The sequence below is a fragment of the Sinomicrobium pectinilyticum genome (genome assembly GCF_003725735.1).
GTDB lineage: Bacteria > Bacteroidota > Bacteroidia > Flavobacteriales > Flavobacteriaceae > Sinomicrobium > Sinomicrobium pectinilyticum.
Window position 1 is genome coordinate 1 of the sequence record NZ_RJTM01000096.1, and the last position, 57,671, is coordinate 57,671.

Here is a 57,671-nt window from a genome sequence, read left to right on the forward strand (position 1 = left end):
AACCCCAAAAAACACAAATACAAACACCTGAATATCTAACTACTTTAAGTAGGTACGAGTATTCAGCAACATATAAAGAAATTTCAAAAAAATGAAGTCAAAGCTACTCTTTACCAACTATAAAAAGCATGGGCTTAAACTTAACAACTGAATTTAAAAGACTAAGAAACTGTTTAAATTTTATCCCTTCGGCAAGTGGTTTCTGAATTTATCGAAAGGCTCGAAGCACCGCCTTTGGTTCTTTCAGGCACCTTTTTCCATACCGGCAAAGCAGGTTAAAGGGATTGAAGGGGATTGATCCGGCTATGCCGAAAGATTGAGGGAGATTGAAAGGATTGATTTTAAACATTTCAATCTCCCTCAATCTTCTTCAATCTACCATCAATCTCATTAATTCCACACTTTAATCCCGATATTATCGGGACCAAAAACAAAATTTAAACAGTTTCTGAGAGCCCCGAACTAAAAGCTCTACAACTTTTCGCAAAGAGTATTGCCCTAATTCCCAACAAATTCTATTATATCCCCTGCCTTCCAGGAAAGATTCTTCCCGTCTCTTGTAAAGTACTGCCATTGGCCGTATTTCAGACACAACACGGGAAAGGACATGTCTACAGAGGTATCAAAATGGTTCATCACACTGTTAAATGCCACATCGTCCAGCTCCGCGGGAATAATGATCTTTCCTTTCCAGTCCGCTATACCAAACTTTACCGGGGGAACATCCCGGCCGTAGAACACATCATTGATATATCTTGTACCTCCCGTCCGAAGCAGAAAACCCCGTCGATTATTAAACGGCAGGATAGTACTGTAAACAGGGGACAGGATTACCTTACCATTATGACTGGCAAGGCCTGCCAATGTTTCTCCCATACTTTTCCTGTCTGTTTTTAAAAGGACCATGTGATCTTTATTGATGTACGACAGGTTAATACTCTTATAATAATCATATTGCAACGGTACGACGATCTGTCCCGTACTATCCGCATACCCGTATACCGCATCGGAGTACGCTTCGGTTTTTTCCATAATCCCTGTCCCCGGAGCCTCTTTTTTATTTTTTCCGTGAACACGATTTACGGAGCCTCCCTTTCCCAGCATGATCATACCGTGTTTTACAGCATCGGATGCTATATCATATACAAAGGGGATAATTGTTTTTCCTTCGGTATCTATAAATCCGGTTTTATAACGATCTCCCGTTACTTTATCTACCCTTGCCAATCCACCAGAAAACCTGTGTATCAAGGAAATCGGATTCGTTCTATCTTCGAGGTCACTATAATAATACGTGCCGTATTTCTCAGAATAAGCTTTTCTTTCCGGCACATTGTATAATTGTCCGGAAAGGCTGTCTTTACTTACCAGCAGCACCTCCGGGCTCCCCGTTTCCCACACTGCGGGATAATCCAGGGGAATTATTTTTCGTTTTTGTGGCCGGAACAGATAATGCCTCTGTTCTTTCCTGAGCAACCATACATTCTCATCCAGTGGTGATACGGTTTCGTATTTAACGGGGAGTACTTCCCTTCCTTTCGTATCGAACAAACCGCTTACCTCAATAGACATACCATTATTATTTGTTTCCTTACGGACAAGGATTAGCCCGTTTTCCAAAAAACGAACCTCATCATATTCTACAGGGACAACCTGTTTCCCTTCTACTGTAAATACCCCCTGCTTTCCACCTCCGTAGGATTCGGTACTTATGGCAACCAACTTCAGGGAATCCTGTTTTTTTATCCAGCCGTAAACGGAGGGTAGTATCTCCCTTTTCGTGTTTAAATCAAAGAGTCCTTTCTTTCCCTTCCTGGTCACCTCCAGCACTGAGGGATAATTTTTATCATAATGGTCCCATTCTTCATATTGCATGGGCATAATTTCGTTCCCGTTCAAATCATACAGGGCCACCATTCCGTCGTAACCAACTTCTACCAGTCCCAGGGGGACATCATCCGTGTCTCCGTAAAAACCGCTTTCGGCATTTTGTACCTTCCGGAACGCCGGTGCTACCAGAACGCCGTTCCCCGGATTAAAAAAACCGTACGACTCCATTTCCTCCAACCGGAATAACCGGGTAACGGAATCATCGGAATGCTTTACGTCTACGGGATAAATGTCATCATATCCCGGAGGCAACACATCTTCACCTCTGGTATTCAGCAATCCGTACAGTCCGTCCATTTTGGCCACAAAAAAGTTTCCGTAGATCCGTATGTCTTCATATTGCGGTTCCAGGATAATATTGCCTTTCCTGTTTGCAAGTCCTTTGAGACCATCCTTCAACAGTAAAAGATGAAGTTCAGGCCCTTCTTCAAAATAAAAAGACGGTTCGCGGATATCATCATATACCGGAGGTAATATGGTGTTACCGTTCCTATCGACAACCCCGGTTTTACCTTCCTTTTTTATTTTTAACAAACCCCCTCCCATCCACTCGGCATCCGTAAATTCCTTTGCCGTAGGTATATATACCACTACAGGTTTACTGTTCCGGGTGAAAGACAAAACCCAGTCATCACTACGCATATTCCAGTGCATATGGTCATAACGGAATGGCACCAGAACTTCATTTTTAAAGGAAATTATCCCCCATTTTCCATCTCTACGCGCATATACATAATCCGATTTCAGGCCGCAGCCTCCACAATAGTCAAATTCGTCATACGCTGTCGGCACTATCATTTTGTCGACCGTTATATCATATACTCCCCATTTACCATCCTGTTTTATCCCGTAGTGTTTACCATCCAGCACATAGTAATCCTCAAAACGTGCGAGCCGGGAGGAAACAGAAGGTACGGGAGCGCTGTTCCAGTCCTGTACGGGTTTTCCGTATTTCCTGAAAGCAGCATCGAAATAACTGTATTCCGGTTTTAGCACCCAGGTTCCGTCCGGTGCAAGTATGCCCCATTTATCATCTTTTCCCCGGTAAACGGCAAATACGGTTTCAGGTATCTCTCCCGGCGCATTTTTCGTTTCATCCCGGTACAGTTCCTCCGCATGGATAGTACCGAAGTCTTTGGCATTATACATTTTGTCAAAAGCATACCGCCCAGTGGTATCTATATAAAAACTCCGTCCCTCCTGTTTTACTCTCGCATAGCCGTTTACAAAACGGGAAAGGCCATTCTCTGTTTCTTCGGCCTGCTCCGGCGACACCTCTACAATCTGTGCACGGGTCACTACAAAGAACAAGAGCACCGATATAAGGGAAAATGTGCTTTTAGTTATTTTCATCATTACGCTCATTGGTTATCGTTCCATTCTTTTACTAATGAAATTCCGGGATTACGGGAAAGGTTGTTACCCGGAAAACAAATGCTCAAAATTACATATTTCGCATATAGCCGGACATCCCCCGAAACCATTATTTTCACGTGTTATTTTCTTTTGCAAACTTGCTTTTCTGTCCGAAAAACAGGCAGGTTCTTCCGTAACCGGTTTATGTGTTATATACCGACCTGAAAAATAATCGTATTTTTATGCATATTGATCCCTAAAGAATATTGTCGGGAATAAAACAAATAAACCATAGTTTTTGAAAGAACACAAATATATACCACGTCCCCTGTTAAGGGTTATTATAGTTGTACTGCTTATTGTGTGCATATGGCAGTTTTACCGTTATCGCAGGGAAAACAGGGAAATACTGCTACACAATACTACCTTGCTGGAAAAACAGATTAAGAATGTAGGGAAGCTCATCGTTACGGAAGGTAACTACGCTCAGGTCTTTACCTTCGAAGATTCCAAAAAATTCTATCTGGACATATTGTCCGCAAGGAAAAAAGCTCTGGTAGTGGTCAATGCCACAGCAAAGGTTTCCTATGACCTGAGTAAAATAAAAACGGAAATACTCGAAGATAAAAAGACCGTGATCATTACCTATATACCGCCACCGGAACTGGAGATTAATCCTAAAATCGAGTATTACGACATCCAACAGGACTACTTTAACCGTTTTGATGCCGGCGATCACAACAAGATCCGGAAACGTATAGAAAATTCCCTTCGCAAGGAGATCGACAAATCTACCTTAATGACCAATTCGCGGAACCGGCTGCTTACGGAACTGCATAAAATATACCTCCTCACCAATTCCATGGGATGGACCCTGCAATACCGTGACCAGGTGATACAGGAAGAAAGCGACCTGTTCCGCGATTCGTTTATTCCGGAGTCCATGAAAATCCCGGGTAACCCGGAATTCCGGGAGCATTAAAAGTCCAGGGAAGCGGTTGGACCCACAACTTTTACGCGTTTTGAAACCGTCTCTGTGGAAACGGCATCACACCTGCCGGAAAATCCCGGTTGTTCGCCCCCGACGGTAATGGTAAACCACCCGGGTTCTATGACGAGTTTTTCTTTATCGTTTATCATGGAAAGCTGCCGGGGCTGAATGGTAAAACGTACTTTTTTACGTTCTCCTTTTTTAAGATGTACCCTCTTAAACCCTGCCAGCTGGTGCCTGGGCCTTGGGGTAGAGGCCTTTTCGTCTTTGAGGTATACCTGTACTACCTCATCCCCGTCTGCCTCTCCCTTATTGCTTACTTCCACTTCAATAGCAATCGGTTCGTTGGTACCTGTTTCCGAAGGGATATTAAGCTTATCGTAGGTAAACCTGGTATAGCTCAGCCCGTATCCGAAAGGGTATAAAGGTTCTTTCTCAAAATAGCGATAGGTTCGTCCTTTCATATCATAATCTTCAAAAGGCGGTAGTTCTTCCACAGATTTATAATAGGTAACAGGAAGCCTTCCTGCCGGGTTATAATCCCCGAACAAAACATCGGCTATGGCATTACCTCCCTGCTGCCCGGGATAACCGGCAGACACGATGGCAGGGACATGATCTGCCGCCCAGTTTACGGACAATGCACTACCGTTGAGCAATACGAGGACCACGGGTTTACCTAGGGCCACAATTTCCTGCATCAGTTTTTCCTGGGCTTCCGGTAAATCAAGTTTGGTACGGTCGCCCCCTGAAAACCCGTCTACTTCTATATTCATCTCCTCTCCTTCCAGGCGTTCGTTCAGTCCCAGGGCCAAAACAATCACATCGCCCTTTTTGGCTGTTTCCACGGCTTTGCGCCTCTGGTCTCCTTTGGGAGTGCTCCAAAGCATTTGTGCCGTAGCATCGCCATAATAATTTTTATATTTTACTTCTATTTTATATTTCTTTCCTTTTTCCAGAACTATTTCTTTGGGGTCCAGGGAAGCACGGTGTTTGTGATTTCCTCCTCCTTCCGTTTTCCCGGCGATGGAAAATTCCATAAATGGTTTTCCCCAATCGCTGAAGTAATACGTTCCTGTTTTCGGTGGGATGAGATATCCTGTCCACCGTATACTGTAATTCCTCATTTTCAACCGGGGGTCGGGTGTATTGATGTCCCACTGGAAATTGATGTTATCGTCCTGTCTTGTAAATAATGGTTCCCCTTCCCAGTTGTCATTATCAAAGTACTCCCCCTTCAGTCCCTGTAAACCGTTCTCACCCTGCAAATAAACAGAGGGTATGACCTCCATGGTAGGAATGCCATCGGCCAGGGGACTTCCTTCTTCATATAAAATATTAACTTCCGGAGACAATTTGTTTTTTATTCCCTGTAATACGGTAACAGGTTTTTCCGGAATACCGTTATAATTCCCCCACAGGGATTGCACATTATCTGCATTGGGGCCTATAACGGCAATGTTCTTTACATTTTTGGACAAGGGTAGCATCTGATTTTCGTTGCGTAAGAGGACTATGCTTTCCTGTGCTGCCTTTCTTGCGAGATCATCATGGGCAGCATTGCCGTTTACCGAGAACGGTATCTGAAAATAAGGGGACCGTTCTTCATTATCGAACATCCCCAGTTTAAACCGGGCCCTGAAGAGTCTTTTAACCGCCACGTCCAGGTCCTGTTCGCTGACCAGTCCTTCCTTAATCGCCTCATTGAGGAATTCGTAGGAGTTTCCGCAATTCAGATCACACCCGGCCTTTACCGCCAGTGCCGAAGCTATGGCCGCGTTATCTGCTATTTTATGCGTTTTCCATATATCGGAAATAGCACCGCAGTCGGAAACCACATAACCGGTAAAGCCCCATTGATTTCTTAAAATATCGTAGAGGTATTCGCTGGCACTTGCCGCTTCGCCGTTCACCCGGTTATAAGCGGTCATGACGGAATGGACATTCCCCTCCTTAACCAATGTTCTGAAAGCAGGCAGATAGGTTTCCCACAGGTCGCGTTTATCCGGTATGACGTCAAACTCATGCCGGGACGGTTCGGGCCCGGAATGCACGGCAAAATGTTTCGCAGTAGCTATTGTTTTCAGGTATTCGGGATCATCGCCCTGCAGCCCTTTTACGAATTGCAGTCCCAGCTGCCCGGTCAGATAAGGATCTTCCCCGTACGTCTCATGCCCCCTACCCCACCTGGGGTCACGGAAAATATTGATATTAGGCGACCAGAAGGTAAGCCCCTGGTAAATATCGTGCTGTCCCCTTCTTATATATTCGTGATGCTTCGCCCTTCCCTCATCCGATATTGCGGTGGCTACTTTGAAAAGCAGATCCTTATTCCATGAGGCTGCTATGGTAATGGATTGCGGGAATACTGTAGCATAGCCCGCCCTGGCAACACCATGCAAAGCTTCATTCCACCAGTCATATTTTGGTACCCCCAGGCGTTCTATTGCCGGGGCATCGGACATCAACTGTGCTATTTTTTCTTCCGGGCTAAGCCTGGATACCAGGTCGTTCAACCGTTCTTCTACCGGTAATTCCGGGTTCTGAAAGGGGAAATCATATTGCCCGTAGGTCATAAAACTTATCATCGTCGCAATTAGAAAACTCCATTTCTTCGCATTGTTGAGCCCATTTGAATGTGCTGTGTTCATCATTGTTTTTTTTATTTTTTTAATCCGTTGAGTATCCTGATCATACCAAAAAACCGCCACAGGTCTTTTTTACTTTCCATTACCTTTTAGTCTAATGTACTATAACCAAATATAATGAATGTTTATTAAACAGTTTTAATTAAAATTGTGTCTTTCTTAAATTTCCCGGTCCTCTTATAATTATTCCTTCCGAAGAGTGCTTTATAGAAGCAGCCTTGTTAAAAGGAAGAAAATTAACAGATTTGAGGTTTGATATTTTTCCCGTATGATATCTTTGTCATTTGGAAACAGTATCCGTTACAAATGAAGATCAGCAAAACATTCAAAAGGGCAGGGATCGTATTACTGACATTTTTTGCAGTGATGTCGGTAATCATTGCCATAGCCCTCAATTTTATTTTCACTCCTGAGAAGATCACTCCGGAGGTAGTACAGATAATCAACGAAAATATACGTGGAAAAGTAGATTGCGAACGCATAGAACTTACCTTTTTTCCCAGTTTTCCCCGGTTTGGTATTCGTCTGAAAAACGGCGCCGTATTGCCCCCGACACATTCCGGTTCCGGGGATACACTGGCAGCCTTTAACGACGCCCAGGTAATCCTTAATATGTATAAGTTACTGGCAAAGAATGAACTTCACATCAACAATATAAGACTAAATCGTCCGGATATACACGCTATGGTAGACTCCCTGGGTAATCCCAACTGGGACGTACTGGGATTGGTAACAGACACTATTCCGGCCGATACCACCGAAAGTGGTTTTTCCTTTAAGAAAATCGTACTGAAGAATCTCGAGATTCAACACGGTAACCTCCTTTATGAAGACGGGCTCTCCAAAAACAATTACCAGGTACATGATTTCAATTTTCGTGTGAAGGCTGTGAAAGGAGATAAGGGACTTTTTCTCAATACTCACAATAAGAGCGATAATATTTCCATGTACAAAGATGGAGGCAAGCCTTATCAAATAAAAAATATCACCATAATTTCTACACTTTTTTACGATCGATCCGACAGAACAATACATATCAAAGAGAGTGATTTTTCTTTGAACGACATCCATTTTTCCACTAAGGGACAAATACAACTGTATCCCGAACAGCAGGAATTATCCGCCGACCTGGAAACCCGGCTGGTTACCAATTCTTTTAAAAATATTGTTGAACTGATACCTCCCCATATCCTGCACAACGAAAAAATAGATACCGAAGGGAAGGTAGATCTTCGGTTAACTGTAAACGGCCTTTACGGCAAGGATCACCAACCCCGTATAGATGCCAGTCTCCATATAGATCATGCAAGTTTGGCCTATTCGGATTTCCGGGGAAAAATTGAGGATATCTCGGTCAGGGCCACTTCTGTCCTATTCCCGGATGGGGCTGCTCCTTCTTCGGTGACCATCGACCATCTGCGTGTTAACGGAACGGGAGTTCATATAGACGCATCCGGGAATATAGAGCACCTTTTCGAAAACGCTGTTTTTGATATTGCCCTGAAAAGCAATATCGACTTTACCGAGTTCCACGCCAATTTCCCGGTAGACGAAAACATTAAAGCCAAAGGGAATATCGAGGCCGATCTCAAAACCAATTTTAAACTCAATGACCTCACGGGCAATCACTATGAGAACATCAATCTGGTAGGGAATCTGCAATTTGACGATGTAGATATCGATTCGCCCAAAGACAGCTTGTGGTTTCGTACAAGACAACTGCAAACTTCTTTCTTCCGACAGAAAAATGAGCGGAGTAATATGGCCGGAAATGTGGATATCCGGGATGCCAGACTTGTCTATAAGAACGATCTCGATTTTACCGCCGAAGAGATCACGGCCGACCTTAAAGTAGACCAGCAAGGAGAAAAAAAAGTCAAGCTTGACATGACTATGGGTCTGAAAACACTGAGATTCACTTCAAAATCGGATTCTCTGAGGGGAATAGTCAAAAAAGCAAATGGGGAAGCCCGGCTTTTTCCTGAAGAGGAGGGCAAAGCGGCATATATTACATCTCGTTTTACCATAGACAGTGCGGCTTTACGTCAGAAGAAAGATTTTGTAGCGATAAAACAGGGGAACTACGTGATGAGACTGGACAAAAAGGCTCCGAAAAAATGGGCCCCGAAAGGCCACGTTAACTTTCACCGCCTTATCGCATACAGTCCGAAAATGGGTGTTCCGCTTAAAATGCCTGCTTCCAGGATTTCTTTTGAAAATGACAACATTACCCTGGATCACGCCAAGTTCCATTTCGGGAACTCCGATGCAACCCTTACCGGTAATATACAACACCTCAAAGGCTTCAAATCCGGCGATCCCGTGACGGCAACCCTGGAGGTAGATGCAGATTTTATAGATGCCAATCAGTTAATGCAGGTATTCTCCTCTCCTCCCGACGAAGTTGTGGATGTAGATAATATGGAGAAAATCGATCAGGAAGTTGCAACGGATGCTCTTAAAGGCGAAAAACACACTTTTAAAATCCCGGACAATCTTCGTTTCACCTTAAACACCAATATCAACCGGTTGAAATTCGGTGATATGGACATGCGCAATATCTATGGCAGAGCGAGAATTAAAGAAGGCACAATGAAACTGGAGGATTTTCACCTCAATACCCTGGCAGCGCAATTGCAGGCCGACATATCTTACTCAGCCAAAACCAATAAAGAAGCCGATCTCGATTTCCGCTTATACCTGAGCAATATTGAAATGGACCAGATCCATCGCGTGTTTCCTGTTCTGGATTCTCTTTTCCCTATGACGAGGTCCTTTGAAGGCAAGGCCGATTTCAGGCTGAAAGGCAACGCCAAACTGAGCGAAGACATGGACATAAAGATCCCCACACTTAAAGGTATCGCCGCCTTAAAGGCCCATGACATCATAGTACTTGACGGACCGACCTTCTCCGATCTTGCCAAAACCTTCATGTTCAAAAACAAAGAAAAGAATCCCATAAAGGAGCTGAACATGGAAATGACCTTCGAAGAAAGCCACCTGGAGATACTTCCCGCACTGCTGGAAATCGACCGTTACCAACTCGCCGTAGGGGGGATACAAAACCTGGACATGAGTTATGACTACCATATTTCCGTACTCAAATCGCCTGTTCCGTTTAAAACAGGAGTGGATGTAAAGGGAAATTTCGACGATTACGACATCAGCCTGTTGAACAAGGCAAAATACAAATATTACTTTACCGACAAAGAACGACTGCTTAAAAAGGCAGACTCACTGGTTATTAATCGCAAGAGCGATATCCTGCACCAGCTGGAATTCAATTAAAACATCAGTATATAAACCGGGCATATGCAGGAAACGTTAAAACGACATATAACAGAAATAATACCACTGACAGAAGACGAATTTGCATTTGTCGCTGCTCATTTTTCTGTTCAGAACTTCAAAAAACGTGAATACCTGATCCGTCAGGGAAAAAATGTACCATATACTTATTTTGTAGTTTCCGGGCTTTTAAAACTGATATATAACGACGAATCAGGCAAAGAACATATTTTATCTTTTGCCATGGAAGACTGGTGGGAAACGGATTTTCTCGCTTTTTATTCCGGGACCAAAGCCACCATGTCTCTGCAATGCCTGGAGGATACCTGTGTACTCTGTATTTCGCTGGAGGATTATGAGAAACTATGTTCGGGCCTTCCGAAGATGGAACATTTTTTTCTCAAAAAAGCGACCTCGGGACATATTGCATCACAGCAACGTATTTTCTCCCTTCTGAGTTCCAATGCACGGGATCGTTATAATCAACTGCTTAAACGCTATCCTTCCCTCTTTCAAAGAGTGCCGAAAACCCTGATCGCTTCCTACCTAGGTGTTTCGCGGGAAACCCTCAGCAGGCTTTCCTCCTGAGCCGTTTCCTCCTGTTCTTAATTGTGACATTTGTCACGCAATTAAACTTCATACCGTACTCATCTTTGTCATATAATTTGTAATTGTTAACCCAAAAAAAACAGACAAATGGAAAAGAGAGCATTCAATCCCTGGAAATGGCAGGACGAACGCGGTTATGTACAGGCCGTAGAAGTCAAACAGACCGAAGGGACACTTTATTGTGCAGGACAGGCGGCCGTAAACCCGGACGGCACTTCGAGCAACGCCGACATGAAAAGTCAGTTGATCCATGCACTGGAAAACCTGGAACAGGTAATTACAGAAGCCGGGTATGAATGTAAGAATATCGTACGGCTGAATGTCTACACAACCTCATCTGAAGAGCTTTTTGATACCGGTTTTGATATTTACCTGGACTGGGTAAAAAAACACGGTATTAAAACAGCACTTACCTTAATGGAAGTAAAAGTCCTTTTCGAAACACTGAAGATCGAATTTGAGGCTACGGTAGTGAAGTGAATCGGAATACCCCACCATTCCCGGACGTAAAATCTGTATTCCGCATGCCCCGCCCACCATAACGAGATATTCCGGAAAAGCATGCTATAAAAAAAGCAAATCATTTTAAAAAATGATTTGCTTTTTTTAAGTGAGCCTGGCAGAACGATTTTCGAACCGGTTTATGGTAGATCTGAAGAAATTAACATCCCATGCGAGAATAGGCTAAACCTTATTTACACAGCTTTTATACTATTAGGTAATTCAAGTAAATTGGCTTTACTGTAAGACTTTAACTGTCTTTGAGTGATATGTTCTACTGAGATTTTCTATTCAGAAAGCACACATAAAAGCTCCAAATCTTTCAGAAATTGGTTCGGGATTTGTATCTTTGGGGCCACTGAAAACCCCTGTAATTACTGATATTACAAAGGTTTTTAGTTTTACGAAAAATAACCTGCTACTTCAACCGTGTCTACCACTTACTACATCATTATCTCCTGTACCTTTTCACTCTTTCGTTTTTTATCCTGTGAGCCTGTTTTTAACCGGTATATCTTTGTGTTTATCAGTTGGGCCAATTGGGTAATGGTTCCTGCGCCCAGTATTTCCATTACCGGTAGGTCAATTCCTAATCTGGATTGGATGGCTACTACCAATTCAACAGACATAATAGAATCAAATCCCAGGTCACTTAATTTAACATCCATTTGCAGCGCTTCTACAGGGGAACCGGTTATTTCAGCAATCAGCTGCTTAATGCTATCCACTACAACATTATCCCATTGATCTCTTTCCAACGCCAAAAGACTGCTTATAAAAACAGGCAATGATCCATGCTGTTTGTTTTCCAGCAATCTTGAAAGTCTTTTCCAGGTCCCCGGGAGCGAACTGGTCATTTTATTCCAATCGATATCGATAATGCCAATATGATTTTGAAAGTGATCGATGGCTTCGCCCATTAACTGGAGACCAATGACAGGGGAAATGGGGTTATAACCGATACTGGCCACATGTGATTGTGCCAACTGATTCCTCGCCAGCATGCCTGTTTCACTAATGGCGCCCCAACTGATACTGGTTGCAGGTAAACCATGTCGTATCCTGTCCAGCGCCAGGCCGTCTAAAAAGCAATTAGCTGCTGTGTATGCCAATTGCCCGGTATTACCTGTATAACCTGTGACAGAGGAATAACACACAAAGAATTTTAAACGGAGGTTTCGGGTTTGCTTATGCAGGTGCCATGCGCCTAATGCTTTGGGCAAAAACACTTTATCGAAAAGAGCCGGTGTAATTGATTCGATAAGGCAATCTTCCATGACAGCTGCGGCATGTATTATGCCGGCCAGTTCCAATCCTTTATCCGATGATTGTTGCACGGCTTTTTTTACCGAAGCAGGGTCGGTTACATCTAATTGAACAGGATAAACAGTGCAACCGTAAGTTTCGATTTTTTCCCGGATATATCCTTCCTCACTAGTTATGCGTCCGCTCCTGCTTCCCAATACCAGGTGTTTTACCCCCTGCTCTGCCAGCCATTGTGCAGTTCGCAAACCAAAACCGCCGCACCCTCCTGTTATTAAAATACTTTCATTTTCATTGAAACTGAGCTGCTTCCTGGTTTCCGGTACTGTTTCCATATTGTGATTGGTAAAATCTATCACCACCTTACCCGAATGGGTGCCTGAGGCCAGTTTTTTAAATGCTTCCTTGCATTTGGCCACATCAAAAACTTCATAAGGAAGCGGTGCCAATAATTTCCCGGTATAATCCCTGAGAAAATTCAGGAAAAACCGGCGGGCAGACTGCGGAGATACCGGAAGGACCTTGTCGAGATCAAGAGCAATGAATTGTACGCTCTTGTTGAAGGGAAGCAATGAAAGCTTACTGTTTGTGGTTATATCCTGCTTGCCTATTTCAATAAACCTGCCGAGGGTACGGATAAGACGGAGGCTTTTATGCAAGGCAGGGCCTGACAGGGAATTTAATACCACATCCACGCCTTCCCCGTTTGTATCCTGTAATATTTCATCGTAAAAATTCAGCGATCTCGAATCATATACATGTACAACACCCATCGCTTTCAATAAGGCTCTTTTTTCATTTGTGCCGGCAGTAGCATATACTTCGGCGCCCCTGGCCAATGCTATATTGCACGCCGATAATCCCACCCCGCCGGCAGCTGCATGGATCAGTATGCGTTCGTCTTTTTGCAGGCGTCCCATTTCAATCAATGCCGTCCAGGCGGTATAGTATACGAAGAAAGAAGCAGCTTCCCGGAAAGAAACATTATCCGGCAATTTGAATACATACTGTCGGTTAATGTTAATATGTGTCCTTAAGCCGTTGCCAATAAAATATACCCTGTCTCCGACCTTGAGTTGCTCGACAGAAGGATGGACCTGCGTAACAATACCTGCACCTTCCAAACCAAAATCAGCACCGAAGAAGGTGTCTTCCAGGGCAGCTTCATTCAGCATGCCCATCGCTTTCATTACATCCTTAAAATTGATCGAAGATGATGCTACTTCAATTTGCACCTCATTGACATCAGGTGCATTGATCCCTATATTTCTGAAAGCAAGGCTTTCCATTTTACCTTTTTGAAGTATATCTAACCGGTATGGCTGGCTATTTTCGTTCTTTATCGGTGTTTGGGCCCTTTGCGGAAAACCAATATCGTCTCTTATCAGAGCCCCCTGGTACCAGCCAGATGCAGTATAGATCAATTCTTCTTCTTCAAATATACTTTCTACCAGCATGCTCAGGTCACTTTCCGTCGGCGAATGTTGCAAATCGATTGTTTTTAATTGTATATGCGGCATTTCCGTTGTCACCGTCCGGGCAAATCCGGCTAAGGCCGTATGATGGGGATTTATCTTTTCAATGGTGGGACTGGTTTCATCGGCGAGGCCATGTTCTATCAACAGTAATAACCGTTCCAGCTGTTTTTTTAGCGGGCTTTGCAGTAAAGTGATCAACTGATGGCAATCTGCTAAGGCACCCGTTATATTGTTACTGTCTGCAGCTGCTATGTAGAGTAACTGGAAATCTTCATCCTTTATTTGCACCAGCTCATCAATGGGAATAAACTGAATGGGCCGCGTTGACAGTTGCGGAAGCTTGTCGAACGCTGAACGATCACCAGTTGCCAAAAAAGTCGTGTGAGCATAACCATGATTGGAAGCGAACTCGTACGCTGAAAAAGTATACTTGTATATCCAGCTTTGTTGTGGGTTCAGCGCTGCGCTGATCGTCGTTTTTTTGCAGAAGAGCCCTTGCAGGTCGACCAGTACATTGCCGCTGCCATCCAGCAATTGCAGGTTACCTGAAAAGCTGTTGGCATTTTGCCGGGTGATTTCGCCTATGCAGTAGACAACAGGAGGAAGTGGCTTAAACACTTTCATAGTATCGATTTTAACGGGCAGGTAGGCTTGACCCGGGCGAGTGTTGGCCAATAAGAGCAAGATCGACTGAAAAGCACCATCCAGGATCTCTGGATGTACAACAGATTGCCGGCTTGTCGGTTCGCCTGTCCTTTGTAAAATAGCAAATACGTGGCTGTTGTTGAAAAATGAATAGGATGAAATGGTCTGAAAATGTTCTTTATAATTTAAGCCGATCAATGCAAAATATTGGTAGGCATCTGCTTTGGTGAAGGTGCGGGGAGTCGCCAGCAGGGGTTGTATGTCTTTACCGGGTAAAGTAGTATATTTATCAGAAGTCCAGGCCATCCCTTTCACATGAGTTGTCCAGTTATCATCAACTTTAGATGAAATCGAAAAATTGCCTTCAGGAAATAGGGAGGTAAACAATTCGGGGTACTCGCTTTCCTGAAAAGAGAGTGGCGTGTTAAATTCCACCTGCTCGGCAATAAGTGTTCTACCGGACGAACTGGCAGACAGTACAGATAGAATACTTTCTACATAACCTGCTCCAGGGAAAACGACAGTGTTTCCGATCTGGTGGTCTTTCAGGTAATGCAGGGCCGGCCGGTTAATTTGAGTTTTCCAGCAAAGAGCCGGGCCAGCTATTTTTTCCTGCAAAAAGGGATTCGGGTTATTTTCACCCGACCGGAAACTGGTAATTTCCGCCGCCTGTGCCCAGCAATATTCTTTGTCCCACGCATAAGCCGGCAACCTTATGATCTCACCTTTAATGCCTGGGTTCAATAAAACCGGGACACCCGTACTCATCATTTCTTCTATGTTTGTACAAATGTTTTCAGATTCGTCGGTATGCCGCTTTAAAGTATGGAAAGTGTTCACTTTTGTGTTTGCCGCAGCGGCAATTTCCTTGATGGCACCGCCCAGAACAGGGTGGGGGCCAATTTCGATAAAGTTAGTATATCCCTGCTTTATCAGGTTTTCAAGTGTCTGATTAAAAAAGACCTGCTGCCGTATATTTCTCCACCAATAACCCGCGTGGTGCATGGGGGTATCGACGGCTGTTCCGGTCACGGTAGAATATAAGGGTGTGGCCGGCAGGTGAGGCTCCACGAAGTCAAAAGCTTCTAACAGTTCCTTTTCAAGGATATCGGTTTGGGACGAATGATAGGCGACCTCTACACGAACAAATTTGGAAAAAAAACCGTCGACAGTCAATTGCCTGTCGAGCCGGCCTAAACTTTCCTCTGTTCCGGCGATAGTAACCGATTGAGGGGAGTTGATGGTAGCAATTTCAAGACCGGGAAAGGATTGCAGGTATCCGGCTGCTTTTTCACTACTTAGCCCCACAGCCAGCAAGGTGCCTTTACCGGCGATTTTTTCCAGAATATCCCCCCTGTGATAAATAATGCGTACCCCTTCTTCCAATGTAATTGTTTTTGCGATCACTGCCGCGGCAATTTCTCCCACACTATGACCTATGATCATATCTTTGGAGATTCCTTTTGCGGTTAGCATTTCACTTAAGCCTACCTGGATAAAGAAATTAGCCGCCTGGGCAAAGTTATTCCTGGTGATCTGTGAATCGGCTGCGCCTTTCTGCATTTCGGTTAACAGGGAATAACCGGCGATATCGGTAAAGATAGCATCGCATTTATTCAGCGTATTTCTGAATACGATATCATTCCTGTAAAGCTCCTGCCCCATGCCATACCACTGCGGACCCATCCCGGTGAAAACCCAAACCAACCGCTGGTCTTTGTTTGCTGCTATTCGGGGATATTCCCCGTTTTGTATCTTCATTTCCAAAGCAGCTATCAGCTCTTCACGGCTGGCGGCTTCTATAAGCCACACAAGATGGTGCAGCGTTTTCCTCCGGGTTAAGGTATAGGCCAGGTTATGCAGCGACAGATCCTTTTCTTTTTCCAGGAAACCCAGAAGGTTCACTGCATTCCCTTTCAGTGCTCCGGAGGAATTTCCGGAAATTGGGAATTGATATAGAGCGGGATGTTCAGGCACTTTAACGGGCGTTGTTGCATCCGGATGGTATCCGGATAGAATAGCATGACCATTTGTACCTCCATAACCGAAAGAATTAACCGCTGCGTATGCTGGTTTGTGGTCCAGATACCAGGTAGCGCCCTCAAGGGGAACGCTGATGTTCAATTGTGAGAATGGTATGGCTGGGGATAAAGAACCGAGGTGCATATGTGGTACAAGCTTTTGTTTTTTTAGTACTAATGCTGCTTTAATGACCCCGGCTACACCGGAAGCCGCTTCTGTATGGCCTATATTTGGTTTTATTGAACCAACAGGTAGTGGTTGCGATCTGCTTTTGCCGTATATGCTGCCCAGTGCATTCAGTTCTATAGGGTCTCCTGCTTTTGTACCGGTTCCGTGCGCTTCAACATAATCAATTTCTGACGGGTGTATACTGCTCGTTTTCAGCACACTGCGGATCACTTTCACCTGGGCATCGAGGTTGGGAAGCGAGATGCCTTCCGTTCTCCCGTCCTGGTTAATGGCAGTACCCTCGATCACAGCATAAAGATCATCGTTATCTGCTATTGCTTTGTCCAGTGATTTTAAAACAAGGATCCCCGCACCTTCCCCCCGGCCATATCCGTCGGCCTGCTCAGAAAACGCTTTGGACCGGCCATCTCTGGCCAGGTATTTCCCTTTGCACATGAATACGCTCGCTGCCGGGCTGAGCATTACGTTTACGCCACCTGCAATGGCCAGTTCTGCTTCCCCGTTTTTAATGGCCTGACAGGCCAGGTGAATGGCTACCATGGATGAAGAGCATGCCGTATCAATCGTAACAGAAGGCCCCATCAGGTCAAAGGCATGAGAAAGCCTGTTAGAAAGTAAAGTAGCGGAACCGGCTACTGCTGTATGCGTATTCATATATTGCAGTGCGTCCCCAGCTACCCGTAGCATCAGGTTATCCAGCATGAAGGCACCGATAAATACACCGGTATTTGTTTTTCGGAGTGCATGAATGTCCAGCCCTGCATCATCAAATGCCTCGTATGCTATTTCCAGGAGCAGTTTTTGCTGGATGTCAAGCGTCAGGCTCTCCCTACGAGAAAGACCAAAAAAATTATAATCAAAGTCGTAAATATTTCCTTTGAGAAAAGCTCCCCGTTTTACATACATTTTTCCGGGAGCATCTTCATTCGGATCATAGAATTTATCTAAACTCCATCGGTCTTCCGGAACACTGCTCAAACCATCATGACAGTTTTTTAACAGATGCCAGAAACTTTCTGAGTCGGTTATATTTCCTGCATACCTACAGCCAATACCTACAATAGCGATTTTCTTTTTTTTCATGGTCAGTTATTTAGGGGTTAATAACAAGTAAAAAGGTTTACATATGAGAAATATCTTTTTTTAAAGTGATCCGAATTTATTTTCGTAGGCAAATTCGTATAAGTTCTTAAACTCCTTTTCTATATCTGCCTCAACAATATCAAGCATAATTTCTCTAAGCCTGGTAGTATCAAATTGATGAATAGGGGTAGATATGTAATGAGAGAGCACAGGGCCTACCGTTTCATAATACTGCTTTTCCACTACCGACATGCTTTCGGGTGGAGGCGCATATTCCGTCAGGTCACATTTTATTCCCGCAAAGCTGCACATGCATTGAAATAAGTAAATAACGGGTACCTGCCGGGAGCTGACCGCATTCAACTGATCTATAGTATCATTTTCAAACGTCTTGACAATGGATTTGGCTACGTAATCAACAGGCACAATATTCATACTGCCGGCAGGGTTCGATTCAATCCTGACTTTTTCGCCTGTCCGAAGGATGTTTGATAAACTGCATGCCAGTAAAAATTTTCCAAACAAGTAAAATACGTTAAAAGTAGGGGTGTAATATAAGGGTTCATCCAGCATGCGGCCACATATGGCGGATGGCCTGATGATCTGCCAGGTTTTGTTATGTTGCCTACAGTATTGAATGAGCTCGTATTCCATTTTTATTTTGAATTTTTCATACGGGTTGCGGTTTTCAATCGCTTCGCATAAAACAGGATCGCCATTCGCATCGAATTGTATGTACTGATCAGTGATCACGCCCTTGTAATGACCTATTGAAAAAGCGCTACTGATAAAAATAAATTTGTGTAATTTCGGCATGCTCCATGTCAACAAATGTTTTGTGGCCAAATAGTTATGGGTGAAAGTTTTTTCATGCGCAGTGGTAGTATTAGACAAGTCGGTTTCTGCAGCGGTATGAATAACATACAGCTTGTCAAAATTCTTCAGTGAGGTGAGGTGGGTAGCATTCAATTCTTCAATACCTGCTTCAATCAGTATTATATATTTCAATAAATCATTTGAGGCATACTCAGTTAAATAAGCAGGCCTGTACCGATGAGTAATGACGGCCTTTAGCCGTTCCAATCCGGTTTGGGATGATTTAGCCCTTATGACAACGATCAATATACCCTTTTTCTGCCCTGATGCATATGAGTGCAATAATTCATACAATATATGCCTGCCAAGTATTCCGGTAACACCGGTAAGCAATACATTTAAGTTAGCCATAAAAAACAATATTTGAGTTAGTTAGAAAAAGGTGTTTGATTAATCAATTTCAGCAAAGAATCTATTTCTTACTTAATACAGGATTCCAACATGTACATCCAGTCCTGAAATTGCATTTCCTCCTATTGACTTATCTTCCCTGACTGGTATAAATTAAAGTAGTAACACGATACTCTTTTGAATAAAAGTGCTTGAAGAATATTGTCAAGTATGGAAAATATCAACGTATCCAGACAGCGTTATCGCCCCGAGCTATATTGCCAAATCGGGCAAGAAAACCCCGGGACTCGGCTATTTCTGGTCCGTCCGGACAGGCCGGGCAGGTCAAACGCGAACTGGAACTGCTGGGTATGGCCATCATTGACGTGGACACCCATGCCGGTTTTCACCTGGATACCTGCCATGCGCTAACCGATGCTTGTAAAAAGGAACTCCGCTACTGCTTCACGCACATTCTCCAGCAATTAATTAAGCCTGGCAGAGCCCTCCCTAATCAAACGTAAGACAGATTCACCTCCGTTGATTTCATTCATTCCCGTAGCGTTCAATTCCTGAACTCCGTAGTTTTCCAGATTTTTCACGATTTGTTAAGTTAGGTTATACAATAGGATCGGGTATCACTTTCACACAATCATCAGACGGTATAAAAATGACGGGGTACAAAAAACGAAGTGCCAAAACTTTCTACCAAATTAATATTGTTCACTGTAAAAACCTTGCAGTTTTGTAGTTTTTGATTACGAAAAATAAAAAAAGGCTATCTTCTAAAAAGTTTTAGGCGGCCTGTTTATATTCGATCTATTTGCCTGTTCTCAACTTTGGACTGGTAAGAGTTAATGAGTATAGGTGTTGTGGGTTTATTGCAATAAAAGCTAAACTATAACCGATCAGGCACATCTTATTAGGGTCTGCTGATTTTCAACACGCTGCACCCGTTGGATATTTGCCCCGGCATAGTGTTACTGCCGAATAATCTGCAACCGGATGCGTTTTTTTACAGCTAAACAAGAAAAATGTTAATTTGCAAGAGAGATTTTGAAGTACCTAAAAGAAGGAGAGGGCAACTTACCTCGATTTTGAGAAGTTTAATTCTAAATCATTCTGAAAAATTAACAGATATAAAAACTAGATTAATGGCTAAAGGAGAACTTGACCTCAAATATAAATTTGCTGAGTTTGTAAGAACACAACGAAAGAAAAAGGGATATAGTCAATCCGAGCTCGCAATAAGGGCTTTGGGAAGTGATGTCAAACAAAATATGTCGGAAACATTTCAAGTAAATAAACAAATAAACCCCTGTAAATCAGGGGTTTATTTGCTGGTGATGTGACCCCGGAGGGATTCGAACCCCCAACCCTCAGAGCCGAAATCTGATATTCTATCCAGTTGAACTACGGAGCCGTCACTTAAAATCTAGTGTAAAACCACTAAGATTTATTATTTTTTCAGTATTTCAGTAATAAATTCTCTTCCTACACCTGATTTCAGGTATTTTTCCCTTTCTCAGGCCTTTTGCCTCCCCTCAATCTCTTCCACATATACCAACCCTGAACAGTAAAAGTCCGGGATGTCTATTTTATGCCAATTTTTGTTTTACTATGGAGGAAATTACCTTTCCGTCTGCTTTTCCTGCCAGTCGTCCGGTAGCCAATCCCATTACCTTACCCATATCTTTCATGCCTTCGGCACCGGTTTCAGCAATGATCTTTTCTATTACCCCGGCTATTTCTTCTTCACTCATTTGCTCCGGAAGAAATTTTTCGATTACTGCTGCCTGGGCCAGTTCGGGTTCTGCAAGATCCTCTCTTCCCTGTTCCGAATAAATCGCCGCGCTGTCCTTACGTTGTTTTACGAGCTTCTGTAACAACTTCAATTCATCTGCCTCAGTAAGTTCTTTGGAACTGCTCTCGGTCCGGGCAAGCAACAGGGCAGATTTGATAGCGCGAAGGGCTTCCAAAGACACTGTGTCTTTAGCCCTCATGGCTGTCTTCATCTCCTCCATTACGTTACTTTGCAAACTCATAATATCGGCTTTTATTTCCGGACTGCGAATATAAGAAAGAATTATAAAACGTGTATCTAAAAATTATAAGATTTTTTGACTTGTCCCCTAAAAACAGTTAAACGTCATGGTTTTCAAAAACACACAACGTTTAACGTCTTTAAAGCATAACTTAACCCTATATCATCTGTTCCCGCAAACCTGCCGGAAAAATGGCAGTCCGGGAACAGTACTTTCCTTAGTCCACATTGTCATGCAGGAAAGAATTGTTGGACCGCAATTGTATATCGTCATTACTGTCCTTTCCCACGGAAATCCTGGAAGTTCCGTCTTCGGATGTTCTTTCGTGCAATTCCACGCCCATTCTTTTATAAGCAGGCTGCTTTTCGATCTCATCTATTTTGGTAGCATTGTTATTGAACTTGTAATTAAACTCCTTGAGTTTTTTTCTGCGTTCCTCAGCCCTCAGTTTCAGGCTTTCTTCGATAGATGTATTGAAAGGGTCTACTTCCCTGTTTTCTGTTTGTTGTTCAGGTTCCTTTACCACTTTTTTTTCGATCGCGAGTTCCTTATCTACGATTTCGGGCTTCTTCTGTACCGGCTTGGCACTGGAAAGCCTGCTTTCCATTTCCATATAATCATCCAGGCTGTAACGTCTTACTCCTTCCTGGGATACTTCGGTAACAGGAACAACTTCTACATGGTCTTTTACGTCATAATCCCGCGCATCCCGGTCCATATCAAAAGTAAACACATTGTTTTTTTCCTCACGGTTTTCCGGTTGCCCGGTCTTTTTTGTTTCCGGATTATCCTGTTTGCTGCTCAAGGGCATATCAAAGGAAAGCATCGTTTGCTGCTGTTGCTTTTGCTGTTCTTTCATTCTCACCTCCTCTGCTTCCACTTCTATATTCCGGATATTATCGGTAGTATCTATAATAACGAAGTCCTCTTCTTTGGCATAGACTTCATCATATATGACATTTATGTTCCGGATTAGGTCAGTGGTAGGGACCAGATCCGGTCCTTTTTGCACATCCACGGGAGCATCATCCGTAAGGGTATGCTTTACCGTCGGTTCCTTTTCCTCCTTCGGGGCAGCTTTGGGCTGTCCGGGAAAATTCATAGTGGAAAAAGTTTTATTGGGCGTAAGCTCCTGTGTCGCTTTCTGCTCGTCTTCCAGTGTATGAATTATTTTTTTTGCCTCGGTATTTACGATCTCGTGTTGTTGCTCTATATCAAAACCTGTAGCAATTACCGTAACCGAAATAGCATCTCCGAGCGTATCGTCTTCTCCTACCCCCATAATGATGTTGGCTCCATGACCCGCTTCATTCTGAATATGGTCGTTGATCTCTCCTATTTCGTCTATAGTGATCTCCTCTCCACCCGAAACGATAAGTAGCAGTACGTTTTTGGCTCCGGTGATCTTGTTATCGTTGAGCAACGGGGAATCCAGTGCCTTTATTATGGCGTCCTGTGCCCGGTTACCTCCTGATGCGGACGCGGACCCCATAATGGCAGTACCGCTGTTGGACAGGACGGTCTTGGCATCCCTGAGGTCGATGTTCTGTGTATAGTGATGGGTTATAACCTCTGCTATACCCCTGGAAGCCGTGGCCAGCACTTCGTCTGCCTTGGAAAAACCTGCCTTAAAACCAAGATTGCCATATACCTCCCGCAGTTTATTATTATTAATAACCACAAGGGAATCAACGTGTCCGCGCAGGTTTTCCACTCCTCTCCGGGCCTGTTCGTTACGCGTTTTACCTTCGAACTGGAAAGGTATGGTAACAATACCTACGGTAAGTATATCCAGTTCTTTGGCCATTTTTGCTATAATCGGAGCAGCCCCGGTTCCGGTACCACCACCCATTCCGGCGGTTATAAAAAGCATTTTGGTATTGCTGTCGAGCATGCCTTTTATTTCTTCGAAACTCTCTATGGCCGCTTTTTCTCCTACATCGGGATTGGCCCCTGCTCCCAGCCCTTCGGTGAGAGACACCCCGAGCTGTATCTTATTGGGCACGGGACTATTGTCCAAAGCCTGTGAATCCGTGTTACACACTACAAAATCGACGCCTTTGATACCCAGTTGAAACATGTGGTTTATGGCATTGCTGCCACCACCTCCAACACCAATAACCTTGATTACATTGCTCTGGTTTTTAGGCATGTCGAATGAGATGTTTCCAAAATCTGTGTTGCTACTCATAATTCTTGTTTACAGGTTTTAAAATATTTTCCTTTAGCCAATACTGCTTTTACTCTGCATTGTCTAAAAAATCTTTCACTCTATCAGACCATTTCTCCAGAAAGGACTTCCGTTCTTTCCTTGGCTGTGATATAGTTTCGGGCTCATCATTGGTTGGTTGCTGGGATTGTTGTTGATCGGTTTCAGTTCCCTTTTCTGTAATTTTTTCTTCTTTAAAGTTCCTTTCCTGCCGGTTGAGGGCGTTCATTACCAGGCCAACGGCCGTGGCATATACGGGACTCGCCACTTCGGGATCGGAATCTCCCGCCAGGTGTTCGTTAGGGTATCCGATCCTGGTATCCATTCCCGTTATGTATTCCACCAGTTGTTTCAGGTGTTTCAACTGACTTCCTCCTCCGGTCAGTACAATACCGGCTATGAGTTTTTTCTTTTGGTCCTCATGCCCGTAATTCTTGATTTCCATGTATACCTGCTCTATAATCTCCACTGCCCTGGCGTGGATGATCTTGGAGAGGTTCTTCAAGGTTATTTCTTTTGGTTCTCTTCCTCTCAAACCGGGGATAGAAACGATTTCGTTGTCCTTATTTTCTCCCGGCCATGCGGAACCGAATTTGATTTTCAGGAGTTCTGCCTGCTTTTCTATGATAGAGCAGCCTTCCTTGATATCTTCGGTTATGACATTCCCGCCGAAAGGTATCACCGCAGTATGGCGGATAATTCCGTCCTTGAAAATTGCCAGGTCGGTTGTCCCGCCCCCTATATCGATGAGCGCAACGCCCGCTTCTTTCTCTTCCTGGCTCAATACGGCATTGGCCGATGCAAGGGGCTCCAGTGTAATACCGGCTAACTCCAGGCCTGAACTCTTTACACAACGGCCTATATTACGGATGGAGGACACCTGTCCTACCACCACATGGAAATTGGCTTCGAGCCTGCCTCCGTACATCCCCACGGGCTCTTTGATCTCGGATTGCCCGTCCAGTTTATATTCCTGCGGCAATACATGTATGATTTCCTCTCCGGGAAGCATAACCAGCTTGTACACCTGGTTACACAACCTGTCCACATCCGTTTCGTCAATAACTTCATCCGAATTCGGACGGGTAATATAATCGCTGTGCTGCAGGCTCCGGATGTGTTGCCCTGCAATACCCACCACCACTTCGGTTATCCGTTTTCCGGAATTGTTCTCTGCTTCCTGTACTGCCTGTTGTATAGACTGAATGGTTTGGGTTATATTGTTCACCACCCCTCTATGGACACCAAGACTTTTCGCTTTTCCTATGCCCAGTATCTCTATCTTGCCGTATTCATTTTTACGGCCTATCATTACCACGATCTTCGTGGTCCCTATATCCAATCCTATTGCGTATTTCTCCTGTTCCATATCTTACTTTTTGGTGCACACCACCTGGTCATTAAATCGCAGATCCACTTTACTGTACGCTCCGAGAGAATCATCCTTTAAAGCTTTTTGATAAAATGCCTTAAAATTGACGACCTTCTGTTCCAGGTTATCCGTGTTCCCCAGTGCTACAGTAAAGTCGTCCGTTCGCAACTTCAATTCGTATCCCGATGCCATTCTGTGTATTCCTACAATATTCCTGTTTAAAAACCTATCTTCATTTATATACTTCACCAGTGTATAGACATCACCCAGATCATTTTCGTTCATCTTTCCGGTAACCAATGGTACACGGGCCGTGTGCACCGGGGAAAGGGGCATCTTCTTTCCTTCCCTGTCTATATAAAACGAAGCCTGGCCCTCTATACGGGCTATGGGTTCTCTTTGCTTTATCCTCGCACCAAGTTGCCCGTTTACAGTAAGATAGACCTGGGCATCTTGTATCATTTCGTTAGAGTTCAGAATATCCTCCAACTTATTCAAAACTAATTTTTCTTTAGGTATGTTCGGGATAGAGTCCGCATTTTGTATTAACAATTTATTAACCATGGGATAGGTTACAAACAGGTTATCTCCATCCAGAAATTCCACATTAACACTATTTACCGTTTTTTTATTATGTCTTTGATTTGCAAAAGAATACAGAAATACCAGCACTATAAGTACGAAAAACAATTTTATTATGTATATGACTTTTCGCATATTACTGATATTTATGTTTCTGTCTTTTTACTTGGTTGATTATTATTTTGTTTTTTCCACCTACGGGCTGCTGCGGAACCCGCTTATTTTTTCACTTTTTCGGACAGCACTTCCCTGATCTTCTCCACTTCATGTCCGATATCTCCTGCACCCAGGGTAAGCACCACTTCCGCATCTGTCTTTTTCAAAAGGGACAACAATTCTTTTTTACCCGTCAGCCGTTTATTTTCGTTATTTATTTCCTCAAGCAGGCGACCGGAAGTAATCCCTTCTATCGGCTCTTCCCTCGCCGGGTAAATATCCAGCAACACTACTTCATCAAAACCGGAAAGGCTTCTGCCGAATTCTTCCAGAAAATCCCGGGTGCGACTGAATAAGTGCGGCTGAAAAACAGCAAGCACTTTTTTCCCCGGGTACATTTCCCTTACTGCCTGATATACGGCGTCGATCTCCGCAGGGTGATGGGCGTAGTCATCGACATAGACTATGGAATCGGTTTTCAGCTGATAGGAAAACCTCCTCTTCACCCCTTTAAAACCGATCAGTGCATCCGCGGCTTCCCTTGGCGATGTTCCGCCTTCGACAGCCATGGCAAATGCCGCAAGAGCATTCAGTAAATTGTGTTTTCCCGGCTTTCCGAATTTCACCAGGGTCACCAGCTCCTCCGGGGTCCGGATATCAAACACATACCCTCCGTCCCTGATCTCCAGGTTTTCAATTGCATAATCCGCCCCGGCTTCTACCCCATAGGTGATCCCCTGAAGCGGCAATCCGTAGCGGACAATAAGTTTACCTCCCGGCTTTACTTTACCGGCAAAAGCATTAAAGGTCCGCTCCATCTCCGCCTTGTTCCCGTAAATATCCAGATGATCGGCGTCTATGGAGGTTATACAAGCGATATTCGGCGACAGATGCAGGAAGGAACGGTCGAATTCATCTGCTTCGGTCACAGTTATTTTGTCTCCTTCAAGAAGGAAGTTACTGTTCAGGTTCTCCGAAATCCCCCCGAGAAATGCCGTGACAGGCGTCCCCGTTTCCCGCAATACATGGGTAAGGATCGCGGAAGTCGTTGTTTTACCGTGGGTCCCGGCAACCGCATAACAATAAGAATCTGCCGTGATATACCCTAAAACCCGGGCACGTTTACTCACTTCAAACCCTCTTTCGGTAAAATAGGCAAGTAACGCGCTGTCCTTCGGGATGGCAGGCGTATATACCACCAGGGTATCCACCGTATTGCGGAATTCCTCCGGAATTTCTTCCACATCGTCCTTAAAGGTCACTTTCATGCCGGCATCCTCGAGTTCGGTAGTTATCTCGGTAGACACACGGTCATACCCCCCGACATTCTTCCCGATAAACTTAAAATAACGGGCCAGAGCGGACATCCCTATACCTCCTATACCTATAAAATAGACATTATGTATTGTCTTCAGGTTCATTTACGGTTTCTTATCGTTATTTTCAATCCAGACCGGAAAACCATTTTTCCCGATCATTACTCATTATTTCTCTTTCCGGATACACTTTTCTATCTCGTCGGCTATATCCCCGGTAGCATCCGGCAACGCAAGCTTCCGGATATTTTCTCCGAGTTCTCTCTGTCTCTCTTCCGAAGCGATGAGGGCGGTGAACTCTTTTTCGAAATTCGAATCCAGGTCTTTTTCGCGGATAAGGACGGCAGCGTTTTTTTCCGTTACAGCGAGGGCATTCCTGGTCTGATGGTCTTCCGCAACATGTGGTGAAGGGATAAAAATAACAGGCTTCCCCACAATGCTCAGTTCGGAAACCGAACCGGCGCCGGCCCTGGAAATCACTACATCGGCCGCAGCATATGCCAGAGCCATCTGGTTTATAAACGCATGCACCCGAATGGTATTATCCGTATATTTTTCAAATTCTTCATAATATAATTTTCCGCACTGCCATAACACCTGGACATCCTTCTCCCGGAAAAGGGACAAATGTTTTTTGACCAGTTCGTTTATCGCTCTTGCTCCCAGGCTTCCTCCCAGTACAAGCAGCACCTTTTTACCAGGCTGCAACTGAAAAAATTCCAATGCTTCGACCCTTTTCGTTCTTACATCCAGCAGGTCCTGACGCACCGGATTTCCCGTCTTTACGATCTTCTCCGCGGGAAAAAACCTTTCGAGCCCGTCATAGGCTACACATATTTTGCGTGCTTTACCAGCCAGAAGACGGTTGGTTATCCCCGGATAGGAGTTTTGCTCCTGTAAAACACAAGGGATGCCTTTCCCCGAAGCCACCCGCAAAAGGGGACCGCTGGCAAACCCGCCGGTGCCGATAACCACATCGGGTTTAACCCTGTTCACTATTTTCGTGGCTTTCCACAAACTGCTTATCAATTTAAACGGGAACAGCAGGTTTTTAAGCGTCAGCTTCCGCTGTATCCCGGAAATCCATAATCCTTCGATTTCATATCCTGCCTGGGGTACTTTTTCCATTTCCATCCGGTCACTGGCACCTACAAAAAGGAACTCCGCATCCGGGTGACGTGCCTTCAGCTCATTGGCAATGGCAATGGCCGGGTATATATGCCCCCCGGTTCCTCCTCCTGATATGATAAACTTATAGTTGTTCACTTAATATCTCTAATGGATTTTGTTCTTCTTCTTCCACATTCACTTCTGCCTGCTCTACAACTTCCTGGCGTTTGGCACTCACACTCAAAATAATCCCCAGTGCCATACAGGACATCCATATGGAAGTCCCCCCGGTACTGATCAGCGGCAGATTTTGCCCGGTAACCGGAAACAGTTCCACCGCAACTGCCATATTGATCAATGCCTGAAAAACAATAGGCAGCCCGACACCGACCACCACGAGCTTTCCGAATACGGAATCGGCCTTATAGGCCACTATTACTATGCGGAACAGCAATAACATATACAGGAACAACAATAACAATCCTCCGGCCAACCCGTATTCCTCAACTATAATGGCATAGATAAAATCGGAAGAACTCTGTGGCAGGAAATTCTTCATAACACTCTTACCCGCACCGACACCCAAAACCCCGCCGGTAGCTATGGCAATTTTTGCCTTCTCTATCTGGTAATCCGCTTCGGTATCTTCGTCATTGGCAAAATTTTCTATACGGCTCACCCAGGTATCTATCCTGTTGGGCAACAGGTCGGGGAACGCTTTATTGACCAGAACGAAGATCAGCAGGCAGAAGACACCTACACCTACTATGGCCCCCATGTACTTCATAGGGTACCCGCCAAGGAAACACAACACCAGGACCATAAAAAACAGGATGGCCGTGGTAGAGAAGTTTGCGGGCAATATCAATGCCATCACCAGGAAAACCGGCACCCAGAGCGGCAACAGGCTTTCGTTAAAAGTTACTTCCTGATCTTTGATCCTGGACAGGTACCTCGCAACATATATCAGCAATACCACCGTAGCCAGCGTGGAGGTCTGGAAACTTACTCCCACGAAGGGGATACGAACCCACCTGCTGGCATTGGCACCATCAATGGTAGTACCTTGTGCCAGGGTATATACCAGCAGTAAAAACACTACAGGCATTGCTATGATGGACAGGCCTTTGAAATACCTGTATGGTATGCGATGCATACCGAAAATAATACCGAACCCCAACAACAACAACAAGCCGTGTTTCAGCAAATGTCCTACGGTGGTGCCATTACCCACCACATACACCAGGTTGGAACTGGCACTGTATACCGGCAAAAAGGAAAGCACCGCCAGCAAAGCCACAACAGCCCATATGGTCTTGTCCCCCTTTATATTTTTGAATATACTATGCATTTTTTCCGGTTTGTTGTTTATCAGCGCTTCCGGATATATTTCAATCCGAATCAATATTTACATATTCAGCCATCCGGCCTTTAAGAGGCCGGTATCTTTCTTACAATCGCTTTACCGCCTCCTTGAACTGGCTTCCCCTGTCTTCATAATTCTGAAACAGGTCGAAACTGGCACATGCGGGCGAAAGCAATACATTATCTCCCTTCTCGGCAATCTTGTAGGCGATCTTCACAGCTTCTTCCATTGACTGGGTTTCCACCATCAGGTCTACCACTTTACCGAAAGTTTCGATGATCTTGGTATTGTCTATTCCGAGACAGATAATAGCCTTCACCTTTTCGCGTACCAGGGGCATCAGTACACCATAATCGTTCCCTTTGTCTTCTCCTCCGACAATCCAGACCGTCGGGGCAGACATACTGTCTAATGCGTACATTGCAGCATTTACATTAGTTGCCTTGGAGTCATTGATATACTGTACATTCTGGATTTTCAGCACTTTTTCCAACCGGTGCTCCACACCCTGGAAATTCTCCAGGCTCTCCCTTATGGTCTTTTTTCTTACTTTCACCAGGTGGGCCACCAGGGAAGCTGCCATGGTATTCTTTATGTTGTGCTTCCCTTCTAATGCTAATGTGTCTGTTGACATAGTTATCTGATCGTTATCTATAGTTAGTATAATTTTATTTTCTTTTACATAAGCGCCGTTACTGATTTCCTTTTCCAGGGAAAAGGGCAATAACCGCGACTTTACGGGGTGTTTTTCCAACCAGTCAGTTATCACTTCATCATCGGCATCGTAAATGAGGTAATCTTCCTCTGTCTGATTTATTGTTATCCGGAACTTCGATGCTATGTAGTTCCTAAACTCATACTCATACCTGTCAAGATGGTCAGGGGTGATATTGGTGATCACGGCTATGTGCGGCCGGAAGTGCACTACTCCGTCCAGCTGAAAACTGCTTATCTCCAGGACAAAATACGCTTTATCATCCTCAGCAACCATCTGCGCAAAACTATCCCCTATGTTTCCGGCCATACCTACATCAAGGCCTTCGCTTTTCAGCAGGTGATAGGTAAGCATGGTTGTCGTGGTCTTGCCGTTACTCCCGGTAATGCCGATTAACTGTCCGTTCGTATAGCCCGCGGCGAATTCTATTTCGGATATTACCGGAATCCCCCTGCCGGCCAGTTCCCGGATGAGCGGCACCTTGTCCGGTATTCCCGGGCTCTTCATCACCAGGTCGGCACTATATATCCTTTCAGCAGTGTGCTTCCCTTCTTCCCATGTTATTTCATGTTGTTCAAGAACGTCTTTATATTTTTCTTTTATAATTCCTTTATCGGAAACAAAAACTTCAAAACCTGCCTTCTTTCCCAGGATTGCCGTCCCCACACCGCTTTCTCCTCCTCCCAGAACGACCAACCGGGTTCCTTTTCCTTTGTCATTTACATTCATAACGGACCAACTTTACCTGAGCTTCAGTGTCACAATGGAAATAACCGCCAGCATGATACCTATAATCCAGAACCGGGTTACAATCTTACTTTCGTGATATCCCTTTTTCTGATAGTGATGGTGCAAAGGAGACATCAGGAATATGCGCCTGCCTTCACCATATTTTTTCCTGGTATATTTAAAATAACTCACCTGCAACACAACTGAAAGGTTTTCCGCCAGGAAAATACCGCACAGTACGGGAATGAGTAACTCTTTCCTTACAGCCACGGCTATCACGGCAATGATCCCTCCGATCGTAAGGCTCCCGGTATCTCCCATAAAAACCTGGGCCGGATAAGTATTATACCAGAGAAACCCTACCAGTGCTCCTGCAAAAGCAGCTATATAGACCGATAACTCGCCCACACGGGGGATATACATAATGTTCAGGTAATCAGAAAAGATAATATTACCGGAAACCCAGGCAAATATCCCCAGGGCAATAACAATTATTGCCGAGGACCCGGCAGCAAGCCCGTCTATTCCATCTGTGAGATTTGCTCCGTTGGAAACGGCCGTAACAATGAATATGACGATGGGAATAAATACCAGCCAGGCGTAATCCCTGTAATTTTCCCCGGTCCAGGCTATGATCTTCGAATAATCGAGTTCATTGTTTTTAACAAAGGGTATGGTTGTCTTGGTGGACTTTTCCCCTTCATTTCCCCGAGTGGCCACAGCAGATACGATCGCCGTATTATCTGCTTTAGGATCTTGTTTGATCGTAACCTCCGGATGAAAATAGAAGGTAGCGCCTACTATAATACCAAGCCCTACCTGCCCGAGAATCTTAAACCTGCCTTTTAGCCCTTCTTTGTCTTTTTTAAATATCTTGATATAATCATCCACAAAACCGATAGCCCCCATCCATACAGTGGTTATGAGCAGTACGATGATATATATATTGTTCAGTTTGGCAAACAGCAGCACAGGCACGAGCGTGGAGAGAATAATGATGATCCCTCCCATAGTCGGTGTCCCCGCTTTTTCGGTCTGTCCATGCAACCCCAGGTCTCTCACCGTTTCCCCTACCTGTTGTCTGCGAAGAAAATTGATGATATGCTTTCCGAAAATGGTAGATATAAGCAAAGAGCAAATGATAGCCATCGCCGCACGGAACGAAAGGAACTGAAAAAGTCCCGATCCGGGGATCTGGTAGTGTTTGCTCAGGTATTCGAATAAGTGGTAAAGCATTTAACCTATGTGTTTTTTACTGTTTTTGCTTTTGTTTATAATTTTTCCGGACCAAAAGACTACTTGTGCAGCTCTTTCATCATTTCCTCCGCTATTTTGAAATCGTCAAAATCTTTTCTCACACCGTTTATCTCCTGATATGTTTCGTGCCCCTTACCGGCAATAAGTATAATATCATTCTCACCGGCCATCTGGCATGCGGCTTTTATAGCCTGTTTTCTATCTGTTATGGACAGTGTTTTTTTAAAGTTCAGCGGCTCCACCCCTTTTTCCATATCCTTTATTATAGCCTCCGGATCTTCTGTCCTGGGATTATCCGATGTAAAAATGGCCCTGGTGCTCAGTTCCGATGCAATTGCCGCCATTAGCGGCCTTTTGGCCTTATCCCTGTCTCCACCACACCCTACCACAGTAATCAACTCTTCATTCCCGGTCCGGATACTGTTTATGGTTTCCAATACATTACGGAGAGAATCGGGAGTATGCGAATAATCGACAATAGTGGTTATCTTTTTTCCGGATATGAAATACTGAAACCTCCCCTGTACACTGTCGAGCTCACTCAACAGCCTAAGGACCTCCATTTCTTCCAGCCCCAGCAACCTGGCTACGGCGTAAATAGCCAGCATGTTATAGGCATTGAATCTCCCAACCAGCTTCACCCAGACTTCATTCTCCCCTATTTTCAACAGGAGCCCGCCAAACTGGTTTTCCAGTATTTTTGCCCGGTAATCCGCATAAGATTTCAGGGCATAAGTATATTTTTTCGCTGCGGTATTCTGCATCATCACAATACCATTCTTATCATCCACATTGGTCAGCGCAAAAGCGCTTTTAGGCAGGTTGTCGAAAAAGGATTTTTTCACATCCCTGTACGCCGCAAAAGTGTTGTGATAATCCAGGTGATCGTGGGTAAGATTGGTAAACACGCCGCCGGTAAAGTGCAGCCCCTGCGTCCTCTTCTGCGCAATTCCGTGCGAACTCACCTCCATGAAACAATACTCCACTCCTTCCTGCGTCATAAGGTCCAGGTAATAATTAATGGTCACCGGGTCGGGAGTAGTGTGCGTCGCCTTATATTCTTTATCGTCTACGAGTATTTTTACCGTGGAGAGCAATCCTACCTTATATCCCGCTTTGCGGAACAATTGATACAGTAGTGTTGCGATCGTAGTTTTCCCGTTAGTCCCCGTCACCCCTACCATTTTGAGGTTTACCGAAGGGTTTCCGTAGTAATTGGAAGCCATGATGGCCAGGGCGGCATGCGTATCGGAAACCTGTACGTAAGTAATACCATTAACTATATCTTTCGGAATTTCTTCACAAACCACCGCAACAGCTCCCTTCTTCACAGCTCCTTCTATATAAGCATGCCCGTCCGACTCCGTGCCCCGGATAGCAACAAAAACATCGTTAAGGGACACTTTTCTGGAATCGAAGCACAATGCATTGACCGCCACCGAGGTATTTCCGGTAACGGCATCTATGGGCACTTTATATAATATGTCCTTTAACACGTTCATCTGCTACGACAATTCTAATACTATAGTTTGATCCGGCACTAATTTTTTCCCTCCGGATATCGATTGCTTTTTCACCCTTCCGTTCCCAACCACCTTAACTTTTAATCCGAGGTTTTCCAGTAGTGGCACGGCGTCCATACCGCTCATCCCCATCACATCAGGTACGATCTCCAGGCGCTTTTGTGCCTTGGCATAGTATGACTGGTAATCTTCAGCGGTTTCCCCTTTATCATTTTCCAGATCTTTCACTTCATCCGTGAGCGGGGAACTCGTATAGATCTTATGCGCTATACTTTTAAAAACGGGTCCGGATACATCCGCACCGTAATACCCCACACTCCTGTCCGGCTCATGAATGACCACAATACAGGAATACTCGGGCTCTTCAGCAGGAAAATATCCCGCAAAGGTGGATATATACTGTAATTTCTCCTTGTTTTTCGGGTTGTAGTTTTTCTGTGCCGTACCTGTTTTTCCGGCCATGGAAAAATGTGGTGAATACAGCCGTTTACCTGTTCCGCGCAATACCACATTCTTCATCATATCCTGTAACTTGCTCACGGTTTCCGGCGAACATACCTGCGGATTAATCACTTCTTTATCAAATTTCAGAATGGTTTTATTCCACTCTTTCACCTCTTTTATGAGCCGTGGTTTCACCATCTGCCCATCATTTGCTATGGCATTATAAAAAGTAAGCGTCTGTAAGGGGGTCAGCGAAACATTATATCCGAAGGCCATCCATTCGAGCGTTATACCACTCCATTGTTTTTTATTTTTAGGGTCCGGGATGTAAGGAACCCCTTCTCCTTTTATAGAAAGCCCCAGTTGTTTGTCCAGTCCCATGTCCCGCAGTCTGTTGACAAACTTCTCGGGGTGATCGCTGTAATGATCGTGAATAGTTCTTACCACCCCCACATTGGAGGACACCTCAAATGCACGGGCTATGCTTATTTTACCATATCCGCCGGCCTTGGTGTCGCGTACTTTTCTCCTGTAGTACGTGATCACGCCTTTTTCGGTATCTACAATATCGCTGGTATCGACAACCTTATCATCCAGTGCCACGGCAAGAGCCATCAGCTTAAAGGTAGATCCCGGTTCATGGGATTCCCCGATGGCATAATTCAGTTTTTCATAATACTTTCCGTCCTCTGTCCTGCCGAGATTGGAAATGGCCTTTACCTCTCCGGTTGTGGTTTCCATCACCACCACAGTGCCGTGTTCCGCCTTATACTTTTCAAGTTGCGACAGCAGGGCATGGTGGGCTATATCCTGTATATTGATATCTATGGTAGAGATCACATCATAGCCGTCCCTGGGCTCCACTTCGTTATTGTCACTTATCGGTTTCCACTGTCCTTTTGCAATACGCTGCTTCAGACGCCTGCCCTCTCTTCCCTTCAGGTATTCGCTATAGGCACCTTCCAGCCCCACTTTCAAGGCATTTCCTTCCTCGTCCAGACGCTCATACCCGATACTTCTTTCCGCTATTTTTCCCAGCGGATGCTCCCGCTCCACATGCTGCTCTACGATAATCCCTCCCTTATAAGGGCCGAGTTCGAACAACGGGAAATTTTTTATCCGGATATAATCGGCATAGCCGAGATCCTTGGTAACAAGCAGGTAGCGGTTTTTATTTGCCCTGGCTTTCCGGAATACTCTCTGGTAATACGAAGAAGGTTTACCGAGCATTGCCGACAACTTATCGGAAAGCGGCTTGAGATATTTTTCAAAATTCTTGGCGGAAACAGTCAATGCATCAAAACGAATGTCGTATTTGGTCACTGAGGTAGCAAGCAGGCTACCGTCATCCGAATAGAGGTTGCCCCGGTTCGCCGGGATGGTAAAATTCCGGATCGTACGCTCCTCTGCCATCTGCCTGTACTCTTCCCCGTCAATCTGGATAAACACAAGCTTTACGGCCACAGCCAAAGAAAACAGGAACATGGCCCCGGCGACAAAGTACAATTTGTGCAATATTTTCTTTTCTGTTATCGGCATTGGTCCTCTTTTTAAAAACTCCATTTCCGAAAGGAACAGGTAATCCTTAATTTATTTACCTGCCTTCCAAAATCACTATTTTTTTCGGTGCTGTTTCCGATTGCTTCAACCCTTTGTCTTTCAAGCGCGACATTATTGCGGATTCGAGCTTCATCTGCTGCATTGTTGCCCTGGCATCCACATACTCACTGCGCAATTCCTTCACCTCGTCATTAAGCCTGGCTATTTCATGTACTTTCTTATCCACACTGTGAGAACTGGCGATCATAAACACGGCAAGAACAGACGCGAACAGGATAAACCTCCAGTTTTTCACCGCATCCTCACTCACCAGGAATTTCCCCTTGAGTATGTCCATCAACCTGCTTTTCATCTCCTTTTTGTTTAATGTCCGTTTTTCATCCTTCTCAAATCCGTTCCGCTATCCGGAGCTTTGCACTCCTGGCACGGTTATTCCGTTCTATTTCTGCTGCATCCGGAACAACAAGCCCTCCCACCTTTTTAAAGGGGACCTCTATATTCCCATAAAAGTCCTTTTCCGGCTCTCCTTCAAACATTCCGCTGCGTATAAACCGTTTCACCAACCTGTCCTCCAGGGAATGATAGCTTATAAGGCTCAATCTCCCTCCCTGTTTCAGCAACTCCGGCATTTGCAGTAAAAACTCCCGCAGGACCTCTATTTCCCGGTTCACCTCTATCCTGATGGCCTGGTACACCTGGGCCAATATTTTATTTTCCTTGTTTCTGAGCAAAAACCGCTTCAGTACTTCTTTCAACTCTTCCGTGGTGTTTACCGGCGCCTTTTTTCTGGCTTCGGCTACCGCCCTGGCCATAGCCCTGGCATTTCTCAACTCCCCGTACAAACTCAGCACCTCCCGCAGCTGCTCTTCACTATAATCATTCACCACATTATAGGCCGACAGCTCGCTTTTTTTACTCATCCGCATATCCAGTCCGGCTTCAAACCTGGTTGAAAACCCCCGTTCCGGAACATCAAACTGATGCGAAGACACGCCGAAATCCCCGAGAACCCCATCTACCTGCTTTACACCATGCACTCTCAAAAAACGTCTTACATACCGGAAATTTTCACGAACCAGTACAAACCTCTCATCTTCCAGTGCGTTTTCCCACGCATCTTCGTCCTGATCAAAAGCAAAGAGCTTTCCCTTTTCCCCCAGCCTGTTCAATATTTCACGGGAATGTCCGCCACCCCCGAAAGTCACATCCACGTAAACTCCGTCTTCCTTCACCTGCAGTCCGTCTACAGATTCCTGCAACAGTACGGGCCTATGATATTCCATCCTCTTCTTCGTTACCCATTACTTCTTCGGCCAGATCAGCAAAATCCACCGCAGCATCGTCAATAGCCTGCTCATACCTATCTTTGTCCCAAATCTCAATAATATTAATGGCCGAAGACAATACTATTTCTTTATCGATCCCCGCGAATGCCACCAGGTCTTTAGGGATGAGCAGCCTTCCGGTAGCATCTACCTCCACCATTTTAACCCCCGCCGTAAAGCGACGGATAAAATCGTTGTTCTTTTTCTTGAACCTGTTCAGCTTGTTCATCTTCTGCATCAATACATTCCATTCCTCCATCGGATACAATTCAAGACACGACTGGAACACCGCCCTTTTGAGCACGAACCCCTGCTGCAAAACAGGCGAAAGCTGATTTTTGAGTGCCACGGGGAGCATCACCCTCCCTTTGGCATCCGCTTTACACTCGTATGTCCCGATGAAGTTATTCATTATCAAACCATAAGGTTCTGTGGTTTACTTTTTCAAATATATGGAATTATTTACCACTTTTTACCACTTTCTACCACTTTGTTGATAAGTTTTGCGGTTTTTCCGTTGAAATGCACATTTTAGCAGGTGTTTTCAAGGGTAATACAGATGAAAGACACCTGCTTAGCATATCCTTTTCAGGATAATACCCCTACACATGCCGTTATTTATTCATCTGTACAAAGTTGTATTCTCTTCATTCATTAACAGGGCCCAGAGAGCCCAGAATTCCTTATTTCTCATAAAATCCGAAAGGAGCGGAGAAGTAAAATTTGCAGTGAAACAATTTTATGTAAATTTGCTATCTTAGAATAACAACTAACCTATTGATGGTACACGACATAAAGAAAGAAGGGAAATATTCTTATTTAGAGGTCGGAGAAGGCACCCCGATGATTATCCTCCACGGTTTAATGGGGGGTTTGAGTAACTTCAACGGTGTGACCTCGCACTTTTCCACAAGAGGATATAAGATTATAGTGCCCGAACTGCCTATATACAAAAAACCTCTTCTGCGCACCAATGTAAAGAGTTTCGCAAAATACCTGGAACAATTTATAGAATACAAAGGACTGGGCCAGGTGATCCTCCTCGGAAATTCCCTGGGTGGCCACATAGGGCTTTTGCATGCCAGAATGTTTCCGGAAAAAGTAAAGGGACTGGTTATTACCGGTAGTTCCGGACTCTATGAGAGTGCTATGGGCGATGGCTATCCGAAACGGGGCAATTACGAATTTATCAAGAAAAAAAGCGAAGATGTTTTTTACGATCCGAAGATAGCCACCAAAGAGATCGTAGATGAAGTTTACGCTACGGTAAATGACCGCTCCAAACTGATCAAAACCCTGGCTATTGCCAAAAGTGCCATCCGGCACAACATGGCGAAAGACCTTCCGCATATGCTTACTCCAACATGTATCATCTGGGGAAAGAACGATAATGTAACCCCTCCGAATGTAGCGGAAGAATTTCACAGCCTGTTGCCGGATTCCGAGCTGTACTGGATCGATAAATGCGGACACGCCCCGATGATGGAACACCCGGAAGAATTTAATGTGCTTCTGGAAAAATGGCTGAAGGCCCGAAACATTTAATATGCAGATACATACAGCAGAATTTGTAATAAGTAATTCGGACGTAAGCAAATGCCCTTCCGAACCCATACCGGAATATGCTTTTATCGGGCGATCCAACGTAGGGAAATCCTCCCTGATTAACATGCTGACAGGAAGAAAACAACTGGCTAAAACTTCCGGAAAACCGGGAAAAACACAACTCATCAACCACTTCCGTATAAACAATCGCTGGTTTCTGGTAGACCTCCCGGGATATGGTTATGCCCGGGTATCCAAGAAAGTAAAAAAGACCTTTCAGAAGTTCATCACAGACTATTTTGAAAAGCGGGAGCAACTGGTATGTGCATTTGTACTCATAGACATAAGGCACGAACCCCAGAACATAGACCTGGAATTCATGGAGTGGCTGGGACTGAACGGCATCCCTTTTTCCATTGTATTCACCAAAGCGGACAAACTGAAACCAAAAGCAGCGGAAAGGAACACACAGGTATACCTGGCAAAGATGCTGGAAGGCGCCTGGGAGGAGGCACCTCCGCATTTTATCACTTCTTCATCGGATGGCCGCGGGCAGGAAGAGCTCTTGGGGTATATAGATAATATCAACCGCGAAGTCAACAGCAGCCGTTAGGACCATTTATTTCTTCAACTCCAGCTTTTCCGCAAAATAATCACAGAAATCCCGCATGGTTGCGGTCATTTTTTCATCCTGCGTAGCCTTATTGAAAGTATCGCTCATAGCCACGAGGGTCTGGTGAAAGAATACCTTCATCTCATCTACAGGCATATCCTTCGTCCAGAGATCAATGCGCAGCGTTTCCTGGTGTTTGCTATCCCATATGGACAGGAACATAGCTTTAGCTTCTTCATTGTCAACCCCTCCGTCCTGGGCAGACCAGTGCAGCTTTTCCGGCACCCTGTTTTCGTCGAGTTCTACGGAAATTCTTATATCGGATTTATGCGTTTTTGCCATTTTATTTTTTTATTAATTCTTTTTCATATTACAATCGCGCACTGTTCAATCGGCAATAAGGTTACTTCTCAGGCTTGTATCCCGATTTTTTGAAGATCTCCCCTGCCGGAGCATTGAGCATTTCCTGCAAAGATACATCATTGTTCCTCATATATGCCCGGACGATCTGCCAGCCTATAAAACGGCCTGCCCCACCCGGGGACTCATTATCTATATCCAGGTAAAACTTTGAAAAAGGGGCCGGTTCTATAAAACGGTCCTTTAACCTGCTATCTGTCGCATACAGCAGGCTGCGTTCTACAAAATAGCGCCACATCTCTCTTTCATTGGCATTTACCCAGGTCATCTCTTCTTCGGCATATCCTATTTTAAGCGCATCGGACACCGAGGGTATGAAAAGGTCCTTCAGATAGAGTTCCTTCCCGGCCCGTATCATTGCCGACAACAGGCTCCTGTCCCTGTCCGGAGGGATCTGCCGGGCCGCATAAGCGGATGCGGCATCGGAAACAATGTTTTCGGCGGAAAAGTTTTTTGTCAGGTACCCGGGAATTCTCCCGTAAAACCGATGGTCTGTTCCGAGATATATATCCAGGGAAACCAGAAGCAGGCTATCTCTCCAGATAACCTTATTATGGTAATCTACTCCCGATACAAGCGTTACCACCCGGGGCTCTTCAAACCCGGGAAAATAATATTTTATATGCTTGAAAAGGGAACGCAGCCCGGCAGCAGGACCGGAAAAATCAGGAAACTTTTTTTGCACTTCATCCGAAAGCTCCTGCTGAATGGTATCTTTCATTTTTTCTATCCACACACTATCCGTATATTGCGGGGGAAAAAGGAAAGGATAATCGGATTTAAGCTGTGGGAGGGTTTCGGGAGTAGCTTTGGAAAATTCCAGATCAAACCTGTCTACCTGTACTTTCACATGAATCTGTTCTATTTTTTCTTCCAGACGGTCTTTCCGGTTACAGGCTAACACGAGTGGGAACACCAATAAAAATATCACAATTTTTTGCATACGTGTGAAATTACCATTTATTACCGACCGATCTTTTTAATAATTTTATCCGGCCTAACAGCTGGCAAAGGTAAATAGAATAAACTACAACGGAATGAAAACCGAAAAAGTAATCGATCATATTGTTCACTGGTTGAGGCATTATGCAGAGAACGCCAAAATCAAAGGTTTTGTCATAGGTGTTTCCGGAGGTATCGATTCTGCCGTAACCTCAACACTATGTGCCAGGACAGGATTACCTCTTTTATGCCTTGAAATGCCTATACACCAGGCGGAAAACCAGGTGACCAGGGCCCTGAAACATATTGAATGGCTGCAAGAAAACAACGCCAATGTAAGTATGCAATCTGTTAACCTGACCCCGGTTTTTGACAGTTTTATAGCGAGTCTCCCACCTGTAGACAGTGAAGAAGAAAGATTTATGTCCCTTGCCAATGCCAGGGCAAGGTTGCGAATGACCACGCTCTATTATTTTGCCGCGCTACGCAATTATCTCGTTGTCGGCACGGGGAACAAAGTCGAGGATTTCGGTGTAGGGTTCTATACCAAATACGGGGATGGCGGAGTAGATCTCAGCCCTATAGCCGACCTTTTAAAAACAGAAGTCTACGAGCTGGCCGGACACCTCGGGATCATTGAAGAAATACTTGTAGCTCCCCCTACGGATGGCTTGTGGGGAGATGACCGAACGGATGAAGATCAGATAGGGGCTTCATATCCGGAACTGGAATGGGCCATGAAAGTGAATGCTGAGGGCAAAAGGCCCGGTGATTTCGAAGGAAGGAAAAAAGAGGTGTTCGAAATTTACAAACGTTTTAACACCGCCAACAAACACAAAATGATTCCGATACCCGTCTGCGAAATCCCCGAAGAACTGAAGTCATAATAATATTAAAGGCAATCTCATTTTGTAGATTGCCTTTCTTTTTTAATAATTCCCAACTCTTCATGTATTTATCGGCAACCGAAAAAATATGCCGGTTTTTTGCTCTACCAGCTTTCTTGCTTATGCGTTTGCAGGGTATACGTAAAAATTAACTGTATTTTAACATCATATTTACTGACGCATGTAAGACTTCAAGTATAGAAGAAAACGAAATATTTTTCCTTATTTTTGCATAAGATATTTTTTTTAATTACCTTTATACCCTCTTACCCCAAATTGTGCTTAGTCACTATATCTACCTATTCGCGATGGTTTGTGGAAAAACCTAACTAATCCTAATAAAAACAAATCATCATGATTAAAGTGTTAATTGCCGACAACCATCCGGTAGTACAAGATGGTATTGTTGCAGCCCTCGGCAACAATAAAGAAATTGAAGTAGTTGCTAAAGTGCGTACGACTTCCGAACTTTTCGAAGTTTTACCCAAAGTTAGCCCGGACATTATCCTTCTGGAAATGAATATTCCGGAAGTGAATGGAATTACGGCTTTGCGCCAGTTGAAGAAGGAATACTCTCAGGCTAAGGTACTCATTTACAGCTCCGAATCCGAAGATGTGTATGCACTAAGTACACTTCGTGCCGGTGCTTCAGGGTATCTTTCCAAAGATGCGGACACTTCTTTGCTTTCCGAAGCCATAACCAAGATCGCCAACGGCGGCCTGTTTATCACCAATGAACTCGCTCAGCGCCTGGCCTTTGACGAGAGTACGAACAAACCCCGTAAATTCTTCCGCAAGCTTTCCACAAGGGAGGTTGAAGTATTAAAACTTCTTGCCGAAGGAAAAAGGAACAAGTATGTAGCCGAAGAACTCGGACTCAACGAAAAGACCGTGAGTACTTATAAGGCACGTCTTATGCGTAAGCTGAACGTAGATAATATGGTAGATATGCTGCAGCAGGCCAAAGCCCTGGAATTGTACTAATCCTTCGGTTCCGCCCAGGAATCAGGGGAAATAAATATTACAGGACCCGGTTCAGCTTTTGAGCCAGTAACCGTTTTAACTGATGGTAGTTCATGATCTCTTCCAGGATCTCCGGATTACCATCTTTTTTTTCCAGCGTCTGCTGCTGAAGTTCCGAAACCCGCTTGTCTATAAGAAAACACCGCAGGTTCAAAACAGTTTCACTGACCAGCTGGGCAATGCTGTCCGTTTTATCCTTGACCAGGATATCCTGCTCTTCCCATCGGTGCAGGATATATTTTTCTTCTTCCATAAGAATAGATGTCACTTCATCCGCAACATCATTTTCCATCATTTGCACAAAGCCCTTTACCGAAAAGTTTTCCTGTTCGCTGAGCTGTTGTATGAGCTGCGGATAGATTTTCCGGAAAACAGGATTACTCAGTTCTACTTCGTCTTCCTGCAGGTCCAGGAATATCTTTTCGAAAACGTGGCTGTTATGCACCACCCGTTCCAGTTTCAGTTCACCTTCATCGTCCTGTTTAAGAATAAAATCTTCAAATTCTTCCGTTTTTCTGCCGTAGAGTAGCAGCACCTCAATGATCCTCCGCTCCAGGAGATATTGCTGATCCACTTTTTCCAGCTTTTCATGCTGGTCCTTCACTACTTCAAAAACCCTGCTTTGACGTTCTTTCCTGAGCTTTTTGTCCGCATCGGCAACCTCTTTCCGGCCCATCTGTGCCAGGGTATTGAATAAAACCTCCTCCGAAATGTCCATGATCCTGGAACATTCCTGAACATAAATCTCGCGTTGTATCCTGTCCGGTATGCGGGAAATACTGTTTACAATATCCCTGATGGTCTCTGCCTTGCGTACGGGGTCGTCCTTTGCCTCTTCCATCAGCATGGAAGCCTTGAAACGGATAAAATCCTTGGCATTGTCCCCGAGATATTGTTTTATCTCTTCCAGGGAATTCGTCCTGGCAAAACTGTCCGGATCTTCCCCCTGGGGAAATGCACAGACCTTTACGTTCATTCCCTGCTCGAGGATAAGATCCACTCCACGGACCGAGGCGCGCAACCCGGCAGCATCCCCGTCAAACAGAACTGTTATGTTATTGGTAAGCCTGTGTATAAGCCTTATCTGCTCAGGTGTCAGTGCAGTTCCGCTGGAGGCCACTACATTTTCTATTCCTCTCTGGTGAAACTGGATAACATCGGTATACCCTTCCACCAGGTAACAAGTGTCTTCTTTCGCTATGGTCTGTTTGGCATGATATATACCGTACAGTACCTTACTCTTGTGATAGATGGTACTTTCCGGCGAATTCAGGTACTTGGCCGCTTTTTTATCGTTAGTCAGTATCCTTCCTCCGAAACCAAGCACCCTGCCACTCATGGACTGGATAGGAAACATTACCCGTCCCTTGAAACGGTCGAACTGCTTCCGGCCAGTATTCCCCTCATTGTCCTTGACTATAGTCAATCCCGTTTTTTCGAGGAACTCCAGCTGATATCCTTGTGCCAGAGCCTCTTTCGTAAATGCTTCCCATTCATCGGGAGAATATCCGAGTCCGAATTTCTTTATCGTCCCGTCGGTAAAGCCCCGCTCCTTGAAATAGGTTAGGCCTATCGCTTTTCCGGGTTCGGTATTCCAAAGGATATTTTCAAAATAATCCTTTGCAAATTCACTGACCAGGTACATGCTTTCCCGCTCATCCGCCTGCTGCTTTTGTTCGTCGGTCTGCTCGGTCTCCTCTATTTCAATATTATATTTTTTCGCCAGGTATTTTATGGCTTCCGGATAGGTAAAATGTTCGTGTTCCATAAGGAAGGCCACCACATTTCCCCCTTTGCCCGATGAGAAGTCTTTCCAGATCTGTTTTACAGGGGACACCATAAAGCTGGGCGTCCGTTCATCGGTAAAGGGGCTTAATCCCTTAAAGTTGGAACCCGATTTTTTTAACTGTACAAAATCGCCGATAACCTCCTCTACCCGGGCGGTCTCAAAAACTTTGTCTATGGTTTCCTTGGAAATCAATCTTAGAGGCTTTTTATAAAATTAAGGATTCCCGCACAAAACGGGAATCAAAAATAAGGAATATTACAGAGTTGGGAGTTGATGAGTCCGGAGTTTTTGAGTTTTGAAGATATTCTATTCATTTCCCCCATCAGCCCCAGATCCTAAAACTAAAAAACAGTGTGATCTTTTTAGAATATATTTATCCTGTTAATATATCTCTCTTCTCTTTCTATAATTCGAAGCGAAGCCCCAGGGAAATATTGTTCTGTTTGATATTCGGGCTCTTAAAAACCGGATTCAGGTCGTATTTGAGGTACAGCGAGGAACCTCCGATACCCGCATAAGCCGCAAGCCCGTATACAAAATTGTTCGTATTGTAATCGTCTTTGATCTTTTCCCTGCTGGTACGGCCTTCGCTGGTATACTTCAGCTTTTGCCGGGAAGTGAGGTTTATCCCGGCATATCCGCCGATACCCACGTTAATTTTTTTTCGGGTGGAATAGCGGAAATAATCATCATAATCTGTCCGCTTGGAAGGGCCGAATTCGAAAAAAACGGGGACCACGAGGTTGTCCTGACGGAATTTGGACTTTTTAAGGTCATAAGGATAAGTTTTCAGCCTGGTTATTTCGCCTTCTTTTTCAAAATACTGATTACTTTCAGGTTTCAGGCCGTTGGACTGAAAAGACAGCCCATAGCTTACCCTGACGGCATTGCTGTTTTTCAGGATTCGCGTTTTCCACTGCCACCCGAGTTCGAAGAAGCGGCTTCCACCTGTTTTATAAGGGCTGTCATTCAGGGACTCCCCCTCTATCAACGCATTATTAAAACCCAGGGCCACAACAATGTTCGAATAGGTCCTTCGGTCATACTTTTTGTCTTTTCTTACGTTTTCAAACTGTATCCCGATAAGCCTGCTTCCGTTTCCGTCATAGTTACTCCCTATACCGATGCCCAAGGTAGCCCCCCGGAGGTACTCCCAGCCCTTTTCTTCACCACGTTCTACCAGCGCCCTCTTGTTTTCAAGGACAGCCAGTTTATTCTCTATATTCAGGGCTGTTCTCCTGGCTTTTTCCTCTTTTCTGTTTTGTGCCTCTTCTTTTGTTATTTCGCCTTTTGTTTCCAGTTCCCGGATGAATTCCACTTCTTTCTTTAATCTTGATTTTTCTTCTCTGACCACCCTTTCCTTTTCTTCATCGATGGCTTTTAATACCCTCTCCCGGGTCCGGATTTCGGAACTGTCTTTCTCCTGTGCTGCCTGGGCACATAAATTCTGGGCAATAAATAACAGGATCACATACGTGATGTAGCTGATAATACGTAACATGATTAACGGATTTTGATTGATGAATGAACTATTGGTTACGGTTGGCCACCGCTGTTTTTACTTTTACAAACCCTTCTTTCAGGGCCTCAAAGACCTTGTCCCGGAACGATTGGTCCAGTTCCGTTTCCACCTCTTCCAGAAGGGCCATGGCATCTACGGTGCCGGTCTGCTTTATAATAATGCGCTGCGAATCTATTTCTCTCTGGGCTTCGGCAAGCAAAAGTTCTATTTCTTCATCGGTAACCTCCCTTTTTTCGTGTATTTCCATTATTCTGGAAACTACTTCTTCTACTTTCCTGTCTTCAAAATCGCCTGCCTGTTCCACTTCGTGCGAGGCCAATGTGCCTGATCCTTTTTCTTCTACCGGGAAAGGAATGGCTTTTTTCTCCGGGGAATTCAACGGGTAAGGCTCCTTTTTATCCGCGCTTTCTGCCGGTTTTGTCTTTTCCACGGGTATTTTGTCCTCTTTTTCGGAATCGGCGACTATAGTTTCTCTCTTTTCTCCGGGATGTTCTTTTTCCACACGTACGTCCGTAATCACCGGAATGTGCTGTTGTACGTAACCATTCCGTGAAATCCATATTCCCACGAACAGCATCACGATAACCGAAGCGGCTATCCAGTAGGCCGGACCATTCCCCGGGCGGCGGGAAGCTGGCGCCTTTTCCAGTTTCTCTTCCAACCTGCTCCAGGCATCCGCCGAAGGTTCTATACGTCTTTTCTCAAGTTTCTGTTTTATCTTACGTTCCAGATTATCGTGTCCCATTCTCCTGCCTTTTTAATTCTTCGATCTTTTCCTGTAGCATTTTTCGCGCCTTGAATAACTGCGATTTGGAAGTACTTTCCGAAATATGCAATGATCCGGCTATTTCCTTATGAGAATATCCCTCCACGGCATACATCAGGAACACGGTTTTGTAACCGTCCGGTAACTTGTCTATGAGCAACTGGATATCCTCCGTATCCATTTCCGCATACCCTTCGGTCTCATATCCCCTGATCACAGGACCCTCCTCCTCCAGGAACGAAAGAGATTGTTCTTTCCGCAGAAAGGATATGCACTCACGGACCATGATCCGGCGTACCCAACCCTCAAAACTCCCTTCCTTCCGGAAGGTGCCGATGTGGGTGAAAACCTTGAAGAAACCGGTTATCATCACATCTTCGGCAAATTGTTCGTCTTTGATGTAATACCTGCAAACACTCAACATTTTCGAAGCATACTTCTTATAAAGTTCGTATTGGGCTTCCCGGTTGTTGTCGGCAGCCTTTTTCACCAGTTTGGTTTCGTCCTTATAAAGCGGTATGATCTTCAAGAGTTGCTTTTTCATTGGTATTCCTATTTACATAGACGAAAAAAGCGTTTTAAAGGTTGCCCGGGCAGGTAATTTTTTAGGTGGTTATCGGAAAAATACAGAAAACGGTCTGCTTTTAAGGGTGGTATATCTTTTCCCTGCCGGCAAATGAGATATGGTTATGATCCCGGTATTATTTCTTCCGGTCTATAACATAGTTTACCATAAGTTCCAGGGAACTCTTGTATTCGGATTCCGGATAGGCATTCAGCAATTGTAAAGCTTCCTGCTGAAATTCTTTCATCTTCTGTCCCGCATATTCCAGTCCGCCGCTCTGTTTTACAAAGGCGATGACCTCCTTCACCCTCGCGGCATTCTTGTTGTGGTTCTTTACGGAATTTATCAGCCACCGCTTGTCCTTTTCCGAACAATTGTTAAGGGTATAGATCAGGGGAAGGGTCATTTTCTGTTCTTTGATGTCTATCCCGGTGGGTTTACCGATACGTTCTTCACCGTAATCAAAAAGGTCATCCTTGATCTGGAATGCCATGCCGATAAGTTCCCCGAACTTCCGCATTTTTTCTATTTCTTCCGAAGCGGGCTTCACGGAACAGGCGCCTAATGCACAACAGGCAGCTATCAGGGTAGCGGTTTTCTGCCGGATGATCTCGTAGTATATTTCTTCGGTGATATCCAGTCGTCTTGCTTTTTCGATCTGCAACAACTCTCCTTCGCTCATTTCCCTTACTGCTACGGAAATGATCTTAAGCAGGTCAAAATCATCGTTATCTATGGACAAGAGTAATCCCTTGGAGAGAAGGTAATCCCCTACCAGAACGGCAATTTTGTTTTTCCACAAGGCATTGAGGGAGAAAAAGCCACGACGGCGGTTACTGTCGTCCACCACATCGTCATGCACCAGGGTGGCGGTATGGATAAGTTCTATTACGGAGGCTCCCCGGTATGTCCGTTCGTTTACCTTACCCCCCGAAACCATTTTGGCTACGAGAAAGACGAACATGGGGCGCATCTGCTTCCCTTTGCGGTTTACGATATAATACGTAATGCGATTGAGAAGGGAAACCTTGGAAGACATGGATTCGTAGAACTTTTTCTCGAAAAGTTCCATCTCGGTGTAAATCGGTTGCTTAATTCTTACCACAGGTTTCATCACGGCTCCAAAGATATAAAAAAGCTGCAATTAAAAAGAAGTATACCCGTTACGGAATCACCGGATTTCCGGAATAAATAATTGTATGCCAAAGTTTGTTTGTTTTCATAAGAATTACTTATTTTAAAAACCCGAAAAAATAATTTCTCATGTCTCTTTCATTCAAAAAATGTACTACGGCCCACCTGGATGTCCTGTTAAAATTATCCAAAATCACCTTTACGGAGACCTATGCCGCTCAAAACGATCCTGAAGATTTTAAATCATACATGGAAAAGGCTTTTGCCCGCGAACTGGTACAAAAAGAACTGCAAAATGGCCTTTCCTTTTTTTACCTAGCTTATGATGACGGGGAGCCGGTAGGATATTTTAAACTTAATCCCGCAGGGGCCCAGACCGATATCAACGAGCCCGGGACTATGGAACTGGAACGTATTTACCTGCTCCGGTCGGCCCAAGGCAAAAAACTGGGGAACGACCTCATCCGGAAAGCCATAGAGATCAGCCGGGAACAAAACGCCGCTTATATGTGGTTGGGAGTGTGGGATCAAAATACCAGGGCTATTGCATTTTACGAAAGAAACGGTTTTGTGAAATTCGGCGAGCACCCCTTTGTCATAGGTGAGGCCAAACAGACGGACTGGCTGATGAAAATCCCCCTTTAAAGTTTCTCATACAGGTAACAAAACATTATTAACCTCTTATATTCTACGAAAAAATGAAAAGAATTACGGTTTACTGCGGTTCCAACGACGGAAACGACCCGGTTTATAAAGCACAGGCCTTTTTGCTGGGAAAAACCCTGGCCCAGCGAAATATAGAACTCATTTATGGCGGGGCCCACGTAGGGCTTATGGGCGCCATCGCGGACGGGGCCCTTGGCGAGGGCGGAAAAGTAACGGGGGTATTGCCCGGTTTTCTGCGAAATAAAGAGATCGCACATGAAAAACTCACAGAACTTTTACTGGTGGAAACGATGTCGCAACGAAAAATTAAAATAGAAGAGCTGGCAGACGGTATCATAGCCCTCCCCGGGGGATACGGAACCCTTGACGAGCTTTTCGAGGCCCTTACCAACGCACAATTACAATTACACCGAAAGCCGGTCGGCTTGTTGAATACAGAAGGTTTCTATGACGGACTGGTACAATTACTGGATACCATGACCTCGCGGGGACTGCTAAAAGAAGTGAACCGGAATATGCTGCTCGTAAGCGAAGATATCGATGAACTTCTGGACAAAATGAGCCGTTATATCGCTCCTTCGGTAAGTAAATGGATAGGAAAAAATTAAACCTCCCTATGCTCCGTCTGAACAAAATACACCATATAGCAATTATTTGCTCGGATTATGAAATATCCAAAGCCTTTTATACCGGCATATTGGGCCTTACCATCCTGAAAGAAACCTACAGAACGGAAAGAAAGTCCTATAAACTCGACCTCGCCCTGAACGATAATTATGTTATCGAACTCTTCTCGTTTCCCCATCCCCCGTCCCGTATTTCCCGGCCGGAGGCCACGGGACTTCGACATCTCGCTTTTGAGGTGGACAACCTGGAGAGAGCACTGGAAATATTGCGCAAAAACGGTATTGAGACCGAGGGTATCCGTACAGATATCCTTACCGGTAAAAGGTTTACTTTCTTTCCGGACCCGGACGGGCTTCCCCTGGAACTTTATGAATCCAATTATCATCCTGATTGAGAAAATATCATTTGCAGCACCATATGATTGATGTTATCAAACTTTTAACATATTAACAGTGTATTTTTTGCAACCTTTCTTTCTTTTGTGCATCATTTAAATATTAAAATAAGTATTAACCCCAAATTTTTCTATCATGAAAAAAGAAAACAAAGGCCTTAAAAAGCCGTTTTTCGCAAATTTCCTGGAGCATCAGGTATCCGGAGAGGAACAAGAAAGTGTACAGGGTGGTACTACCCTTAAATTCCCTTCCGATCAGGAAGAGGATGGAAGCGGCATTACATCCACCATTACCAAACCGGTCCTGGACCAGGACGGCGGAGGTGATGTAACCCAGAAGTTCCCTTCGGATGACGATGAAGAGGGGGATATCATGTAGAACAACGAGATTTATCTCTGTGACACGACAATAGCCTTTCGGGGCTATTGTCTTTTAATGTCCCGTTCTTAACCATAAAAACATCAGCCCCCGATGATTTTACTCCTTACCCATAGCAAAGACCATTACACCATAGATATAGTCCGGAAAAAATGTGAAGCCCTCGGCAAAGAAACTTTCCGGATGGACACCGATCTTTTCTCCCATCAATCACGTTTCAGTTATACCTGCGGCAACAGCCGGAAAGACCTCTTCTGGTCGGTCGGGGACCGGGGTTTTTCCGTTAAGGATATCGAAGCGGTCTGGTACCGGAAACTCTGGTCTGTTCACCCACCCCGGGACCTCGCCCCGGAATATCACAAAATATACACCCAGGAGTACGGCACCATGCGAAACATCTTCTTCGAATCGCTCCGGCACCTTCCCTGGATGAATCCCATGACCAGGGACCATGAAGTGAGCAAGGACAAACTGGAGCAGTTACAGACAGCTTCCCTGCACGGACTGGAAATCCCGAAAAGCCTGTTTTCCAACGATCCGGAAAAGGCCAGGTCATTTTTTTACGAGGATTGCAAAGGAAAAATGATCGCTAAACTCCACGGCTCCCTGTCCAGAAGTATGCAGGGAGATGCTCCTTTCTTTCCGACCACATCTATTACCGAAAAGGACCTGGAGCGACTTGACGTACTTCCGCTCTGCCCTATGATTTTTCAGGAAATGATCCCGAAAGCCTATGAACTCCGCATCATTTATGTGGACGGAAACTTTTTTACCGGGAAGATCGATGTGGGAGATTCGGTACGGGGGAAAACGGATTGGAGGATTGCTACGGACCAGAATATTGTATGGGAGCCTTACACGTTGCCGGATGACATCCGCACCTCCCTCACCCGAATGATGCAGGCAACGGGACTGTTCTTCGGAGCCCTGGATATGATCCGGCATAAAGACGGACGTTACATCTTCCTGGAAGTAAATCCCCAGGGAGAATGGGGCATGTTGCAACGCGACCTCGGTTATCCCATCGGGGAGACCATAGCGGAAAAACTGGTAGCGAGAATTTAAATCCCAAAATCACCCACCTATGCAAAAAATATTAATCATCACCCATTCCAAAGACAATGCCTCCGTTTCTGCCGTATCCGGTTTTTTAAAAGAATCGGGGGCACTGGTCATTCGTTTTAATGTAGATGAATACCCGTTGAAATACCGACTCAGCAGCCGTTTCGAAAACAATACATGGCAGATTTTTCTGGACACTGACGGGAAGCGGGAGTCCCTTCATGATATCACAGCCGTATGGTACCGCCGAAGCCATAACCTTGCTGCCGGACTACATCATATACTGGAAGGTACTTATCTTACCAGTGTGCAGAAGGAGATACGGCGTACCCTTTTCGGAATGCTGGAAAGTATGCCTTGTTTCCAGATAGACAGGTTCAGCAAGTACCGCCGGCTGGACAGTAAGGAAGAACAAATGAAAATAGCGTCTTCCCTGGGGCTTCGCATACCGGATACCTGTATCACCAACGATCCGGAAGAAGCGCGCGATTTTGTACGGTCGCACCCGCAGGGAGCCATCGTTAAGATGCAGAGTTCTTTTGCCATATACCAAGAAGGCAGGGAACATGTAGTGTTTACCAATGTAGTATCCGACAAAGATCTGGACGCCATAGATACTCTTCAGTACTGCCCCATGCAATTCCAGGAAAAGCTGGAAAAAGTCCGCGAATTACGGGTGACCATAATAGGAGATGCCGTGTTTACCTATGCCATAGATTCCCGAAAACTGGAAAATGCAAAGATCGATTGGCGCCGGGAAGGGAATACCCTTCTCCATGACTGGGAACCTTATGACCTGCCGAAAGATATCAGGGAAAAATTACTTCGGTTAATGGATGTTTACCAGGTCAATTACGGGGCCATAGATATTATAGTTACCCCGCAGGACGAATATTATTTCCTGGAGATCAATGCCGCCGGGGAATATCTCTGGCTCGACCGGCTTGCCAATGGTACCATCTCCGGACACCTGGCCAAAGTACTGACGGGAGAAGCATACCGCAGGTATACCCCGGCCATTCAGATGATCGGGCAGCCACAATCATAAACGATGGCAATACCATACGATATATAAAAAGAGGCACCCCAGGATGCCTCTTCAATTTCATATGATATCCATATCCGTGGATTACATATCGAACTTATAGGTTACCCCTCCCAGTATCTGGAATCCCTGAACCTGGTAGTTCATCCACCTGGTATACTGATTATTTGCTATATTATTGGCTTTTGCAAAAACCGACAGTTGATCGTTAAAGCGGTATCCCAGGCGGGCATTAACATCAAAATAACTGTCCAGTTCCACTATCTGTGGTTCTGCGGTCATTAAGGACTCCGGTACATACAGGTCCTTTCGCCGGCCTACAAAAAATATGTTGGCCCCGGCAAACCAATGCTCCCCGATCTGGTAATCTCCGAAGAAAGATCCCTGTACTATGGGAAGGTTCCACGCCTCCTGTTCGTTATCCGTATCATAACCGGATATTTCGGCATTGACACCGAGTGTAAGATTACGGTCTATATCCGCATGGATTTCTCCGAAAGCGGAATATGTGGTGACATCATCATATATCACTCCGAAGGAATTTCCGTAAACATACCCCTGGTTTTCATTGCCGGCAACATTAACCTGGTTGGCGCGAAACAGCGGTTTATTATTTTCTGCCCGGTAAGAGCCTTTTATATTATACCCTATACTGGAAGACAGTTTCCCTTTCATCCCAACATAGGCATCGTATTGCCTGTCCGTAGGGGTAATCCCTAAGGTAGGGGACACGAAAAAGTTCTCCTGAACAAGATCGTAATAAGAATTCTGGTCCAGGCCGCCCACCACACCTCCGTAGAGGGTCACGAATTCTTCCACAAGGCGATAAGATGCTTTTACCTGCGGGTAGATATAAAAGTCATTATCATCATTCTCGATATCCATACCATAGAAAACAGATGCTCCAAGACTTATGCTAAAGTCTTCTCCATCTATTACCAGGTTGGGATTTACTCCCAAAAGCAGATTACTGTATTTCCATTTTTCATCGGTAAAGTATCCGCGTTTGAATTCCCCCCCTACATAATCGGCAAAAACGTGGGTGGTGATCAGTTCTTCCCCTACGGGGAATTGAAAAGAAGGGTTCAGAAGGGCCCTGTTTTCCCCGGAATCGTGGGCATCCCAGAAACGTCTTAAAGTAAATTCTCCCCCGGTGAATACAGATTCGTCTATAGCTTCGAGGTTACCTCCCACGGCAGCGGTATAATAAGTTTGTCTTTCATCTATACCATCTATCACAGCCTGACCGAAACCGGCCTGTTCCGGTAAACCGTACCAGTTATAGATCTGGTGCCGGAAGCTGCCGCTCACACCCCAGCGATAAAAACGACCTGCATTTCTGTACGCCGCTTCCAGCTTGGTGTCGAAAAACTTGGTATCCAGTTCCGTTTCGTCCAGTTGCCCCTGTGCAGAGTGGTGGTTGAGCCCGATATCGAAGGACTGATCTTTAGTGATCTCCCTGCTGGTATAAAAATCGAGCAGAGCCGTACTGTAATTCCCCAGTCCGAGGGAAACGTAAGTATTGTACAGCATATCCCGTTTTTTCTTTTCTATCCCGGAAACCTTCCCTTTGGCGGGAACGAACGTCGACGCTACGGGAACGGAAAAAATGCTGTAATTTATCTCCTTTTTCTTTAACAATGTGGAATCGTCCAGCGCCGGAACCTCACGCACTTTAAAAGCGTCGGAGATATTTGCCTTATACGGCCTTACCACATCTACCGTTTCCGTACCTATATTCTCCTTCTCCTGGGCAAAGCCAGGTGACAGGGAAAGGAAGACAAATGCCAGTGACCACAAATATTTATTCCCCGGTATTCCCGGCTGTCGTTTCTTCATATCTGATCTTCGGGCATTGCTTTTTGTCTCTTCGGTACAATACCCGGATTTCCCGGTATTACTATATATATGATACATTATACTGGTATGGAATTTTAATTATTATTCGGATTTACGGAAGAATTCCGCTTGGCCTCTTCTCCCTTGATACGCGACAGTTCATTACGGGCTTCGAGGACAACGTCCGGGTAATCTTCGAAATTATTGATAACACTTTCCAGTATGTAGGTAGCCTGGAAGGCATCGTCCATAGCATAAAAGTTCTTCGCCATCAACACTAATCCCTTAGCCCCGAATTCCTTATATCCGGAATAATCGCTGGCCAGTTTTTGTATGCTTTTGTTGGAAGCTTCATAAGCCCCTTCTTTGTTTTTAAAATAAGCGTCGTAGTAAAGGGCTTCGGCAGCCAGGGAACCGGTAGCTATTTTTCCTACTTCGGCATATGCCTTTTTTGCGGCAGCTTCGTCTCCTGTTTCTATGGCAGCACGGGCTATCATGGTGTGGGCATCACTTTTTATCCTGTTGTCCGTATTGTCATTACGCAGCACTTCCTGTGCATAACGGATAGCCTCGGGGTAATTCTTAAGTTCGTAATTGGCTTTCATCAGATTGGATCGTGCAAAAATCAGGTTTTGTGACGATCCGGAAACTTCTTCCAATTGTTTTAAAACGGGAATGGCTTTCCGGTAATTATCTTCGTCCAGGAAAATCTGCCCCAGGCGGGTCAGGCTCTGCTCCGTGAATTCGTTTCTTCCCTGCTCCGTCACTTTCTCGTAATGGGATACTGCCCGGGCTTTATCCCCTTTCAGGAAATAGGACTGCGCAGTATAAAAATGGGCTTCGAGAGCGTGTAATCCTTTCGGGAATTTATTCAGATAGGCCTCAAATCCTTTAATGGCTTCCGCCGTATTATTTTGTGCATATTGTTTTTCTGCCGATTCGAAAGTGGCATTGTCCAGTTCGGCATCGGTTACTTCTACAAAATCGAGTCCTTTTACCCAACTGGCGTATTCGTCTACCCTGCCCATGTCCACATAAATAAGTTTTGCTGTGGATACGGCCTGCAACGCTTCAGGCGTATCAGGATAATAATTTACGACACTTCGGAATTTTTCCAGGGCCTTATCGTTCTCTTCGGCATTATAATATACAAGCCCTTCACGCAGCATGCTTTTTGGAACATACGGGCTGAGCGGGTATTCTTTTATCAGGCGGTTGTATATCCCCACACCTGCAGACACCTGGTTTTGCGCAACATAAGTATTCCCCAGTTCATACATAGCATCATCCCTCAGGTCGGAGTCGGGATAATTTTTTATGAACTTATCGAGTTCTTCGATCTTGGTAGGTGTACGGTCCACAAAACCGTAGCTGATCGCCTTCTGGAAATGTGCATAATCGGTATGTGCTTCCTTCATGGCTATGGCTTTATTGTATGCTTCCATAGCCGGCCAGTATTTTCCGACTACAAAATAACTGTCTCCGAGACGCAGCCAGGCATCACTGACCCTTTCACGATCCTGTCCCGTGTTATCTTCAAGGTACCTTTCCAGGTACGTGATGGCCTGATCGTAATTTTTCTGTTTAAAATAGGTATACCCCAACTGGTAATTCACCCGGTCGTACTCAGGAGTTACGGGCGCGGCAGGGCTATTGATAAAATCTTTAAAGTCTACGATCGCCTGATCGTATTTATTGGATAAATACGCAGTCTCTCCCCGCCAGTAAATGGCCCTGGCCAGGTAGTTCCGGTTCTGCGGTTCCTTGGCCGACTTGTCGAAATATTCTCCGGCCTCTTCATATTTTCCATCCCGGAACAGCTCCACACCACGGTAAAAAGCAACTTTCTGATATGTCTCTTTATTGCTGTATGAATTGTTCTTCTGCAGTACCTGTAGTGCGGCATCATAGTCTTTTGAGGTCACATACGAATCCACCAGCAGACCTTCGATCTCCTGCTTGTATCCGGAACCGGGATATTTTTCTATAAAGGACAACAGCACTTCGGGCACACTTTGGTAAGGGTTGCCTATATCATAGCTCAGCCTGGCATAATTGAGAAGCGCATCTTCCTGAATCCTTTCGTCAAAATCCATCTGAGAGGCATTGCGAAAAGCATTCAGGGCCTGCTGTTTTTTATCGGTTTTCAGGTAACACTCTGCCAAGTGATAATAAGCGTTCTGTGCCACAAAATCGTTCCCTCCCACAATTTTATTAAACTGGCTTATGGCATTTTCATAGTCATCCTGCTTGTAATACGCATACCCCAGCTGGTAGAAATCCGTATTGTTCCACTTCCCCTGCTTCCCCTTATACGCCTTCAGATAAGGTACTGCAGCTTCATATTGCTTCAGGTTGAAATAGCTTTCGCCTATGATCTTGTTGAGCTCGGATACCTCATTCGGGCCCGATTTGGGTAATTGCTCCTTTGCCAGCCGTATGGCTTCCTCGAACTTACCGGCTTTAAAATTCATGTCTGCCTGGTAGTAGGACAGGTTCTTGCTGAGTTCTTCTTCGCCCGAAACCTGTTCGAAGTACTGATTGGCTTCATTGTAATCATCCCCTTCATATGCCATGTATCCAAGGTAATACTTAGCCCTGGGCCCGTACTCTTCGGAAGTCGCCACCCGGTTCAGATAAGTTTTGGCATCGGCATAGCGTTTCACGGTAAAAAGTGCATAGCCTTTTTTAAAGTTAAAGGCATCGCGTTCTTTGGCACTCATTCCCTGGTCTTCGGCCTTGCTGTACCACTTGAGTGCCTGCGGGTACTTTCCGTTGGAAAAATAATAATCTCCCGCATCAATGTAAGCCGTATTCCGTTTGGTAGAGGTAGGATAATTCCTTACAAAATTTTCCATCAGTTTGTCCGCTCCTAATTGTTCCAGGCGGATAGCACTTCCGGCAACATAATAAGCGCTGTTTGCTTCCACTTCCTCATCTTTCGTCTGCATTTTCACTTTTTCAAATGCAAGCTGGGCGGCGCGGTACTGTTTGTTGTTATACAACTCCAGCGCTTTTTCATAATCCTTGTCGTTATAAGTATATACTTCAGACATTTGCGCCATTGCCGTCATCGTAAAACAACAACTCGCAAAAAGCGGGATAACCTTTCTGTAATGCATAAATGATATTTTTTCGTCACTCAAAGATAACCGAATATACAACCTATAACGCAGCTTTTCATTTATAATTATCCACAATGAGATTAACGGGTAGTAAATCAGAGTTTCCTTTACAATTCTGCTCTTACGGGATTGCGGAACCATAGTTTCACACATGCCAAACCCTAAATAGAGGATGATAAACCGAGGGATTTTTTTACTTTTGACATATGTTCTCATGAATTTAACGATACATCCCGGACCCCGACTCTTAACTTTTATTATTTTTACCTCCGTAAAACCCGAAATATGTCGAATACCATCGTAGAACTAAGAGATGTTGCCATCTATCAGAGAGAAAACCTGGTGCTCAGTGAAATAAACCTGAGCGTAAACAAGGGAGAGTTCGTTTATCTCATCGGAAAGACCGGAAGCGGTAAGAGTAGTTTTATGAAGACGCTTTACGGGGATCTG

At 44.8% G+C, this 57,671-nt stretch carries 44 protein-coding genes and 1 tRNA gene (1 of these 45 running past the window's edge); 17 read left to right on the forward strand and 28 right to left on the reverse strand.

From position 1 onward, the window contains the following. Positions 1-498: 498 nt before the first annotated feature. On the reverse strand, positions 499-3,246 hold the full coding sequence (locus ED312_RS13645) for a WG repeat-containing protein (protein WP_170164518.1): 2,748 nt from the start codon (positions 3,244-3,246) through the stop codon (positions 499-501). Positions 3,247-3,544: 298 nt separating this feature from the next. On the opposite strand from ED312_RS13645, the gene ED312_RS13650 reads away from it, so the two are divergent. Continuing rightward, positions 3,545-4,228 carry a DUF4230 domain-containing protein gene (locus ED312_RS13650; protein ID WP_240643103.1) on the forward strand — a complete coding sequence of 228 codons (684 nt, stop codon included), beginning with the start codon at positions 3,545-3,547 and terminating at the stop codon, positions 4,226-4,228. On the opposite strand, the gene ED312_RS13655 is transcribed toward ED312_RS13650, so the two are convergent. Then, positions 4,225-6,891, reverse strand: a complete 2,667-nt coding sequence (locus ED312_RS13655; protein WP_240643104.1) for a glycoside hydrolase family 3 protein — start codon at positions 6,889-6,891, stop codon at positions 4,225-4,227. The two genes, ED312_RS13650 and ED312_RS13655, sit on opposite strands and share 4 nt — an antisense overlap. A 300-nt stretch (positions 6,892-7,191) precedes the next feature. Here ED312_RS13655 and ED312_RS13660 point away from each other — a divergent pair, with 300 nt between their 5' ends. The 3 genes from ED312_RS13660 (at position 7,192) to ED312_RS13670 (ending at position 11,262) form a co-directional block, all read left to right on the forward strand. After that, the gene (locus ED312_RS13660) at positions 7,192-10,173 is read left to right on the forward strand and encodes an AsmA family protein (RefSeq protein WP_148044293.1); all 2,982 of its coding nucleotides are present in this window, start codon (positions 7,192-7,194) and stop codon (positions 10,171-10,173) included. Positions 10,174-10,197: 24 nt separating this feature from the next. Beyond that, a complete protein-coding gene (locus tag ED312_RS13665) occupies positions 10,198-10,761 on the forward strand; it encodes a Crp/Fnr family transcriptional regulator (RefSeq protein ID WP_123216577.1) in 564 nt (187 codons plus the stop codon). Positions 10,762-10,869: 108 nt separating this feature from the next. Then, positions 10,870-11,262 carry a RidA family protein gene (locus ED312_RS13670; RefSeq protein WP_123216578.1) on the forward strand — a complete coding sequence of 131 codons (393 nt, stop codon included), beginning with the start codon at positions 10,870-10,872 and terminating at the stop codon, positions 11,260-11,262. 464 nt (positions 11,263-11,726) lie between these two features. Here ED312_RS13670 and ED312_RS13675 read toward each other — a convergent pair whose 3' ends face one another. Next, positions 11,727-17,963, reverse strand: a complete 6,237-nt coding sequence (locus ED312_RS13675) for a type I polyketide synthase (protein ID WP_123216579.1) — start codon at positions 17,961-17,963, stop codon at positions 11,727-11,729. 60 nt (positions 17,964-18,023) lie between these two features. Continuing rightward, entirely contained in the window at positions 18,024-19,190 is a 1,167-nt protein-coding gene (locus ED312_RS13680) for an SDR family oxidoreductase (RefSeq protein WP_123216580.1), read from the reverse strand. A gap of 191 nt (positions 19,191-19,381) precedes the next feature. Between ED312_RS13680 and ED312_RS13685 the strand changes: the two genes are divergently transcribed. Beyond that, positions 19,382-19,693 (forward strand): hypothetical protein, encoded by a 312-nt coding sequence (locus tag ED312_RS13685; protein ID WP_123216581.1) that lies wholly within the window; start codon positions 19,382-19,384, stop codon positions 19,691-19,693. A 510-nt stretch (positions 19,694-20,203) separates the two neighbouring features. Next, on the forward strand, positions 20,204-20,521 hold the full coding sequence (locus ED312_RS23795; RefSeq protein ID WP_123216582.1) for a hypothetical protein: 318 nt from the start codon (positions 20,204-20,206) through the stop codon (positions 20,519-20,521). Here ED312_RS23795 and ED312_RS13695 read toward each other — a convergent pair. The 15 genes from ED312_RS13695 to mraZ all read right to left on the reverse strand — a co-directional run bounded on the left by ED312_RS13695 (position 20,519) and on the right by mraZ (position 37,290). Beyond that, positions 20,519-20,592 (reverse strand) — tRNA-Arg (locus ED312_RS13695). The genes ED312_RS23795 and ED312_RS13695 overlap by 3 nt on opposite strands. Positions 20,593-20,767: 175 nt before the next feature. Then, the gene (locus ED312_RS13700; RefSeq protein ID WP_123216583.1) at positions 20,768-21,214 is read right to left on the reverse strand and encodes a GatB/YqeY domain-containing protein; all 447 of its coding nucleotides are present in this window, start codon (positions 21,212-21,214) and stop codon (positions 20,768-20,770) included. A gap of 217 nt (positions 21,215-21,431) precedes the next feature. Then, positions 21,432-23,405 carry a cell division protein FtsZ gene (gene ftsZ / locus ED312_RS13705; protein ID WP_123216584.1) on the reverse strand — a complete coding sequence of 658 codons (1,974 nt, stop codon included), beginning with the start codon at positions 23,403-23,405 and terminating at the stop codon, positions 21,432-21,434. Between the two features lie 49 nt (positions 23,406-23,454). Next, positions 23,455-24,792 carry a cell division protein FtsA gene (ftsA, locus tag ED312_RS13710; RefSeq protein WP_123216585.1) on the reverse strand — a complete coding sequence of 446 codons (1,338 nt, stop codon included), beginning with the start codon at positions 24,790-24,792 and terminating at the stop codon, positions 23,455-23,457. 3 nt (positions 24,793-24,795) lie between these two features. After that, positions 24,796-25,512, reverse strand: a complete 717-nt coding sequence (locus ED312_RS13715; RefSeq protein WP_123216586.1) for a cell division protein FtsQ/DivIB — start codon at positions 25,510-25,512, stop codon at positions 24,796-24,798. An 83-nt stretch (positions 25,513-25,595) separates the two neighbouring features. Continuing rightward, the gene (gene murC / locus ED312_RS13720) at positions 25,596-26,954 is read right to left on the reverse strand and encodes a UDP-N-acetylmuramate--L-alanine ligase (protein WP_123216587.1); all 1,359 of its coding nucleotides are present in this window, start codon (positions 26,952-26,954) and stop codon (positions 25,596-25,598) included. A 63-nt stretch (positions 26,955-27,017) separates the two neighbouring features. Beyond that, entirely contained in the window at positions 27,018-28,115 is a 1,098-nt protein-coding gene (murG, locus tag ED312_RS13725) for an undecaprenyldiphospho-muramoylpentapeptide beta-N-acetylglucosaminyltransferase (RefSeq protein WP_123216588.1), read from the reverse strand. Continuing rightward, positions 28,102-29,310, reverse strand: coding sequence for an FtsW/RodA/SpoVE family cell cycle protein (locus ED312_RS13730; protein WP_123216614.1), 1,209 nt, complete (start codon positions 29,308-29,310; stop codon positions 28,102-28,104). Before ED312_RS13730 ends, murG begins: the two co-directional genes overlap by 14 nt. A 100-nt stretch (positions 29,311-29,410) precedes the next feature. After that, positions 29,411-30,769: a UDP-N-acetylmuramoyl-L-alanine--D-glutamate ligase gene (gene murD / locus ED312_RS13735; RefSeq protein WP_123216589.1), complete on the reverse strand. Its 1,359-nt coding sequence runs from the start codon at positions 30,767-30,769 to the stop codon at positions 29,411-29,413. 12 nt (positions 30,770-30,781) lie between these two features. After that, on the reverse strand, positions 30,782-32,005 hold the full coding sequence (gene mraY / locus ED312_RS13740) for a phospho-N-acetylmuramoyl-pentapeptide-transferase (RefSeq protein WP_123216590.1): 1,224 nt from the start codon (positions 32,003-32,005) through the stop codon (positions 30,782-30,784). Positions 32,006-32,064: 59 nt separating this feature from the next. Continuing rightward, a complete protein-coding gene (locus tag ED312_RS13745) occupies positions 32,065-33,528 on the reverse strand; it encodes a UDP-N-acetylmuramoyl-L-alanyl-D-glutamate--2,6-diaminopimelate ligase (protein WP_123216591.1) in 1,464 nt (487 codons plus the stop codon). 3 nt (positions 33,529-33,531) lie between these two features. Beyond that, on the reverse strand, positions 33,532-35,532 hold the full coding sequence (locus ED312_RS13750; protein ID WP_123216592.1) for a penicillin-binding protein: 2,001 nt from the start codon (positions 35,530-35,532) through the stop codon (positions 33,532-33,534). Positions 35,533-35,587: 55 nt separating this feature from the next. Beyond that, entirely contained in the window at positions 35,588-35,905 is a 318-nt protein-coding gene (locus ED312_RS13755) for an FtsL-like putative cell division protein (RefSeq protein WP_123216593.1), read from the reverse strand. 34 nt (positions 35,906-35,939) lie between these two features. Next, the gene (rsmH, locus tag ED312_RS13760; RefSeq protein ID WP_123216594.1) at positions 35,940-36,836 is read right to left on the reverse strand and encodes a 16S rRNA (cytosine(1402)-N(4))-methyltransferase RsmH; all 897 of its coding nucleotides are present in this window, start codon (positions 36,834-36,836) and stop codon (positions 35,940-35,942) included. After that, on the reverse strand, positions 36,823-37,290 hold the full coding sequence (mraZ, locus tag ED312_RS13765) for a division/cell wall cluster transcriptional repressor MraZ (protein WP_123216595.1): 468 nt from the start codon (positions 37,288-37,290) through the stop codon (positions 36,823-36,825). Before mraZ ends, rsmH begins: the two co-directional genes overlap by 14 nt. A 368-nt stretch (positions 37,291-37,658) precedes the next feature. Between mraZ and ED312_RS13770 the strand changes: the two genes are divergently transcribed. Both ED312_RS13770 and yihA read left to right on the forward strand, forming a co-directional pair. Then, positions 37,659-38,423, forward strand: coding sequence for an alpha/beta fold hydrolase (locus ED312_RS13770; RefSeq protein WP_123216596.1), 765 nt, complete (start codon positions 37,659-37,661; stop codon positions 38,421-38,423). Position 38,424: 1 nt separating this feature from the next. Beyond that, a complete protein-coding gene (gene yihA / locus ED312_RS13775) occupies positions 38,425-39,036 on the forward strand; it encodes a ribosome biogenesis GTP-binding protein YihA/YsxC (RefSeq protein WP_123216597.1) in 612 nt (203 codons plus the stop codon). 6 nt (positions 39,037-39,042) lie between these two features. On the opposite strand, the gene gldC is transcribed toward yihA, so the two are convergent. Both gldC and gldB read right to left on the reverse strand, forming a co-directional pair. Then, a complete protein-coding gene (gene gldC, locus ED312_RS13780) occupies positions 39,043-39,378 on the reverse strand; it encodes a gliding motility protein GldC (protein WP_123216598.1) in 336 nt (111 codons plus the stop codon). A 61-nt stretch (positions 39,379-39,439) separates the two neighbouring features. Further along, positions 39,440-40,399, reverse strand: a complete 960-nt coding sequence (gene gldB / locus ED312_RS13785; protein ID WP_123216599.1) for a gliding motility lipoprotein GldB — start codon at positions 40,397-40,399, stop codon at positions 39,440-39,442. A gap of 94 nt (positions 40,400-40,493) precedes the next feature. Here gldB and nadE point away from each other — a divergent pair, with 94 nt between their 5' ends. Together nadE and ED312_RS13795 are read left to right on the forward strand one after the other, a co-directional pair. Beyond that, on the forward strand, positions 40,494-41,285 hold the full coding sequence (gene nadE, locus ED312_RS13790; RefSeq protein ID WP_123216600.1) for an NAD(+) synthase: 792 nt from the start codon (positions 40,494-40,496) through the stop codon (positions 41,283-41,285). A gap of 354 nt (positions 41,286-41,639) precedes the next feature. Beyond that, complete coding sequence (locus ED312_RS13795; RefSeq protein ID WP_123216601.1) at positions 41,640-42,269, forward strand: response regulator; 630 nt, start codon at positions 41,640-41,642, stop codon at positions 42,267-42,269. A 37-nt stretch (positions 42,270-42,306) separates the two neighbouring features. Here the strand turns inward: ED312_RS13795 and dnaG are convergent, their stop codons facing one another. The 5 genes from dnaG to ED312_RS13820 form a co-directional block, all read right to left on the reverse strand. Further along, the gene (gene dnaG / locus ED312_RS13800; protein ID WP_123216602.1) at positions 42,307-44,289 is read right to left on the reverse strand and encodes a DNA primase; all 1,983 of its coding nucleotides are present in this window, start codon (positions 44,287-44,289) and stop codon (positions 42,307-42,309) included. Positions 44,290-44,500: 211 nt separating this feature from the next. Further along, a complete protein-coding gene (locus ED312_RS13805) occupies positions 44,501-45,598 on the reverse strand; it encodes a porin family protein (RefSeq protein ID WP_123216603.1) in 1,098 nt (365 codons plus the stop codon). A gap of 28 nt (positions 45,599-45,626) precedes the next feature. After that, positions 45,627-46,364 carry a hypothetical protein gene (locus ED312_RS13810; RefSeq protein WP_123216604.1) on the reverse strand — a complete coding sequence of 246 codons (738 nt, stop codon included), beginning with the start codon at positions 46,362-46,364 and terminating at the stop codon, positions 45,627-45,629. Continuing rightward, complete coding sequence (locus ED312_RS13815; RefSeq protein WP_240643105.1) at positions 46,351-46,929, reverse strand: RNA polymerase sigma factor; 579 nt, start codon at positions 46,927-46,929, stop codon at positions 46,351-46,353. Before ED312_RS13815 ends, ED312_RS13810 begins: the two co-directional genes overlap by 14 nt. A 157-nt stretch (positions 46,930-47,086) precedes the next feature. After that, positions 47,087-48,064 (reverse strand): polyprenyl synthetase family protein, encoded by a 978-nt coding sequence (locus tag ED312_RS13820; RefSeq protein ID WP_123216616.1) that lies wholly within the window; start codon positions 48,062-48,064, stop codon positions 47,087-47,089. A gap of 149 nt (positions 48,065-48,213) precedes the next feature. Here ED312_RS13820 and ED312_RS13825 point away from each other — a divergent pair, with 149 nt between their 5' ends. The 6 genes from ED312_RS13825 (at position 48,214) to ED312_RS13850 (ending at position 52,260) form a co-directional block, all read left to right on the forward strand. Next, positions 48,214-48,729 (forward strand): GNAT family N-acetyltransferase, encoded by a 516-nt coding sequence (locus tag ED312_RS13825; RefSeq protein WP_123216605.1) that lies wholly within the window; start codon positions 48,214-48,216, stop codon positions 48,727-48,729. A 53-nt stretch (positions 48,730-48,782) separates the two neighbouring features. Beyond that, a complete protein-coding gene (locus ED312_RS13830; protein WP_123216606.1) occupies positions 48,783-49,358 on the forward strand; it encodes an LOG family protein in 576 nt (191 codons plus the stop codon). A gap of 8 nt (positions 49,359-49,366) precedes the next feature. Then, positions 49,367-49,771 carry an SMU1112c/YaeR family gloxylase I-like metalloprotein gene (gene gloA2 / locus ED312_RS13835; RefSeq protein WP_123216617.1) on the forward strand — a complete coding sequence of 135 codons (405 nt, stop codon included), beginning with the start codon at positions 49,367-49,369 and terminating at the stop codon, positions 49,769-49,771. A 136-nt stretch (positions 49,772-49,907) separates the two neighbouring features. Then, the gene (locus ED312_RS13840) at positions 49,908-50,150 is read left to right on the forward strand and encodes a microviridin/marinostatin family tricyclic proteinase inhibitor (RefSeq protein WP_123216607.1); all 243 of its coding nucleotides are present in this window, start codon (positions 49,908-49,910) and stop codon (positions 50,148-50,150) included. 93 nt (positions 50,151-50,243) lie between these two features. After that, positions 50,244-51,215 carry an MvdC/MvdD family ATP grasp protein gene (locus ED312_RS13845; protein WP_123216608.1) on the forward strand — a complete coding sequence of 324 codons (972 nt, stop codon included), beginning with the start codon at positions 50,244-50,246 and terminating at the stop codon, positions 51,213-51,215. 19 nt (positions 51,216-51,234) lie between these two features. Continuing rightward, positions 51,235-52,260: an MvdC/MvdD family ATP grasp protein gene (locus ED312_RS13850; RefSeq protein ID WP_123216609.1), complete on the forward strand. Its 1,026-nt coding sequence runs from the start codon at positions 51,235-51,237 to the stop codon at positions 52,258-52,260. Positions 52,261-52,341: 81 nt separating this feature from the next. Here ED312_RS13850 and ED312_RS13855 read toward each other — a convergent pair whose 3' ends face one another. Next, positions 52,342-54,174, reverse strand: coding sequence for a TonB-dependent receptor (locus tag ED312_RS13855; protein WP_240643106.1), 1,833 nt, complete (start codon positions 54,172-54,174; stop codon positions 52,342-52,344). A 17-nt stretch (positions 54,175-54,191) separates the two neighbouring features. Then, positions 54,192-57,218, reverse strand: a complete 3,027-nt coding sequence (locus ED312_RS13860) for a tetratricopeptide repeat protein (protein WP_123216610.1) — start codon at positions 57,216-57,218, stop codon at positions 54,192-54,194. Positions 57,219-57,506: 288 nt separating this feature from the next. Between ED312_RS13860 and ED312_RS13865 the strand changes: the two genes are divergently transcribed. Beyond that, positions 57,507-57,671: the beginning of a cell division ATP-binding protein FtsE gene (locus tag ED312_RS13865; protein ID WP_123216611.1), read on the forward strand. 519 nt of this gene lie beyond the right edge of the window; 165 of the gene's 684 nt are visible here — the first part of the coding sequence; its start codon is at positions 57,507-57,509; its stop codon lies beyond the right edge, outside the window.

Bases quoted from the DNA above. Each gene is read 5' to 3' on its own strand.
- ED312_RS13805 (WP_123216603.1), bottom strand. From the start codon at position 45,598: ATGTTACGTATTATCAGCTACATCACGTATGTGATCCTGTTATTTATT.
- ED312_RS13815 (WP_240643105.1), bottom strand. From the start codon at position 46,929: ATGAAAAAGCAACTCTTGAAGATCATACCGCTTTATAAGGACGAAACC.
- murD (WP_123216589.1), bottom strand. From the start codon at position 30,769: ATGAATGTAAATGACAAAGGAAAAGGAACCCGGTTGGTCGTTCTGGGA.
- ED312_RS13840 (WP_123216607.1), top strand. From the start codon at position 49,908: ATGAAAAAAGAAAACAAAGGCCTTAAAAAGCCGTTTTTCGCAAATTTC.
- rsmH (WP_123216594.1), bottom strand. From the start codon at position 36,836: ATGGAATATCATAGGCCCGTACTGTTGCAGGAATCTGTAGACGGACTG.
- mraY (WP_123216590.1), bottom strand. From the start codon at position 32,005: ATGCTTTACCACTTATTCGAATACCTGAGCAAACACTACCAGATCCCC.
- ED312_RS23795 (WP_123216582.1), top strand. From the start codon at position 20,204: ATGTTAATTTGCAAGAGAGATTTTGAAGTACCTAAAAGAAGGAGAGGG.
- ED312_RS13655 (WP_240643104.1), bottom strand. From the start codon at position 6,891: ATGATGAACACAGCACATTCAAATGGGCTCAACAATGCGAAGAAATGG.
- ftsA (WP_123216585.1), bottom strand. From the start codon at position 24,792: ATGGAACAGGAGAAATACGCAATAGGATTGGATATAGGGACCACGAAG.
- ftsZ (WP_123216584.1), bottom strand. From the start codon at position 23,405: ATGAGTAGCAACACAGATTTTGGAAACATCTCATTCGACATGCCTAAA.
- ED312_RS13755 (WP_123216593.1), bottom strand. From the start codon at position 35,905: ATGAAAAGCAGGTTGATGGACATACTCAAGGGGAAATTCCTGGTGAGT.
- ED312_RS13680 (WP_123216580.1), bottom strand. From the start codon at position 19,190: ATGGCTAACTTAAATGTATTGCTTACCGGTGTTACCGGAATACTTGGC.
- ED312_RS13745 (WP_123216591.1), bottom strand. From the start codon at position 33,528: ATGAACGTGTTAAAGGACATATTATATAAAGTGCCCATAGATGCCGTT.
- gldB (WP_123216599.1), bottom strand. From the start codon at position 40,399: ATGCAAAAAATTGTGATATTTTTATTGGTGTTCCCACTCGTGTTAGCC.
- ED312_RS13670 (WP_123216578.1), top strand. From the start codon at position 10,870: ATGGAAAAGAGAGCATTCAATCCCTGGAAATGGCAGGACGAACGCGGT.
- ED312_RS13830 (WP_123216606.1), top strand. From the start codon at position 48,783: ATGAAAAGAATTACGGTTTACTGCGGTTCCAACGACGGAAACGACCCG.
- ED312_RS13730 (WP_123216614.1), bottom strand. From the start codon at position 29,310: ATGCATAGTATATTCAAAAATATAAAGGGGGACAAGACCATATGGGCT.
- nadE (WP_123216600.1), top strand. From the start codon at position 40,494: ATGAAAACCGAAAAAGTAATCGATCATATTGTTCACTGGTTGAGGCAT.
- gldC (WP_123216598.1), bottom strand. From the start codon at position 39,378: ATGGCAAAAACGCATAAATCCGATATAAGAATTTCCGTAGAACTCGAC.
- ED312_RS13855 (WP_240643106.1), bottom strand. From the start codon at position 54,174: ATGTATCATATATATAGTAATACCGGGAAATCCGGGTATTGTACCGAA.
- mraZ (WP_123216595.1), bottom strand. From the start codon at position 37,290: ATGAATAACTTCATCGGGACATACGAGTGTAAAGCGGATGCCAAAGGG.
- ED312_RS13820 (WP_123216616.1), bottom strand. From the start codon at position 48,064: ATGAAACCTGTGGTAAGAATTAAGCAACCGATTTACACCGAGATGGAA.
- ED312_RS13675 (WP_123216579.1), bottom strand. From the start codon at position 17,963: ATGAAAAAAAAGAAAATCGCTATTGTAGGTATTGGCTGTAGGTATGCA.
- yihA (WP_123216597.1), top strand. From the start codon at position 38,425: ATGCAGATACATACAGCAGAATTTGTAATAAGTAATTCGGACGTAAGC.
- ED312_RS13715 (WP_123216586.1), bottom strand. From the start codon at position 25,512: ATGCGAAAAGTCATATACATAATAAAATTGTTTTTCGTACTTATAGTG.
- ED312_RS13645 (WP_170164518.1), bottom strand. From the start codon at position 3,246: ATGATGAAAATAACTAAAAGCACATTTTCCCTTATATCGGTGCTCTTG.
- ED312_RS13750 (WP_123216592.1), bottom strand. From the start codon at position 35,532: ATGCCGATAACAGAAAAGAAAATATTGCACAAATTGTACTTTGTCGCC.
- ED312_RS13825 (WP_123216605.1), top strand. From the start codon at position 48,214: ATGTCTCTTTCATTCAAAAAATGTACTACGGCCCACCTGGATGTCCTG.
- ED312_RS13770 (WP_123216596.1), top strand. From the start codon at position 37,659: ATGGTACACGACATAAAGAAAGAAGGGAAATATTCTTATTTAGAGGTC.
- ED312_RS13700 (WP_123216583.1), bottom strand. From the start codon at position 21,214: ATGAGTTTGCAAAGTAACGTAATGGAGGAGATGAAGACAGCCATGAGG.
- ED312_RS13810 (WP_123216604.1), bottom strand. From the start codon at position 46,364: ATGGGACACGATAATCTGGAACGTAAGATAAAACAGAAACTTGAGAAA.
- ED312_RS13665 (WP_123216577.1), top strand. From the start codon at position 10,198: ATGCAGGAAACGTTAAAACGACATATAACAGAAATAATACCACTGACA.
- murC (WP_123216587.1), bottom strand. From the start codon at position 26,954: ATGAACCTGAAGACAATACATAATGTCTATTTTATAGGTATAGGAGGT.
- gloA2 (WP_123216617.1), top strand. From the start codon at position 49,367: ATGCTCCGTCTGAACAAAATACACCATATAGCAATTATTTGCTCGGAT.
- ED312_RS13850 (WP_123216609.1), top strand. From the start codon at position 51,235: ATGCAAAAAATATTAATCATCACCCATTCCAAAGACAATGCCTCCGTT.
- ED312_RS13660 (WP_148044293.1), top strand. From the start codon at position 7,192: ATGAAGATCAGCAAAACATTCAAAAGGGCAGGGATCGTATTACTGACA.
- ED312_RS13845 (WP_123216608.1), top strand. From the start codon at position 50,244: ATGATTTTACTCCTTACCCATAGCAAAGACCATTACACCATAGATATA.
- ED312_RS13860 (WP_123216610.1), bottom strand. From the start codon at position 57,218: ATGCATTACAGAAAGGTTATCCCGCTTTTTGCGAGTTGTTGTTTTACG.
- ED312_RS13795 (WP_123216601.1), top strand. From the start codon at position 41,640: ATGATTAAAGTGTTAATTGCCGACAACCATCCGGTAGTACAAGATGGT.